The 57,671-nt window shown below is 39.4% G+C and carries 55 protein-coding genes and 10 tRNA genes; 34 read left to right on the top strand and 31 right to left on the bottom strand.

The window, feature by feature from the left end; translation table 11 throughout:
- Window positions 1–242 precede the first annotated feature (242 nt).
- The 3 genes from HJP15_RS05970 (at window position 243) to HJP15_RS05960 (ending at window position 5,274) form a co-directional block, all read left to right on the top strand.
- Window positions 243–1,880 (top strand): response regulator, encoded by a 1,638-nt coding sequence (locus tag HJP15_RS05970; protein WP_054206430.1) that lies wholly within the window; start codon window positions 243–245, stop codon window positions 1,878–1,880.
- Window positions 1,881–1,947: 67 nt separating this feature from the next.
- Window positions 1,948–3,315 (top strand): extracellular solute-binding protein, encoded by a 1,368-nt coding sequence (locus HJP15_RS05965; RefSeq protein WP_054206431.1) that lies wholly within the window; start codon window positions 1,948–1,950, stop codon window positions 3,313–3,315.
- Window positions 3,316–3,318: 3 nt separating this feature from the next.
- Window positions 3,319–5,274, top strand: a complete 1,956-nt coding sequence (locus HJP15_RS05960) for an ATP-binding protein (RefSeq protein ID WP_170173234.1) — start codon at window positions 3,319–3,321, stop codon at window positions 5,272–5,274.
- Window positions 5,275–5,366: 92 nt separating this feature from the next.
- Here the strand turns inward: HJP15_RS05960 and msrB are convergent, their stop codons facing one another.
- The 8 genes from msrB to HJP15_RS05920 all read right to left on the bottom strand — a co-directional run bounded on the left by msrB (window position 5,367) and on the right by HJP15_RS05920 (window position 14,571).
- Window positions 5,367–5,807 carry a peptide-methionine (R)-S-oxide reductase MsrB gene (gene msrB, locus HJP15_RS05955; protein ID WP_054206433.1) on the bottom strand — a complete coding sequence of 147 codons (441 nt, stop codon included), beginning with the start codon at window positions 5,805–5,807 and terminating at the stop codon, window positions 5,367–5,369.
- A gap of 12 nt (window positions 5,808–5,819) precedes the next feature.
- Window positions 5,820–6,326 carry a peptide-methionine (S)-S-oxide reductase gene (locus HJP15_RS05950; protein ID WP_054455316.1) on the bottom strand — a complete coding sequence of 169 codons (507 nt, stop codon included), beginning with the start codon at window positions 6,324–6,326 and terminating at the stop codon, window positions 5,820–5,822.
- Between the two features lie 66 nt (window positions 6,327–6,392).
- Complete coding sequence (locus tag HJP15_RS05945; RefSeq protein ID WP_054455319.1) at window positions 6,393–6,833, bottom strand: hypothetical protein; 441 nt, start codon at window positions 6,831–6,833, stop codon at window positions 6,393–6,395.
- A 28-nt stretch (window positions 6,834–6,861) separates the two neighbouring features.
- Window positions 6,862–7,359 (bottom strand): DUF2919 domain-containing protein, encoded by a 498-nt coding sequence (locus HJP15_RS05940; protein ID WP_054455365.1) that lies wholly within the window; start codon window positions 7,357–7,359, stop codon window positions 6,862–6,864.
- Window positions 7,360–7,455: 96 nt separating this feature from the next.
- A complete protein-coding gene (ligA, locus tag HJP15_RS05935) occupies window positions 7,456–9,477 on the bottom strand; it encodes an NAD-dependent DNA ligase LigA (protein WP_170173233.1) in 2,022 nt (673 codons plus the stop codon).
- Window positions 9,478–9,568: 91 nt separating this feature from the next.
- Window positions 9,569–10,324: a cell division protein ZipA gene (gene zipA / locus HJP15_RS05930; RefSeq protein ID WP_170173232.1), complete on the bottom strand. Its 756-nt coding sequence runs from the start codon at window positions 10,322–10,324 to the stop codon at window positions 9,569–9,571.
- A gap of 39 nt (window positions 10,325–10,363) precedes the next feature.
- Window positions 10,364–13,759, bottom strand: coding sequence for a chromosome segregation SMC family protein (locus HJP15_RS05925; protein ID WP_170173231.1), 3,396 nt, complete (start codon window positions 13,757–13,759; stop codon window positions 10,364–10,366).
- 80 nt (window positions 13,760–13,839) lie between these two features.
- Window positions 13,840–14,571 (bottom strand): TrmH family RNA methyltransferase, encoded by a 732-nt coding sequence (locus HJP15_RS05920; protein ID WP_054206439.1) that lies wholly within the window; start codon window positions 14,569–14,571, stop codon window positions 13,840–13,842.
- Between the two features lie 199 nt (window positions 14,572–14,770).
- Between HJP15_RS05920 and HJP15_RS05915 the strand changes: the two genes are divergently transcribed.
- The 3 genes from HJP15_RS05915 to HJP15_RS05905 are packed head-to-tail and all read left to right on the top strand — an operon-like array spanning window position 14,771 to window position 17,192.
- On the top strand, window positions 14,771–15,865 hold the full coding sequence (locus HJP15_RS05915) for a YjgN family protein (protein WP_170173230.1): 1,095 nt from the start codon (window positions 14,771–14,773) through the stop codon (window positions 15,863–15,865).
- Window positions 15,865–16,902 carry a M48 family metallopeptidase gene (locus HJP15_RS05910; RefSeq protein ID WP_169326912.1) on the top strand — a complete coding sequence of 346 codons (1,038 nt, stop codon included), beginning with the start codon at window positions 15,865–15,867 and terminating at the stop codon, window positions 16,900–16,902. The genes HJP15_RS05915 and HJP15_RS05910 overlap by 1 nt, the downstream gene beginning before the upstream one ends.
- Window positions 16,899–17,192 carry a hypothetical protein gene (locus HJP15_RS05905; protein WP_170173229.1) on the top strand — a complete coding sequence of 98 codons (294 nt, stop codon included), beginning with the start codon at window positions 16,899–16,901 and terminating at the stop codon, window positions 17,190–17,192. Before HJP15_RS05910 ends, HJP15_RS05905 begins: the two co-directional genes overlap by 4 nt.
- 104 nt (window positions 17,193–17,296) lie before the next feature.
- On the opposite strand, the gene HJP15_RS05900 is transcribed toward HJP15_RS05905, so the two are convergent.
- The 4 genes from HJP15_RS05900 to HJP15_RS05885 form a co-directional block, all read right to left on the bottom strand.
- Window positions 17,297–17,668: a hypothetical protein gene (locus HJP15_RS05900; RefSeq protein WP_054206443.1), complete on the bottom strand. Its 372-nt coding sequence runs from the start codon at window positions 17,666–17,668 to the stop codon at window positions 17,297–17,299.
- 164 nt (window positions 17,669–17,832) lie between these two features.
- On the bottom strand, window positions 17,833–18,756 hold the full coding sequence (speB, locus tag HJP15_RS05895; protein WP_170173228.1) for an agmatinase: 924 nt from the start codon (window positions 18,754–18,756) through the stop codon (window positions 17,833–17,835).
- Between the two features lies 1 nt (window position 18,757).
- Window positions 18,758–20,674 (bottom strand): biosynthetic arginine decarboxylase, encoded by a 1,917-nt coding sequence (speA, locus tag HJP15_RS05890; protein WP_054206445.1) that lies wholly within the window; start codon window positions 20,672–20,674, stop codon window positions 18,758–18,760.
- A gap of 627 nt (window positions 20,675–21,301) precedes the next feature.
- Window positions 21,302–21,769: a GNAT family N-acetyltransferase gene (locus HJP15_RS05885; protein WP_054206446.1), complete on the bottom strand. Its 468-nt coding sequence runs from the start codon at window positions 21,767–21,769 to the stop codon at window positions 21,302–21,304.
- Between the two features lie 253 nt (window positions 21,770–22,022).
- Between HJP15_RS05885 and HJP15_RS05880 the strand changes: the two genes are divergently transcribed.
- Entirely contained in the window at window positions 22,023–23,423 is a 1,401-nt protein-coding gene (locus HJP15_RS05880; protein WP_170173227.1) for a hypothetical protein, read from the top strand.
- A 6-nt stretch (window positions 23,424–23,429) separates the two neighbouring features.
- Here HJP15_RS05880 and HJP15_RS05875 read toward each other — a convergent pair whose 3' ends face one another.
- Both HJP15_RS05875 and HJP15_RS05870 read right to left on the bottom strand, forming a co-directional pair.
- Entirely contained in the window at window positions 23,430–24,059 is a 630-nt protein-coding gene (locus tag HJP15_RS05875; protein WP_082379070.1) for a sulfotransferase, read from the bottom strand.
- 75 nt (window positions 24,060–24,134) lie between these two features.
- On the bottom strand, window positions 24,135–24,368 hold the full coding sequence (locus tag HJP15_RS05870) for a hypothetical protein (protein ID WP_099459000.1): 234 nt from the start codon (window positions 24,366–24,368) through the stop codon (window positions 24,135–24,137).
- A gap of 244 nt (window positions 24,369–24,612) precedes the next feature.
- On the opposite strand from HJP15_RS05870, the gene cysZ reads away from it, so the two are divergent.
- Entirely contained in the window at window positions 24,613–25,320 is a 708-nt protein-coding gene (gene cysZ / locus HJP15_RS05865; RefSeq protein WP_211842031.1) for a sulfate transporter CysZ, read from the top strand.
- Window positions 25,321–25,364: 44 nt separating this feature from the next.
- On the opposite strand, the gene HJP15_RS05860 is transcribed toward cysZ, so the two are convergent.
- The 13 genes from HJP15_RS05860 to hemA all read right to left on the bottom strand — a co-directional run bounded on the left by HJP15_RS05860 (window position 25,365) and on the right by hemA (window position 37,546).
- Window positions 25,365–25,718 (bottom strand): YkgJ family cysteine cluster protein, encoded by a 354-nt coding sequence (locus HJP15_RS05860; RefSeq protein ID WP_054206450.1) that lies wholly within the window; start codon window positions 25,716–25,718, stop codon window positions 25,365–25,367.
- 280 nt (window positions 25,719–25,998) lie between these two features.
- A complete protein-coding gene (gene rlmM / locus HJP15_RS05855) occupies window positions 25,999–27,084 on the bottom strand; it encodes a 23S rRNA (cytidine(2498)-2'-O)-methyltransferase RlmM (protein WP_170173226.1) in 1,086 nt (361 codons plus the stop codon).
- Window positions 27,085–27,148: 64 nt separating this feature from the next.
- The gene (locus tag HJP15_RS05850; RefSeq protein ID WP_054206452.1) at window positions 27,149–27,517 is read right to left on the bottom strand and encodes a DUF423 domain-containing protein; all 369 of its coding nucleotides are present in this window, start codon (window positions 27,515–27,517) and stop codon (window positions 27,149–27,151) included.
- A gap of 33 nt (window positions 27,518–27,550) precedes the next feature.
- A complete protein-coding gene (locus tag HJP15_RS05845) occupies window positions 27,551–28,186 on the bottom strand; it encodes an alpha/beta family hydrolase (RefSeq protein ID WP_054206453.1) in 636 nt (211 codons plus the stop codon).
- A 1-nt stretch (window position 28,187) separates the two neighbouring features.
- Window positions 28,188–29,084, bottom strand: coding sequence for a transcriptional regulator GcvA (locus tag HJP15_RS05840; RefSeq protein WP_054206454.1), 897 nt, complete (start codon window positions 29,082–29,084; stop codon window positions 28,188–28,190).
- Between the two features lie 121 nt (window positions 29,085–29,205).
- Window positions 29,206–30,060, bottom strand: a complete 855-nt coding sequence (kdsA, locus tag HJP15_RS05835; RefSeq protein WP_054206455.1) for a 3-deoxy-8-phosphooctulonate synthase — start codon at window positions 30,058–30,060, stop codon at window positions 29,206–29,208.
- 9 nt (window positions 30,061–30,069) lie between these two features.
- Window positions 30,070–31,323, bottom strand: a complete 1,254-nt coding sequence (locus HJP15_RS05830) for a DUF819 family protein (RefSeq protein ID WP_054206456.1) — start codon at window positions 31,321–31,323, stop codon at window positions 30,070–30,072.
- A 15-nt stretch (window positions 31,324–31,338) separates the two neighbouring features.
- A complete protein-coding gene (locus HJP15_RS05825; RefSeq protein WP_170173225.1) occupies window positions 31,339–32,166 on the bottom strand; it encodes a tetratricopeptide repeat protein in 828 nt (275 codons plus the stop codon).
- 176 nt (window positions 32,167–32,342) lie between these two features.
- Window positions 32,343–32,717 carry a SirB2 family protein gene (locus tag HJP15_RS05820; protein ID WP_054206458.1) on the bottom strand — a complete coding sequence of 125 codons (375 nt, stop codon included), beginning with the start codon at window positions 32,715–32,717 and terminating at the stop codon, window positions 32,343–32,345.
- Between the two features lie 42 nt (window positions 32,718–32,759).
- The gene (locus HJP15_RS05815) at window positions 32,760–34,298 is read right to left on the bottom strand and encodes a response regulator (protein WP_054206459.1); all 1,539 of its coding nucleotides are present in this window, start codon (window positions 34,296–34,298) and stop codon (window positions 32,760–32,762) included.
- A gap of 53 nt (window positions 34,299–34,351) precedes the next feature.
- Complete coding sequence (prmC, locus tag HJP15_RS05810) at window positions 34,352–35,194, bottom strand: peptide chain release factor N(5)-glutamine methyltransferase (RefSeq protein WP_054206460.1); 843 nt, start codon at window positions 35,192–35,194, stop codon at window positions 34,352–34,354.
- A gap of 2 nt (window positions 35,195–35,196) precedes the next feature.
- Entirely contained in the window at window positions 35,197–36,282 is a 1,086-nt protein-coding gene (gene prfA / locus HJP15_RS05805) for a peptide chain release factor 1 (protein WP_170173224.1), read from the bottom strand.
- Window positions 36,283–36,289: 7 nt separating this feature from the next.
- Entirely contained in the window at window positions 36,290–37,546 is a 1,257-nt protein-coding gene (gene hemA, locus HJP15_RS05800) for a glutamyl-tRNA reductase (RefSeq protein ID WP_054206462.1), read from the bottom strand.
- 83 nt (window positions 37,547–37,629) lie between these two features.
- On the opposite strand from hemA, the gene lolB reads away from it, so the two are divergent.
- The 16 genes from lolB to HJP15_RS05720 all read left to right on the top strand — a co-directional run bounded on the left by lolB (window position 37,630) and on the right by HJP15_RS05720 (window position 44,227).
- Window positions 37,630–38,217 carry a lipoprotein insertase outer membrane protein LolB gene (gene lolB, locus HJP15_RS05795; protein WP_054455333.1) on the top strand — a complete coding sequence of 196 codons (588 nt, stop codon included), beginning with the start codon at window positions 37,630–37,632 and terminating at the stop codon, window positions 38,215–38,217.
- A 16-nt stretch (window positions 38,218–38,233) separates the two neighbouring features.
- Window positions 38,234–39,076, top strand: a complete 843-nt coding sequence (ispE, locus tag HJP15_RS05790; RefSeq protein WP_054206488.1) for a 4-(cytidine 5'-diphospho)-2-C-methyl-D-erythritol kinase — start codon at window positions 38,234–38,236, stop codon at window positions 39,074–39,076.
- Between the two features lie 99 nt (window positions 39,077–39,175).
- On the top strand, window positions 39,176–40,123 hold the full coding sequence (locus HJP15_RS05785) for a ribose-phosphate pyrophosphokinase (RefSeq protein ID WP_054206464.1): 948 nt from the start codon (window positions 39,176–39,178) through the stop codon (window positions 40,121–40,123).
- A 160-nt stretch (window positions 40,124–40,283) separates the two neighbouring features.
- Window positions 40,284–40,889 (top strand): 50S ribosomal protein L25/general stress protein Ctc, encoded by a 606-nt coding sequence (locus HJP15_RS05780; protein ID WP_170173223.1) that lies wholly within the window; start codon window positions 40,284–40,286, stop codon window positions 40,887–40,889.
- A gap of 16 nt (window positions 40,890–40,905) precedes the next feature.
- Complete coding sequence (gene pth / locus HJP15_RS05775; RefSeq protein WP_054206466.1) at window positions 40,906–41,490, top strand: aminoacyl-tRNA hydrolase; 585 nt, start codon at window positions 40,906–40,908, stop codon at window positions 41,488–41,490.
- A 54-nt stretch (window positions 41,491–41,544) separates the two neighbouring features.
- The gene (gene ychF, locus HJP15_RS05770; RefSeq protein ID WP_170173222.1) at window positions 41,545–42,636 is read left to right on the top strand and encodes a redox-regulated ATPase YchF; all 1,092 of its coding nucleotides are present in this window, start codon (window positions 41,545–41,547) and stop codon (window positions 42,634–42,636) included.
- 398 nt (window positions 42,637–43,034) lie between these two features.
- Window positions 43,035–43,111 (top strand) — tRNA-Met (locus tag HJP15_RS05765).
- 64 nt (window positions 43,112–43,175) lie between these two features.
- Window positions 43,176–43,260: transfer RNA gene (locus tag HJP15_RS05760), tRNA-Leu, on the top strand.
- A 38-nt stretch (window positions 43,261–43,298) separates the two neighbouring features.
- Window positions 43,299–43,373, top strand: a tRNA-Gln gene (locus tag HJP15_RS05755).
- A gap of 5 nt (window positions 43,374–43,378) precedes the next feature.
- Window positions 43,379–43,455: transfer RNA gene (locus HJP15_RS05750), tRNA-Met, on the top strand.
- Window positions 43,456–43,542: 87 nt separating this feature from the next.
- A tRNA-Leu gene (locus HJP15_RS05745) sits at window positions 43,543–43,627 on the top strand.
- Window positions 43,628–43,667: 40 nt separating this feature from the next.
- Window positions 43,668–43,742: transfer RNA gene (locus tag HJP15_RS05740), tRNA-Gln, on the top strand.
- 45 nt (window positions 43,743–43,787) lie between these two features.
- Window positions 43,788–43,872 (top strand) — tRNA-Leu (locus HJP15_RS05735).
- Between the two features lie 40 nt (window positions 43,873–43,912).
- Window positions 43,913–43,987 (top strand) — tRNA-Gln (locus HJP15_RS05730).
- 42 nt (window positions 43,988–44,029) lie between these two features.
- Window positions 44,030–44,114 (top strand) — tRNA-Leu (locus tag HJP15_RS05725).
- A 38-nt stretch (window positions 44,115–44,152) separates the two neighbouring features.
- Window positions 44,153–44,227: transfer RNA gene (locus HJP15_RS05720), tRNA-Gln, on the top strand.
- A 23-nt stretch (window positions 44,228–44,250) separates the two neighbouring features.
- Here the strand turns inward: HJP15_RS05720 and HJP15_RS05715 are convergent.
- Together HJP15_RS05715 and HJP15_RS05710 are read right to left on the bottom strand one after the other, a co-directional pair.
- Window positions 44,251–45,819, bottom strand: coding sequence for an EAL domain-containing protein (locus HJP15_RS05715; protein ID WP_170173221.1), 1,569 nt, complete (start codon window positions 45,817–45,819; stop codon window positions 44,251–44,253).
- 226 nt (window positions 45,820–46,045) lie between these two features.
- Window positions 46,046–47,215, bottom strand: a complete 1,170-nt coding sequence (locus HJP15_RS05710) for an FAD-dependent oxidoreductase (protein ID WP_170173220.1) — start codon at window positions 47,213–47,215, stop codon at window positions 46,046–46,048.
- A 268-nt stretch (window positions 47,216–47,483) separates the two neighbouring features.
- Here HJP15_RS05710 and miaB point away from each other — a divergent pair, with 268 nt between their 5' ends.
- The 5 genes from miaB to lnt are packed head-to-tail and all read left to right on the top strand — an operon-like array spanning window position 47,484 to window position 52,980.
- The gene (miaB, locus tag HJP15_RS05705) at window positions 47,484–48,929 is read left to right on the top strand and encodes a tRNA (N6-isopentenyl adenosine(37)-C2)-methylthiotransferase MiaB (protein ID WP_054455340.1); all 1,446 of its coding nucleotides are present in this window, start codon (window positions 47,484–47,486) and stop codon (window positions 48,927–48,929) included.
- 49 nt (window positions 48,930–48,978) lie between these two features.
- Window positions 48,979–50,040: a PhoH family protein gene (locus HJP15_RS05700; protein ID WP_169326933.1), complete on the top strand. Its 1,062-nt coding sequence runs from the start codon at window positions 48,979–48,981 to the stop codon at window positions 50,038–50,040.
- 4 nt (window positions 50,041–50,044) lie between these two features.
- Window positions 50,045–50,503, top strand: coding sequence for an rRNA maturation RNase YbeY (gene ybeY / locus HJP15_RS05695; RefSeq protein WP_054206472.1), 459 nt, complete (start codon window positions 50,045–50,047; stop codon window positions 50,501–50,503).
- Window positions 50,504–50,525: 22 nt separating this feature from the next.
- On the top strand, window positions 50,526–51,410 hold the full coding sequence (gene corC / locus HJP15_RS05690) for a CNNM family magnesium/cobalt transport protein CorC (protein ID WP_054206473.1): 885 nt from the start codon (window positions 50,526–50,528) through the stop codon (window positions 51,408–51,410).
- A complete protein-coding gene (gene lnt / locus HJP15_RS05685; protein WP_170173219.1) occupies window positions 51,391–52,980 on the top strand; it encodes an apolipoprotein N-acyltransferase in 1,590 nt (529 codons plus the stop codon). The genes corC and lnt overlap by 20 nt, the downstream gene beginning before the upstream one ends.
- Before the next feature lie 49 nt (window positions 52,981–53,029).
- Here the strand turns inward: lnt and HJP15_RS05680 are convergent, their stop codons facing one another.
- Window positions 53,030–53,293 carry a hypothetical protein gene (locus HJP15_RS05680; protein WP_169326935.1) on the bottom strand — a complete coding sequence of 88 codons (264 nt, stop codon included), beginning with the start codon at window positions 53,291–53,293 and terminating at the stop codon, window positions 53,030–53,032.
- A 179-nt stretch (window positions 53,294–53,472) separates the two neighbouring features.
- The gene (locus HJP15_RS05675) at window positions 53,473–54,189 is read right to left on the bottom strand and encodes an enoyl-CoA hydratase/isomerase family protein (RefSeq protein WP_169326936.1); all 717 of its coding nucleotides are present in this window, start codon (window positions 54,187–54,189) and stop codon (window positions 53,473–53,475) included.
- A gap of 233 nt (window positions 54,190–54,422) precedes the next feature.
- Here HJP15_RS05675 and HJP15_RS05670 point away from each other — a divergent pair, with 233 nt between their 5' ends.
- The 5 genes from HJP15_RS05670 (at window position 54,423) to HJP15_RS05650 (ending at window position 57,645) form a co-directional block, all read left to right on the top strand.
- Complete coding sequence (locus tag HJP15_RS05670) at window positions 54,423–55,007, top strand: MalM family protein (protein ID WP_170173218.1); 585 nt, start codon at window positions 54,423–54,425, stop codon at window positions 55,005–55,007.
- 27 nt (window positions 55,008–55,034) lie between these two features.
- Window positions 55,035–55,778, top strand: a complete 744-nt coding sequence (locus tag HJP15_RS05665; protein ID WP_249118465.1) for a hypothetical protein — start codon at window positions 55,035–55,037, stop codon at window positions 55,776–55,778.
- Window positions 55,775–56,443, top strand: coding sequence for a hypothetical protein (locus HJP15_RS05660; RefSeq protein ID WP_054206477.1), 669 nt, complete (start codon window positions 55,775–55,777; stop codon window positions 56,441–56,443). The genes HJP15_RS05665 and HJP15_RS05660 overlap by 4 nt, the downstream gene beginning before the upstream one ends.
- A gap of 286 nt (window positions 56,444–56,729) precedes the next feature.
- Window positions 56,730–57,110, top strand: coding sequence for an NAD-dependent epimerase/dehydratase family protein (locus tag HJP15_RS05655; RefSeq protein WP_170173217.1), 381 nt, complete (start codon window positions 56,730–56,732; stop codon window positions 57,108–57,110).
- Between the two features lie 214 nt (window positions 57,111–57,324).
- Window positions 57,325–57,645, top strand: a complete 321-nt coding sequence (locus HJP15_RS05650) for a Rossmann-fold NAD(P)-binding domain-containing protein (protein WP_212760629.1) — start codon at window positions 57,325–57,327, stop codon at window positions 57,643–57,645.
- Window positions 57,646–57,671 lie beyond the last annotated feature (26 nt).

Below are 57,671 nucleotides of genomic sequence, written 5' to 3'. Positions count from 1 at the left end.
CATATAAATAGGTTAAAAATTTTAATTACTTATTCATACACGTTAAGAGTTTTATCTTTATGATATCTAAGACAAACTAACTACTAAACAGTTTATATAATACGTAACGATTACTTATTGCTCGTATTTTCTTATATATCCGAAATAAACCCACTACTTACAATGATTAAATTTTAAATTCCCTTGTCAGCGACTAGACTGTTTATTATAGTCACTGATACGTTTAATTGGTCGCAAGTTTAATGCCAACAAAGATTTTTTCTAAAGCCAAAATACTCATAGTTGAAGAGCAACCACTTGCCCAAAGCTATATGAAGCAATCTCTCGAAAAACTTGGCTTTGAGCAACTTAGCTTTGCTGAGCATGCTAGCTCGGCTAAAGAACAGTGCCTCTCAGAATCATTTGACCTTATAGTATGTTCTTTTAATTTAAGTAAAAATCAAGATGGCTACCAGCTATATGAAGAACTGCGTGTAAAAAGATTAATTAAGCACTCTACTGGTTTTATATTCATTTCAGCTGAAACAACAGGATCTTTAGTTCATAGTATGCTTGAACTACAGCCTGATGACTTTCTTGTGAAACCTTTCACTATTCACGAACTAAAAACACGAATAGAACGGATTTTATTGAGAAAGCATAAACTACAAAAAATTTATAGCCTAATAGATGATAATAACGATTCTAAGGCGCTCAAGTTCATTAATGCTGCTTTAAATGAAAAAGGCAGCGCTAATAGCGCAATTTTACTAAGGTTAAAAGGTGATCTTTTAATTCGATTAAAAAGAAATGAAGAAGCAAAAAGCTACTTTAAATCGGTTTTAAATATTCAAAAGTTTACATGGGCTAAAGTAGGTTTAGTAGAAGCCCTTATTGCTAACAATGAGCATATTTTGGCTCAACGTATGCTTAAAACAATGCTAGAACGACATGAAACTAGGCTAGTGGCATTAGATTTACTTGGCCGCTTAGAAATAAAGCTAAATAAATTTGAACAAGCACAAGATTTTTTAAGTAAAGCAGTAGAGATTGCACCGCGAAATATCGATCGTCAAAAATCATTAAGTCATGTCACACAGTTAAATCACGATTATGAAAAAAACTACGCAACACAAAAAGATATTGCAAACTTTGCAAAGCACTCCATACACGATCATCCCGATATATATTTAAATGCAGCGCGAGCTGGTATTGATTTCGCCCTGACTACAGATCAAAGCGATCAGGTTCAACGTATTTCGAGACAAACAAATAAATATTTAAACGACTTAAAAAGTCAATTTCCAAATAGCCATAACCAAGCACAAATTGATGTATTAAATGCTCGTTTACATTACCTTAAAGATGAGCACCAAAAAGCTAAAAAACTTATAGAACAGCTTGATGTCGATGACACTCAAATTCGCTCCGTCGACGGTGCACTCGACAAAGCGAAAGCATTTCATGAACTCGGGTTTCATCACAAGGCACAATCATTATTCTCCCAAATTATTACACATTGCGAACGTCACCCAAACATCAGTGATCCTATTTATCTGCAATATATCCAACAGCAGCAAAGAGAACGCCGAGATATTAAAATGGGGCCTAAAGAACTAAATAATCATGCTGTTACACAATTTAACCGTGGACAACTCAATACGGCCCTGGAAGCTTTCACACAGGCATTTAGGATCATGCCTCGCAATGCTAGCATTGCTTTAAATTTATTACAGTGTCAGTTTGATAACAGCAAAGAAAGTAGCCAAACAATGAATCTAACAATCGCTAAAAAATGCTTTGCACTTCTGTCTTCTACACAATTAGATGATGAGCAGCAACAGCGGTTTGAAAAAATATCACAGCAAGCGAATGCCATGGGGTTAATTTTAACTAAATAAAAATAATTTCCCTATTTACGCACTAGCGCATTCTATACTCGTATAAACCATCAATAAGGAAGTCCAATTGCAACATATTGCCTCTCACTTAATATATTTGTTAATGGCTAGCCTATCATTGAGCTTTACGTGTGCTTTAGCAGCTAAAACTAAGCTCTCAAACTGGCAAGAAGCTGATATTGATTGGCGTGCCTTTGAGGGTACGCATATTAATGTTTTGGCAGATCAACAGCCTGCATTCATGGCTTTAAAACCGTACTTGCCTGTTTTTAAAGAATTAACAGGTATTAATGTTGGCTTTCATGCATTAGAACAGTCAAAAATGCGCCGCAGACGAAGTAAAGACTTAGAGAAAGGATTAGGCTTATATGATGTATTACCCATGGGTGTTACATTTTTAGGTCAAGCATATGAAAAAAATTATATCGACCCCATTGCCCCTTACTTAAATAATCCCGCCTTAACCGATAAACATTGGTATAAAATTGATGACATTAGCCCTAACAGCTTAGCGTTGTGTCAGATAAACGGTACATTATTATCACTGCCCTTTGACTTTTCGGCACCAATATTTTTTTACCGTAAAGACCTCTTCGATAAGTTTGAATTACAAGTGCCCAATACTTATGAAGAACTTATACAAACCAAAATTGCACTTCAAAAAGCAATTGATTTAAACCCTGAGTTAGCAGGAATGAGTGCATTCGCATCTCGTACATTACCAGGCGCTGGATTAAATACTTGGACTGTTTTACCTGTGATGCGCGCATATGGCGCGCAAATATTAACACAAGAAGGAGAAGCGCTTAGTAACTCGCGTGAGGCTCAAAAAGGTATTAAAGCCTATCGAGATCTAGTTGTTGGCTATGGTAATCCATCAAATAGCCGTACATTACATTTTTATGATATTAGAAAGCTATTTAAAGAAGGTAAATTGGCATCAGCTTTTATCGCATCTCATTTTTATAATGAAATAGATACACCTAAAGAGTCAGACATATGGGATAAATGGGAGGCAGCCCCTTTACCTAAGGGTCCACAAGCACGTGAGACCTCTCCTTGGGCGTGGGCATTTGCTATTAATTCAAAATCATCTAAAAAATCTGCGGCTTGGCTTTTTATTCAATGGGCAACAAGTGCCCAAACAGCGAGTTTATTAAGTACCGGAGGCTCACCACCACGGCAACAAATATGGCAAGAACAGCTTTTTACGCTGGTAAATAAGCCCGGATTTAACGCGACAATGCTGTGGGTTTTTGAACACGCAACACCTGCTCACATTCAATCTGGGATCGCGCAATTTCCAGCCATTGGTGAAATTATATCTCATGCCTATAGCCAAATTTTTTATGGTGCAGATATTCACCAAACGTTAAATAATAGCAACGATAAAATTACCGTTGTACTTGAGACTAATAATTTAAAGCAGAAGTAGCCTATGTATATAAGCATTGCTCACAAAATACTATTAATTATCGGCTTTACTATCAGCTTAGTATTAGGTGTTAGTACAGCTTTGCATGTTATCGAACTAAAAAATCAAACTTTATTAAATATGAGTGAGAAAGCATCCGCGATCGTCTCACCGATGCTAGGTGAAATAAAAAAATTAAGCAAAGATGGTAATGTTGGTAACTGGGTGATGCAAATTCAAACCATCGCGATTGACCAGCTACTAGAGCAAAATAGCTTTAATGACCTCACTAATGTTTTTTTTATAGATAACGAAGCACATATAGTGGCGCATCACGATATTGAACAAGTATCGAGCGATGTTATTAATCAAACATTGTTACAAGCCCTCGATCAACAACAAAGTATTATTATCAATGATGATAATATTTATCACGTTGTTATTCCCGTTAAAGGACATCAAAATGACAATCTAGGCTTTGTTGTTGTTAGTTTTTCTGATGATGGACTCGCTGAAAAAATTGCCTCTATTATCACCAATGCCGTCTCATTATTTGCATTATATTTATTAGCTGCACTCGTGATTGCTTATATCGTTATTCGTAAAATAATCCTGCAACCTATTGAGCAACTCGTTGAATTTTCACACTCGATCACCACAGGCGATCTTGATTGCCCCATTAATATTGCTAGTCAAGATGAAATTGGTACACTAGCAAGTGGTTTTAAAATGATGCGAGCAGCAGTGCGACAACAAATAAACAACATGCATCAGCAACAGTCTATTTTAGAAGAAATGGTCGCAACACGCACACAAGAATATTTAGCGGCCAAAGATCAGGCTGAACATTCAAATCAAGCTAAAAGTGTTTTCTTAGCTAATATGTCCCATGAACTAAGAACACCGCTTAATGCAGTGCTTGGTTTTAGTCAATTGCTGCAAGACAGCGAGTATGACAAAACAAAGCTTCGATATCTGGAGGCTATTTCCGTTTCAGGTAACTCTTTATTAGGTATTTTGAATGGTATTTTAGACCTATCGAAAATTGATGCGGGAAAAATGCAGCTTGAGCTCGAAGACGCTGATTTAAATTTAATGTGTAATGAATTATCGATGATGTTTATGCAGCAATGTGCGCAAAAAGATCTAGCACTGACAATTCGATGCTCAGAGCTCATTCACAGTGCCCTACACCTTGATGGTAATAAATTACGACAAGTAATGATCAACCTAATTAGTAATGCCATAAAGTTTACTGAGCAAGGTCACGTGTGTGCATTGTTTGATTGTGAGCAAGGCTCAACAAATCAACATATCAATTTAGTGATCAGTGTCCAAGACTCCGGCAAAGGGATCCCAGATGATCAACAAAAATGTATTTTTAATGCGTTTGAGCAAGTGGAAGGACAAAAAAGTTCTGAGTTTGGCGGTACTGGATTAGGTTTGGCTATTTCACTAAAATTCATTAAGTTAATGGGTGGCACATTACAAGTAAATAGTTGTGAAGGTCAAGGCAGTGAATTTATTGTTCGTATCCCCGACATTAAATTAACTCATTCAATCAGAAGGACTAAAAAAGCCTATTATCCCCCTATTAATAGTTACCAATTTAATCCTGCTCGAATATTAATTGTTGATGACATTGCTTATAACCGAGATTTTTTAATTTCATTTTTATCTCGTTGGTCTTTTGACATTGAAACGGCTGAAAATGGTCAAACAGCAATAAAAAGTGTCAGTCAAAAAATCCCAGATTTAATCATAATGGATATGAAGATGCCAATTATGGGAGGCCTTGAAACAACTCAGTTTCTACGCAATGACGCTAAATATAAACATATTCCAATCATTGCGGTAACAGCCTCAGCCCTGCAAAATGAAAAAATGAAATTCACACAATTAACTGATTACTGCATAACAAAGCCTATTTGCAGAGAGCATTTAATTTTTGCTATTGCACAATTTATTGACCCAATTTAGCGTATCTATAAACCATACTTAATGCCTATGTAACCACTTTAAGTTAGCTTTTATAAAGTGGTTATGGCGTTCGTTTTTTTACATAAAGCTGCTTACAGCTTTTTCAGGGATACCGCATTGATACAATAACGCAGTCCACTGGGCATTGGCCCATCAGGGAATACGTGACCTAAGTGCGCATCGCATACATTACAAACCGTTTCAACTCTTTGCATACCGTGGGTTTTGTCACCATTGTAAGCGATGGAATTTATCTCTGCTGGTTGCGTGAACGATGGCCAACCGGTGCCACTATCAAATTTCTCGTCGCCATCAAATAATAAGTTATCACAGCATATACAGGCATACTTTCCAGGTTCAAACAACGTGCAACTATCTGAGCTATGTGGGCGCTCAGTGCCTTTATTACGCGTCACATAAAATGCCTCTTCTGATAGCATCTCTTGCCATTGTTGCATGGTTTTCTCTACTTTACGGCTTGGCTCTGGGTTACCTTTACTGGCAAAATTTAAAATATCATTCCAGTTCAACATAATTGACCTCATTTATACAAGATGGGTTAATTTACTGCTATCCACATTATCATGGTAGTGCGTTAATAACATTGCGAGTTTTGGATTTATCCGTACCTCACAAAATGGTTTGTTAGGATTTGAAAAATAGTAATTTTGATACTGGCTCGGTGAATGTTTAAACTCCCCTGCCAGTAAAATGTGTGTAATTAATGGCTTGTTATAATCTGCTTGCTTTAAATCTAACGCGTGCTGTGCAGCTTCACATTGCGCGCTCGTATAAGCATAAATTGCAGAACGATATTTCTCACGCATGCTATGTTCACTCGTTGCACTGTGGGTATCGATATGGATTGCAATTAAATCAGTTAAGCTTATTTTATGAGGATCAAAGCGCAATCGAATCGCTTCACTAAATTGGCTGCTGTTCTCTGAGCTTTTAAACCAACCTTGCTCAACACTCTCAACACCTTTTAATGAACTGAAAATAGCTTCGGTGCACCAATGGCAGCTTCCACCTAAACCGATCTGTTGTTTCATGATACCTCCAAAAAGCAACGACTAACTTGATGCGTTTAAGTATACCGCTGTTTTAAAGGTTTTATTTCATTGTATCAAAATAGATTGCTTTTCACGGGCAGTAAAAAGTGAATCTAAATACGCTAAAATCTCAGCTTTCGTTGCCGGCAAGCTGACAGATAATTGTCGCTCTTTACTAGAGTAAACAGACAATAAATCATCATGGCATTGTATTTTTTCAATCGTATTTATAACCAGCCATTGCGGTCCGTGTGTGCGATCAAAAAAGCCTGTCAGTGTAAATAATAATAAGTTTTCTTGATCGCGTTGGATGAATTTATCAAGGCTATTACGTGTTTTAAAAAATGACGTTAACCGATAGCAGCACGAGCTAAATACGAACACCCATAAAGCTATTAAAAATACAAACCAAGGCTGCTGTAATAGCCCAGTAAATAAGCTCAACAATAATAGTACGATGCCAAAACAAGCGACGATCAGCGCCAGTCGTTGATTAATTTTTTGCATTGATAGTCCTTACTAACCAAGATTGATGTTAGTGCTTCTTGTCATCCGTTTCAGGATCGGGCCAGTCATTAAAAAATACCGTTAAATAACGGCTTTTGGCTAAATACAGAAGCACCCATAACACAGTTACCATTTGTAGCGCTAAAAACATCGAAAATTGATAATAACTATGTGCTGCTTGAATGACTAACCAAGCTAAATCAGCGGCTGCGCAAACAAGTAATGGCCAGCGCATGAAGCGCCAAATTCGTGCTAATTTCGCAGCACCAGCAGTGCTTTTTTGTGGCCTGCGTAAACAAAATATAACCGCTGGAATAATCGCAATTGCGCCGATGGCCAAAGCACTAAAAAAATCATTTTTTGATCTAAAAACCAACGACATTATATCCAGCTCAGGACGACGGCTAAGCGCTGCAATAATCCAAATAAAATAAGCACGTAATAATACCAGTAAACTCAAATGAAATGCGATTGGCGTACGGTATGTGCCGTATTTATCCCAATACTCCGGTCCGTAACGCATCAGCACTTCCTATCTTTATTAAACTCACTATAAGTACAGCGGCACTTATAGTGATCAATAATGGACTGCTGTTGAGCTTTAACTGCATTGGCAGTTAAGTTACCCATTATGCTGCGCCAAAAGTGCAATTAAATCATCTTCGGTTAGTATCTCAATGCCTAAATCTTGCGCTTTAGTGAGCTTAGAACCTGCTTTTTCGCCCGCGATCAACGCATCTGTTTTAGCTGATACACTACCTGACACTTTCGCGCCTAATTGCTGTAGTCGTGCTTTCGCATCATTACGATTAAGTACACTTAAAGTACCTGTTAGTACATAGGTTAAACCTGCCAATGGCTGCGATTCTTCACTCGGTGGTATTAGTTCAGGCCAATGTATTCCTTGTGCAATTAATGCTTCTACTACGTCTAAATTGTGCTGCTCTGCAAAAAAACCTCGCACATGTTTTGCAACGATCTCACCAACATCACTTACCTCAACTAAGGCTTCTGCCGTTGCTGTTGTCACCATTTCAAGTGTTAAAAAATGGTTCGCTAAATTTTGCGCCGTTGCTTCGCCAACTTCGCGAATACCGAGCGAATATAAAAACTTAGCAAGCGTTGTTTGCTTTGCATCATCAAGCGCTGCAACAAGGTTTTTAGCTGACTTAGGTCCCATGCGCTCTAATGACTCAAAATGCCCTTGTTTTAAAATAAACAAATCTGCAGGCGTTTTAATAAGCTCTCTGTCCACCAGCTGCTCTACAATTTTATCGCCAAGCCCATCAATATCAAATGCTTTGCGAGAGGCAAAATGTTTAATCGCTTCTTTACGTTGTGCTTGGCATACTAAGCCTCCTGTACAACGCGCTACAGCCTCGCCTTCAATACGCTCTACATGCGAGTCACAGATTGGGCAAGTCGCTGGAAACTCAATATCCTTTGCATCAGCTGGACGGCGTTCTAGCACCACTTGAGTAATTTGTGGGATGACATCACCTGCACGGCGAATAATGACTGTATCGCCTACTTTTACGCCTAAGCGCTCTATTTCATCGCGATTATGCAGTGTTGCATTTGATACTGTTACGCCACCAACAAATACAGGCTCTAAACGTGCAACAGGTGTAATTGCACCAGTACGCCCTACTTGAAATTCAACATCGAGTAATTGGGTTATTTCTTCTTGAGCAGGAAACTTATAAGCAATTGCCCATCGCGGTGCTCGTGCAACAAAGCCTAAACGTTCTTGCATGGCTTTATTATTTATTTTTATTACAACGCCATCTATTTCATATTTTAAGTTGCTGCGCCGCTGTAAAATATCGTGATAATATTCAAGCGCGGCTTGCTGGCCTTCAACTAACTTAGTTTCTGGACACAGCGGCAAGCCCCAATCTGTTAATTTAGCAAGCTGTTGATAATGATCGCTAGGAAGCTCGCCGTCCGCAACCATGCCTGTGCTGTATGCATAAAACATCAATGGGCGCTTAGCTGTTATTTTAGAATCGAGCTGGCGTAAGCTGCCGGCAGCGGCATTACGCGGGTTTACAAATACTTTTTCGCCACGCTTTTCGGCTTCAACATTAAGCTTGTCAAATCCTGCGCTATCCATAAAAACTTCACCGCGAATTTCAATTTCGCCGGGGTAATCATCACCACGTAATTTTAATGGCACATTACGAATTGTTTTTACATTCTCTGTGATATTCTCGCCAGTATGCCCGTCACCGCGAGTAGCAGCCTGCACTAATACACCATTACGATATAAAATAGACACAGCTAAGCCATCAAGCTTTGGTTCGCAGCAAAAGGTCAGTTCGTTGGTGTCCATTAAACGTTCTTTAACACGGCGGTTAAATGCGGTAAATTCATCTTCGCTAAAAGCATTATCTAACGACAGCATCGGCACTTGGTGAGCTACTTGCTCAAATTTAGCAAGCGCAGCCCCGCCTACCTTTTGTGTTGGTGAATCCGCGCTTGCATACTGCGGGTTTTCGCTCTCTAAAGCACTTAGCTGTTGTAATAAACGGTCATATTCCGCATCAGGGATACTAGGGTTATCGAGTACATAATAGTTGTGATTATGATCTTCTAATTGCTGACGTAGCTGCGTTATTTGCGCAAGCACTAAAGTGGACATACTGACCTCAAAAATATAAAAAGCCACTTAAACGAATCATCGCCAAGTGGCTTATAAAAATCTTAACTAATTAATTTTACATAGCAGGTAATTAAACTGAAAAACGTCTCACTTTTTCAACGTAATCACGTACGCTATCAACCGTCATCTCTTCGCGCTGTGAGTCTAATATAGCGGCGCCAAATTCATCCGCCAGTTTCTTCGCTGCACTATGGAGCATATTAAATGCGGCAAGCCCATCGCCATCACAGGGTAAGGTCATAAATAAACTAATCCCTGCAGTACTAAATTGTTCCATGTTATCAACATCGAACGTTCCAGGATTGTACATATTCACTAACCTAAACAGCACTGGACCATGGCCAGCAGGGTCTAAGTGGCGATTAAAAAAGCCTTCTTCAGAATATTTAAAACCAAGCGTATTTACAGCGGGTAGTAATTTACTACCTTCCATTGTTAAGCCTTCAGGCATTTGGATATGCACAATAATAAAGTCTTCTGCTGCTGGCGCTTCATCTGTTTTTTTACATTCTTCGCTATTAGTGTCTTCCTGCGCTTTTGTTTGCTCAGTAACCGTATCTTCAACTACCTCATCTAGTTTAGGCTGCTCATCTGATGCACTAAAACTAAGATCACCAAACTGCGGCTCATCACGCTGCGAGGTATGTGTTGCTGTTGGTTCTGATATTGGTTGGCGTTGCACTGGGGGCTGCTCAGTTGGTTCAACCCGCTCATTTGTTGCAATAGGTGCATCTTTTTTACGAACTGACCACAGGCCATGTATTAATAATCCACCAATGACAACTACACTGATAATGATTAAAACCCATCTTAATTCTTCGGCCATCCCCTCACCTTTATTATTTATCTACTTAACTATTAATAATTATGCATGTGCCATTTGCACTGCTTGTTCGATATCAACAGCAACCATACGCGATACGCCTGGCTCTGCCATTGTAACACCCGTTAACCTTCCCGCCATTTCCATGGCAATCTTGTTATGACTGATATAAATAAATTGCACCGATTGTGACATTTCCTCCACTAATCGGCAAAACCTGCCAACATTCGCATCATCAAGTGGTGCATCTACTTCATCCAGCATACAGAAAGGAGCTGGATTGAGCCTGAATATTGAAAACACTAATGATAATGCGGTCAGCGCTTTTTCTCCACCACTTAAAAGGTGAATTGTTGAATTTTTCTTACCTGGTGGTCGTGCCATTATACTAACACCACTTTCTAGTAAGTCATCACTGGTTAATTCAAGATATGCACTGCCTCCACCAAATACTTTAGGGAATAACTCACCAAAATCATGGTTTACCTGATCAAATGTCGTTTTAAAGCGATTTTTTGTTTCTCGGTCGGTTTTTGCAATGGCACCCTCTAGGGTTGATAACGCTTTAGTTAAATCTTCCAGTTGCTGCTCTAAATACTGACTGCGTTGCTGAGCTTGTTCAAATTCATCAATCGCGGCTAAATTTACGGCTCCTAATTCACTTAAACTTTGTGTAACTTTATTTAAATGTCCCTGATACGTTGTTGCATTGGCCTGCTCTGGTAATTGCGCCAAAATATCTTTCAGGTTTTGCTGCAACTCATCTAGCGGCTCTAACGCCAGCTGTGCTTTAACTAACAAGCTTTGCTCTTCCAGAGCATGTTGTTGCAACTGATCTTGTAAAATAACAAGTTCTTCTTGCGAACCTTTGAGCATCACTTGTTTATCTGCTAAAGCTGTTTTAGCCTCACCTAATGCTATTTGCAAGTTTTTAAGTTCAATTTCACCTTGCTGATTTTGCTTTAATAACAATACTATTTGTTCTGCAGCCTCTTCTAATGGCATGACCAAATCTTCTAATTGTATTGTTAATTCAGTTACAGCTTCACTCGCAGTGTCACAGGCTGTAATGGCATGCTGTAATTTAGCAACACTGAGCTGACAATCACCCCGCGCTTTTTGCTCAGCCAAAGTCGCTTGATTTGAAATAGTTTTGTAGCGTTCAAGTTCAGCGTTAATGTGTTTAAATTGCTCATCACTTTGCTGCTGAACTATTTTTGCCTGTTCAAGCCTTGCACTTATTAGTGCCTTTTGCTTCGTTAAATCAATTATAAGCTGTTCTTGTAACGTAACTTTACCTGCCACAACACTAAATTCATCATCCAATAATTGCAACTTTCCTTGTAACTTATGCTGTTGATTTTTAAAATGCAATTGTTGTTCTTTTAGCATATCTCTACGCGTACTCGCCGCAGCTATTTGCTGTGCCAACTGATGCACTGCGCCTTTAAGCTCTTCCATTTGAGCGCAAAGTTGATCGCATGTTTGTTGCTGCGTGTTTAATACATCGCTGTGACTAATTAAATCAGCCGTTAATTTTGATTCTAATAACTGAGCGTCAGCAAGTTGCTTATGTTTAATCAGTAATGAATTATCAGCATTCTTATTCGTATTTTGGTGCCAGTTACGGCCATACATATTACCTTGCGCATCTATAACAGCTAACCAAAAGTCATCGATTAAATCATCTACTGTAAAACTATTTTTATAAGCAATACGGTGTAATAATTCAGGGTAAACACCACTTTCGATTAATGCAGCTAATGAGTCTTTGCGCGCGACTAACGAAATTGGCCAAACGGCATTGCTTTGAGCATCCTGCGTCACATTTAAATGTTCAAGCCCCTGCAAAGCATGCTCAATCAAATGCTCATAACCCGTTTTGACACACAGCTGAGCAAGCATATTATGCTTACTTTGCGCATCGTCACCAACTAGCATTGAGTTTAAGCCAACTACTTTGGCTTTATTCTCATTTAATTGCTGAGTAATGTCGTCATGTCTTTGTTGGCTGTCGGCTAAACTGGCTTTAGCCTGCTGCAAACTAACATGTACTTTATTTAACGTCGTTTGTTTTGAGGCAAGCTCTTGCGTAAGGGACTGCATTAGTTGCTGTTGCTGCGCCACTTGTTGCTCAACTGGGTTGGTGCTCAACTCGACCAACTCGATTTTAAGGGTATCTTGCTGCTTTTTTATATATTGCTGGCTTTGAATATGTTGAGTGAGTACATTTTGCTGATTATTGTGATCGGTGTTTATCGATTGAAATTGCTCATAAATACTTTGCCACGCACTGCTACTTTGCGCTTTACTCTTATCTAACAGCGCAACTTGCGACGCCACTTCGCTCACCTGCTCGGTGCATAGTAACGTGTGTTCAATCGCGCTTTGCAGTACGTTTTCCAGCTCTTGCGCATGACTATTTTGATATCGCTGTGATTCCTGACTTTGCAGTTGTATTTGTTGTTGTTTGATCAGGTTTTGGCTTAAAGCCTGCTGTTGCTGTTTTAACCCTATTTGTTGCTGCTCAACACGTGTAAGTGTTGTATGAATTTGATGCTGCTTTTGTTGGGCTTCGTTGAGGCGCTCAATACGCAGTTGGACTTGGCTTTCAAGGGTTGCCAATACATCATCATGACCTGAGTGAGCCGTTTTAAAAAAACTAATTTGCTCATTCAATTTAGCCATTTTATCGGCTTTAGTCACTTGTTGCTGATGCAATTTTTGCCATTTCAAAACAGCAAGTTGACCTTTTAATGTGCGTTCTTGCGTTTTTAACTCGCGATATTTTTTGGCTTCAACTGATTGCACTGCCAGCTTATCAACCTGTGCTTGCAGCTCTTTTCGTACATCAAGTAAACGTTCTAAGTTTTCGCGGGTACTTTTAATACGAGTTTGCGTTTCACGCCGACGCTCTTTGTATTTAGACACGCCGGCAGCTTCTTCTAAAAACACGCGCAAATCAGCCGGTTTACTCTCGATTAAACGTGAGATCATGCCCTGCTCTATAATTGCGTAACTGCGCGGGCCAAGGCCTGTGCCTAAAAATATATCAGTGATATCACGTTTACGGCATTTACTGCCATTGAGAAAATACAACGATTGCCCGTCGCGTGTTACTAAGCGTTTAATTGCCACTTGGTTACGATCAGCAAAGGTATTAGGTAAATGGCCTTGAGTGTTATCAAAAATCAGTTCAACTGATGCTTGCGAAATAGGTTTACGATTAGTTGAGCCATTAAAAATAACATCCGTCATGGCATCGCCACGCAGATTTTTGGCCGAGCTTTCGCCAAGCACCCAACGCACGGCATCAATCACATTGGATTTACCGCAACCGTTCGGGCCAACGACACAAGTCATTTGATCAGGAAATGGAATTTTAGTCGGCTCTACAAAGGATTTAAAGCCCGCTAATTTTATGGTGCTCAAACGCATCTAGTTGGTTTACCGACTCTTATTGTTATAGCTTCAGTATTTAATTTAACCGTTATGGGCGGCAAAAGTAAGTACAAAGGTTACGCTTGGCGTTTAAAGTTATCTAAAATAATACCCGTTGCCATGGCTACATTTAACGATTCAGCCTCGCCAAATGCCGGAATAGTTATTTTGTTAGTGACCAACGCTGCACATTGGGTGCGAATACCATGAGATTCACTGCCCATCAATAACACGCCTGATTGGGCTAATTTAGTATGGTGCAAATTTTCACCTTCTAAAAAAGCACCATAAATAGGTAGGTTAAGCGCAACTAAATAATCAGCTAAATCAACTTGGCTGACAGCAACACGTACAAATGAACCCATTGTCGCGCTAATGGTTTTTGGATTGTAAGGATCGGCGCTATCAAGACTGGTTACTATATGTTTAATACCGTACCAGTCAGCAACGCGGATAATTGTGCCTAAATTACCGGGGTCTGACACACCGTCCAACGCTAAAATTAATCCCTCAGCTTTGGGGGCATTTACCTGTGGCATTTCAACAATCGCAATTGCGGCATTATTTGAAACTAGCGTACTGGCTTTAGTGAGGCTTTCTTCATCGGCTGGCGTTACTTTTACGTAGCCAATTTGCTGTTGATACTGCTCAATAAAAGCGGGGGTAGCAAACAGCTCTACCATTGTTAAACCACTTGCCAATAACTCAAGTACGTTTTTTTCACCCTGTACAAGGTATTGATTATGTTGCTTTCGGTATTTTTTTTGACCTAATGCACGAATTAACTTGAGTTGGTTTTTTGAAATCATAGCTGCCCCATAAAATGATGGCCAGAGTATAGCAGATTTAATCCCAAATTCTGAACTTGAAAAAAACAGAAAAACATTAAAACACCTTTGCAAACATCTATATTTAATATGAACATGGGATGACTGTGTCGTGTTTTTTATTGCTTAATATAGAGGAATTTAGTAAATTCCAGTCTAATTTAGGAAAACGGAATTTCATATGGAACCCACAATACAGACTACTACACCACCAGCATCAACTGATAACATTCTTTTCAAAGGAAAAATACAATTTAACGGTAAAGCCGGAGAGTTTTTTGGCATTTGGATCGTTAATATTGTGTTAAGTATTTTAACCCTTGGTATTTACTCTGCTTGGGCAAAAGTACGTACTTATCGTTACTTTTATGGCAACACACATGTCGATAATCATAGCTTTGATTATTTAGCAACACCTATGCAAATACTCAAAGGCCGTATTTTAGCGGTAATAGTTTTTATTATTTATAGCTTAGTCGTACAATTTTTGCCTGTCATCGGGTTATTATTTGCACTCGGTTTTTTGTTTTTAATGCCATGGATAATCAATCAAGGCCTGCGCTTTAATATGCGTATGACGCGCCATCGTAATGTACGCTTTGCGTTTTCTGGTAACTACGGCGATGCCTTAATTAACTTTGTATTACTCCCTATTGCAAGTGTATTCACACTGTACTTATTAATGCCTTATGCATTAAAGCGCATTGATCAATACATACATGAGAATATCAGCTATGGTGGCAAACCATTATCTGTAAATCTTAAAGGCGAAACTTATTATATGGCTGCATTGATTACCATCGGTGTTACCTTTGCTGGTTTAATTGGCTTTGCTATTTTAGCTGGGATTGCAGGTGTAGCGATGAGTTTTAATGGTTTAGATACCAACAGCTTGAATTTTTCCACTTTACTTTTCCCTGTGCTAATGGCTGTAATGTATATTGGGATGCTCACGTTAGTTAGCGGAATTTATCAATCTATTATTCGTAACCATATTTTGAATAGTAGCGAGTTTGAAGACATAGCCAGTTTCAAATCAGACCTTAAACCCGCAGCTTACGGTTTCCTTTTATTTACTAATGCAGTAGCAATTATTTTCACTTTAGGCCTTGCTTATCCGTGGACAAAAATACGTAAAGCACATTTACTTGCCGCTGCCACAGAGGTCACTATTTATACAGGCGCGCTTACGCTTATGGATACTGTACAAGAACAGCAATCATCATTTGCTGAAGAAGCCGCAAATGTGTTTGACATCGATATTTCACTCACTTGATGAAAGCACTTCATGTAACAGGCTGCTATTACTTCCCCAATAGCAGCCAGCATCAATATTGCACGGCTCAAGTCAATAATGAGCAAGTGCAACTGCTTAATCAAAATAATGACTTAATCCATAGCGCATCAACCATAGATTGCATATTAGAAAGCGCGATCCCGGGGGTAGCCGCACAACTTAGTTTTTGTAATGGCGGGCGCTTTATTCCTGATGATGTGGATTTTCGTTGGCCGTTTGGCAATAAAGTATATTCAATCAGTGAGCGTTTAGAGAAAAATAAACTCCTTATTTTGCTCAGCGTTGTTGTCGCACCTTTATTGCTTTGGCTTATTCTCTATAGAGGGATCCCTGCAATTGCCGTATACAGCGTTAATGTAGCATCTCCTGCGGTGGTTGAAAGTATGGGCGAGCAAAGCCTTGCTGTGATTGAAAAAATAGCGCTAGAGCCAACTCAACTTTCAATAGATCAACAAGCTGATTTACAAAGTAAATGGGCCCAAATGCTCACAGCACTCGAATTAGACAACACAAAGTTCAGGCTGTCATTTTATCAATCTGATTATCTTGCAGCAAATGCATTTGCCCTACCACATGGCCGAGTAGTTGTTACTGATGAGCTCGTTACGTTACTGGCAGATAAACCCGATGCACTACGCGCTATTTTATTACATGAAATTGGCCATGTTGAGCATCATCATGGTGTGCGCCTATCTGCGCAAGCTGTTGCAAGTACCGTTGTCTTGGCTGTAATTTTTGGTGACTTGGAAGGTATTACAGAAGTAGTACTTGGCTCTGGTTCTTCATTTTTGCAACAAGCATTTTCACGCGATATGGAAAGAGAAGCCGATAATTATGCAATTGAAAAGCTGGTTAAATTGGGCTATTCCAATCACGATTTTGCAGATGCTATTGAAGCATTACAACAAAGCTTAGAAGAACAACATGCTGAACTTGAAGATAATTGGTTGAAGTATTTATCAACCCACCCAAGCAGCCAAGAACGAATTGAGCATGCAAGGCAATATAAACCATGACCCCTGAGCTCACTTTACTGATCTTAGCTGTCACGGTCATCAGCCTAGGATATGGTTTTATTTATCCACGCTTTGCTGGGAATGACTTTAAAAAAGTATCAATGCAAGATTTAATTGCAACGGGCATAACCTTAATGATTGCCGGCAGTCTTTATTATAATTCTGGTATTGAATTTAGTTGGTTAGCATTCAAGGTTAACTGGTTTTGGTTTACCTTTTTAACCTATGTAGTTGTTGAGATCCCCGTATGCTTAGTTTATGCGAAAAAGCATAATATGAAATTTTCATAACATCATTTCATAAATAAACACTACTACGAATATATAAATGAATTTAAACATATAGAAGCACCAATGATAATTGGTGCTTCTTATCTGAGCATCACTTAATACTATTAATGGCCTGTTTCATAACTCATACGTGCAATATTTGTAGTCTCATATGTACCATCTTTATATAAAATCAGAGCTGAAGCGCTAGTTGATCGATAAGCTCTTACATTAACAGTACATGATGTTCCACCTGAACAAGATGCGTCACCTTGCCAAATTACTTGATTGATCGGTTTTGAGATATTCTGTAGGTAAAACTTACCTGTTGTACTATTTCCAAAACTAAAGTCGAATGCATCACATCGTGCTGTTCCATTGCTACTATACCCATTACTACCTTTAGGGTAAACATCACACACTAAGTCAGTTGCAAAAACTGAATTTGTAGTTAGTGCAGCGCCAGAAAGTAATAATATTCTAAGTATCGTTTTCATATATCTTCCTTAATTATCATTATTGCTCACCAATAGAGCAAACAACAATCTAACATGCAACAACAAAAAATCAACAAAAAATCAACAAAAGTAGCTAAAAAGAAGACAAAAAATTAAATGACAAAAAAGCGCCTAGATGGCGCTTTTTACTTTTCATGAAAATATTAATACTTATGCTTTAACGTCCATAAGTGTAATAATTCACTGGCAATGGTTGCTGCAGCGATTGCTGTTAATTCACTTTGATCGTACGAGGGAGATACTTCAACCACGTCCATACCAATTATATTAATGCCCTTAAGCGCACGTAATATTTTAAGCACTTTGTCGCTGGTTAAACCGCCACACACAGGCGTACCAGTACCTGGGGCAAACGCGGGATCTAAACAATCTATATCAAAGGTGATATACACAGGTAAATCACCCACGCGCGCTAAAATTTGCTCAGCAATGCTTTGCGCTGATAAATCATTAGCCGCCATGGCATCAATCACGGCAAACTCATGTTTACTTTGATCAAAATCAGTACGTATACCAATTTGAATACTATGATCAACATCAATCAGTCCTTCCATCGGTGCATGATAAAACATGGTACCGTGGTCATAGCGTGAACCATTACTATAAGTGTCTGTATGAGCATCAAAATGTACTAGCGCCATTTTACCAAAGCGTTTAGCGTGCGCTCGTAATAACGGTAAGGTGACAAAATGATCGCCACCTAGACCTAAAATAGCTTTACCTTGGTTTAAAATGCCCGCAGCTGCCTGTTCAAGCTTTGCAGTAAAGTATTCAGCATCGCCGACTGGGTACGTAAAATCACCAGCATCCGCTAACTTTAAACGTTCAAACAACTTGAACGTCCATGGGTATTTAATCTCTTCCCATGCTAAATGTACTGATGCTCTGCGAATAGCATCTGGGCCTAAACGAGCGCCCGGGCGCCCTGAGGTTGCCATATCAAATGGCAATCCCAGTACGACAACATCAGCATTAATGTCTGTGATATTTTGTACCATTGGCTGACGTAAAAACGTCATGCCATTGGAATACAATGAGTGATCAGGGTGATCAAACAAAGTGGTCATATTAAAGCTCTTCTAAATAAGTATAACCGTCTAAACCCGCTTGTAATTCATCAAGCACGCTTTGTTGCTCAGCCTGTGGTAATTTTGCAGCCACCAGCTGTGCATATGAAGATTGAAAACCTTCTACATCAAGATGAACATAACGCATCATGTCGGCTACCGTGTCACCTTGGTTTATTTCTACAATACTTGCCTCACCTTGCTCGTCCATGTGCACCATAGCGCTGTGAGTGTCGCCAAACAGGTTATGCATGTCACCTAAAATTTCTTGGTACGCACCCACTAAGAAAAAGCCCATCAAATAAGGTGTGTCAGCACTAAATTCAGGCACTGGTAACGTACTTTCAATACCTTGGCCATCAACATAATGATCAAGCGCGCCGTCTGAATCACACGTAATATCTAACAATACAGCACGCTTTTTAGGTGCCTCTGTTAAGCCGCTTAATGGCAATACCGGAAACACTTGATCAATACCCCATGCATCAGGCAATGACTGAAACAAAGAGAAATTAACAAAAAATTTATCCGCTAAACGAGCATTTAGTTCATCAATAATCGGGCGATGAAAACGGTTTTTGTTATCCATATGTTTATTAAGTTCATAACATACACGTAAATTTATTTGCTCAGCCCATGCGCGTTGCGTTAAATCGACTAGGCCCATTGCAAACTGGTTATGCGCTTCAGCTAAGTCACCTTGGCTGTCATGATAAATTTCAATTAATGCACGGTCATCCGTTAATACATGAAGTTGCTGCCACGACATCCACATATTTTTCAAAAGGATTGGTGCATCTTCTGCCGGTGCTTGAATATCTTCAGGCACGTAGCTTTCTGTACCAATAACATTTGAAATAAGCACTGCATGATGCGCAGTTAACGCACGCCCTGACTCTGAAATAATCGTCGGGAATGGCTGCTCGTATTGCTTACAAATATCACCTATGGTGTAAACAATATTATTTGCGTATTCTGCCAAGCTGTAGTTCATTGAGTTATGTGATTGGCTGCGTGTGCCATCATAATCAACCGCTAAACCGCCGCCTACGTCAAGACAATCAATTTGTGCACCTAATTTACGTAACTCACAGTAAAAGCGCGCAGCTTCGCTTACACCTAGACGGACATCGCGAATATTAGCCATTTGCGAGCCTAAGTGAAAATGCACCAACTCAATTAAGTCAAGTTGATCGGTTTCTTTTAAACGATTTACTACATGTAATACTTGTGACGCTGATAAACCAAATTTTGACTTTTCGCCGCCACTCGCTTGCCATTTACCTTTACCTTGTGATGCTAAACGCACACGTATACCAATACGCGGTTTTACGTTTAGCTCTTTAGCTTGGCTAAGTACCATATCCAGCTCAGAGAGTTTCTCAAGCACGATATACACTTTATGACCTAGCTTTTCGCCAATCAGTGCTAAGCGCACATATTCTTTATCTTTATAGCCATTACAGACAATCACTGCACTGGTTTTTTCAGCTAATGCTAATACGGTCAATAACTCAGGTTTACTACCAGCTTCTAAGCCAAGCTGTTTCTTTTCTATATTCGCTTGACTGGCAACTATCTCTTCTACAACTTCACGCTGTTGATTTACTTTAATTGGGTAGACTAATAAATAGTCTTTTGGATACCCATAGCTTTCTATTGCGGTATTAAATGCAGCACATAAACTGTGAACGCGATGATGCAATATTTGCGGAAAACGTACCAAAGCAGGTAAGCTCAAGCCTTTATCTTCAAGTTGTTTAGCGATATCTATAAGTGCGATGGTTTGCTCTGGGGCATCAGCCTTTGGCGCAACATACACATCACCTTGATCATTAATACCAAAAAAACCTTGGCTCCAATGACGAACATTGTAACTCGTACGAGCTTGTTCTAGTGATGATGTTGTCTCTTTCATTTATCTTTCTCTTTTATTTAATGAGTGCCGTATCGGCTAATTGCGCGCATTAAAAGAAAAATAAGCCCCTAAGTCCAACAAGTATTTTTACTCGTAACGAATAAATTTTAATATCAATAATTTTAGGTCGAGCAACATGGCATACAAGACGATAATTATGAGCTAAAAATCATTAATAATGCGGTGTTTTACTCATCGGTAGCGTGGTGATATTCGGTATTTGCAGGAAGTATACCCAAACCACCTCAAGATACGAGTTTCAGTTGGAATTAAAAGCGATTTAGACAAGGCATGGATTGCAAATAATGGTTATTTCCTTATCAAAATCAATAACGCAGTATAAATCGCTTTTAAACCAACCCGTTGGGCGTTTCACAGGCACTTACTCTCTGCGTTGTTACTTCTTAAAAGGGACCGCCATTATTGCGAAGTAACGCCCTTGATATTAAGCCCCTGTGGAACGCTGAATCCTGCATTTTGAGGTGGCTTGAGTATATTTGTGTAGTTTTACAGATAAAATCAATGTCAGACTTATGAAACGTTTTCACTGCATCTTGTCGAGACGACCTATAATAGAGTAGATAGATCGTCTTTGTTATTAAGTTATCTTAATAATAATTTCATATTTTAGGAAGGTTGACTAAGCCCTAATTCCATAAATAAACTTTGTGGATTATCTTTATATTTACCAAAGCTTAAACAGCGTTGAAACCCTAGATTTTCATACAAGCTGATTGACTCAGCTTGTTTAGGGCCTGTTTCTAATCTGATCAATGGAATTTCTTCTTCTCCTGCATGATGCAATAAAATTTGCATAATACGACGAGATAAACCCTTTCCACGATAACTTGGTTTAACATATAAGCGTCTAATTTCACCATAAACCTTATCGTCAAATTGTTTTACAATGGCACCACACGCTACTATCCCGTCCTCGTTTTTTAATCCAATGGCATAAACATTGGGTTTATTTAAATCATTTACCGTAAGGGACTGAGCAGTTGCAATGGGATACAAAGTGTTCATTAGTCGGTCGATATCAGCAAAAACATTAATCACATCCTGGTCATTTGGTTTTAAATCAACTAACTGCATAGAACATCTCAATTTATATTAATAATTTGTTGGCAAACTATACCGAATTGTAACAAATGAACAACCGCGTTTAGCCTATTTTTAATGTATTTAAACTTTTATATGCGTATCAGCCACTATTCTACAGGTAAAAATATTTTTAAAATTCACTCTTTATTTGTGTACTACCACTCACTTTGCTCTGTTTAGCCTAAAGATCTGTCATTACAGGTCGATATATAAACAAGTGCATTGGCAATGTTAAGGAGCAACAGTGAAAATACCAAGCCTACCCCAAGCTCAGCGTCTATTTACGCAACCGATAAAACCCCACCTTGGGGATAAATTTAAAGCCGCTATTGAGGTCTTTACCTCTTCACCTGTAAACAAAGAACTAAACACGATAGAAAATGCCCCTGTTATTGCTGTTGATGACCCATTTAAAGGTCGAAAGCTTAATCATGATGATCTCCCTCATTACTTTGGTATGGGCCTTTATGGGCTAAGCAGTAGTGCTATAGAAATGAATAAGCCATTTACAGAGCGAACCTATCGCTATGGCGAGTTTACTGATCCCGACGATATTAATGCTTTTTTGGATCAACTAGACAGGCTCGACGGCGAGCATCGAAGAATGTTTCAACATATAAAACCCACACAAGAGCTACTCGATTTAGCGCAAAAGATGAGTGATGAAGAATTAAGCCTGTTCGCCGAGTTTGCAGTCACAACATCAAGCCTACGGTTTGGTATGCAAAACAAAGATATTAGCGAGCAGTTAATTTCATCATTAAGTAAGCTCTCTGATGAGGCGTTAAGCAGTACCGTCAACACGATGGCGGCAATACTTAAACAAGGCGATGATTATAAAAAACCAACGTCCCCCATTGGCGATGACATCAATGGCAATGAGCCATTAGTAATGCAAAGCAGCGACGAAAATATCGATTGGTTTAAATCAAGCTATAAAGCCAATAATACAAAGACTGATTTAGCAATAAGCTACGCGAATTTATTGATGAATAAAAACCAAAGTGATGAACAACTAACGCAATTAAATTCCCATTTAGCTGATACAAACCTGCAACAAAGCAGCGGTATTATCGATATGATGAGCCTTATAAAAACACATCAAAACGATGAAATATTAGCTATGTTGAGTGAAGTAGACAAAGATAATCAAAATGATGTATTTACTTACCTTGCACAACAAACTAATTACCAAGCAAATAAGCAGTATTATCAACTTGGTAATGGTAAACATGTTGCTCAACAAGACAATATTAGTGATCCATCAAGTCGCCGAATACTCTATGATAATATTTTAGAAGCATACAATGACATAGGCTTGGGCTGGATAAACGATACCCTAGACGAGATAAAAGAATCACCTGCCCAAATACAAAACCAAATATGGGAAAAGCTTTTAGCCGATAAAGAAAAATCACCTGATCAATTCATTCATTCTGACTCCGTACAAAAGTGGGTTACAACGAATGTACCGAGTATGCAAATGAACTTTCACACACAACAAATAAATAAAATTTATGATTATAATAGTGAACGATTAGTACCTGATTTATTGGGTAGACTCACTTTTTTTAGTAGTGGTAACAGTGCCCACTCATCAACAAAAAATGATGTGAGTTATATTAAAGAGCCTGCGGTTACTTAATGCTGGTTAATAATCAAAGTATTTACGATGCTCTACACCTGCTAAGTTAGAATTCACTTTATTCGGATGCTTATACTCACGCCAGTTAGCAACGTTTCGGCCAACATTTAACTTAGGGAAGTCGGCATCTCCTTCGATCGGTAAACCTAAAAATGCCTTTAACTCACGCAAACTTCCCGGCTCGCTAACGTCTATCGATAAAAAGTCATCTCGGTCTTTAAAATATGACAATACGCCCTGCTGATGCTGTAAGTAACAGTCAACTAATACACTCTGTGTTAATGGCTGTCTCAGGGGGGCGCTAATAGGAAAAACATCATGAAAACTGCGCTTTAAAACTGGGCTAAATCGCCCTGCTTTCAGTTCTAAATGAGGCATCATTTTTTCAAGCAGCATGGATATTGAGGGCACCCATTTATTTAAATCTCGACTTAAATAAACAAATTTAGAATTGGGGAATAACTTATCTAAGTGCATATAGTCACTAAAACAAGGCGCATCAGATATCGCATCAGCAACTTCAAACGCTTTTTTGGTAAACGCAGTATGAGCAACTAACAGCCCCATTTCTAATAACGCAACACTGATACTGGTCGTGCCGGTTCTAGGTAGGCCAATAATAAATAGCTTAGACATTAAAAGTGACTCATTATAAAAATGGCCGCTAGTATATACCCAACCGTCCTAAATTACAGACATTAACGCTCAGCTTTAAAGATCATTTTCATTTACCTTATTTGATAAGTGCAATTGCAGGATCGGCACTAGTTCAGCTACTGACATAATAACAGTATCATTTGTTTTATCTAACTTTACCCAACCATCTGTACCCATAATTTCAATTGACGTTACGCTAAACACCTCTGCCTTTAATGAATCCCATAAACCTGACAGGCGAAAAACGCCCATTGTCGTATCAATACGCGTAATATTAAATTTATCCAATCGACCTCTCATTTGCTAAGCGCTATAAACGATCTCATAACTCTTTTACTTAATACCTGAATCCAAGTCGAGTAAAAGCAGAGCGGAGTCATTTTTAATTTAATTAGTTGATCAGCGCTATTTTCAACTGCACTCACTATTAAACACTTTGTTACCTAAAAATGCTGTTCAAAATACCTGAGCAATTTATACTAAAACCAATATAGCTAGGATCTGAGGTTTTAACGTGCAGTTTACGCAAGGTATGGAATATTTTTTTTCGGGTTTTAAATTGATCACGCAAAAAGGCTTAAAGCGATTTGTATTTATTCCTTTGTTAATCAATATAGTGCTTTTTGGTAGTTCATTGTTTTTTTTATACGGCTGGCTGACTGATGGGTTTGCATATTTAAATAACCTATTACCTACATGGTTAAGTTGGCTCGAGTGGCTAATGTGGCCGATAGCAGTATTAGTCATTTTATTTAGTTACAGCATGCTCTTTACAGTAATAACTAATTTTATTGCAGCGCCCTTTAATGGTTTACTCAGTGAGAAAGTGGAACTGTACCTTACTGGCCAAACAGTCAATGATGATGGCTTAATGGATACACTAAAAGATGTTCCTCGTATGCTCTCTCGTGAATGGATTAAACTGTGTTACTTTTTACCCCGCGCAATTGGCTTTTTTATTCTTTTATGGGTACTCCCAGTGATTGGGCAGCTAATCTGGGTGATGTTCACCTGTTGGATGTACGCAGTGCAATATAAAGATTATGCTTTTGATAATCATAAAATTTGTTTTAAACAAATGAGGCAAGATCTGAAGCAAAAACAAGGTCTGTCGTATGGGTTTGGTTTTGCGGTAATGTTACTGACGGCCATACCAGTGGTAAATCTAATCGTTATGCCAGTTGCTGTTTGTGGGGCAACCCGCTTATGGGTAGATAACTACCGCCCTAACTATCGCTAATACTCAATGGGGAGCTCAATACACACTGTTATTAACTCCCCTTTTTATACTAATACTTGGCGTGTATTGGCAATAAAATGATGTACTTCACGCTCAATCTTAGGATCTACAGGTTCTTCTGGCGCACGATCGTTCGGACAAGGCATTCGCGGAGTAGTACCAAAAAGGCGGCAAATCAATGGGCGCTCGTCATACACAGTGCAGCCCTTTGGACCAAGATGCACACAATTAAATTCATTTAACGCCGCTTCATGTTCTGCATCTGTTTTTACCGGTAACCGCGACATTTCTTCAGATGATGTTGTCACCGGCCCGCAGCAATCATGGCAACCTTCAACACATTTAAATGATGGAATATTAGCTCGCAATCGCAATATGACTTTTTGATTTTTATACATCTATATCTACTCTTTATTTTTCAGTGCGCTTATACAGCAACTTCACTCATTCCCTATTAACCGTATATTACGTGTTATACGCAGCAATTTGCAAGGTTACGTTAGTGCTTATTTACGCCATAGTAGCTAAAAGTAAAGCGTAAAATTAGTTAAATAATAAATAAAAGTAATTAATTATATTAAGTATCACCGCTCTAGCTATATAAATTAATTACACTTTGATACTTAGCAAAAAGCACAGTAAATACTGTGCTTTTTAATCACTGTAATTTACAAACTTTTAGCTATATAAGTTTTGCGGCACTTTAGTCACGTTTAAGTGCACCGTCACTTCTTCACGATCGTGGTATAAGTGCTTTGCTTGAAGCTCATAACTAATACCATACTTTGCAAGCTCTTCTCTGATCATGGTTAAACATTCATACACACTGTCAAAGCGTTTTTTCATCGGTAGCTTTAGGTTGAAGATCAGCTCAGTTGCATAAGCATTAACCGCCCAATCAATCATTAGGCTAGTAACTTTAGTTGGTTTTTCAACCATGTCACAGACTAACCATTGAATATTGCGCTTTTCTGGGCGGTATTTAAAACCATCAGCTCTAAAGTGCTTAACTTGCCCCGTTTCCATTAAATCATCGTTCATTGGGCCATTATCAATCGCGCTTACAAACATACCGCGGCGAACTAATTGATACGTCCAACCACCTGGACACGCGCCAAGATCAACGCTGCGCATTCCAGCTTGAACACGGCTTTCGCGCTCTTTTTCTGGGATAAACACATTAAATGCTTCATCAAGTTTAAGTGTTGAACGACTCGGCGCATCGCTTGGCATACGTAAACGTAAAATACCCATAAAAAATGGCGAATTATTATAGCTATACGAGTGACCAACATAAGCCGTATTGTTGGTTAAAAACATGATATGCATTACTGGGCGATTTGCTTTTGGCTCACGTAAAACCGTATTTTGCTTTTCAAGTGCTTTTTTAAGCGGCGTTGATATTTTTTTGCAAAAGGTTAAAAGCTCTTTGCCTTCATTTGTATCTGGCGTTTCTACTCGTAGCTCTGAGCATAAAGGAAAATCGATAGCGGCTTTAACTATCTCACCGACGCGATCTTCAACGGGCATATTTTCAAGTAAAGTACCCGCAAACCATTGGCGAGCAAACACCATATTTTTAAAATCGATTTTTTTAATAATTTCGTCACTGTGTGATGCATCAAAGCATTCATAAATAACATAGCCGGTGTTAGGTTTTGCTTTTACATACCCTGCAAAACCTTGCTCTGCGGCATGGAAAGTTATTTCAGCAGCGGCATCATTTTCAAAACCACTACGACAGTAAATTACTACACTTGACATAAAAACCCTTTAATAGCTTACTTTTCATCCAAACTGAAGAACGCAAAGCTAAGCTTATTCATTATTAAAATTTAAATCGTGCAACTTGCACTAAAACAATAGCCCACGCGATGATAAAACACACGCCACCAATAGGTGTAATTGGTCCAAGCCACTTAAAGCCTGTTATTGCTAATAAATACAAACTACCACTGAATAACACCGTACCTGCGATAAAAAACCAACCAGCAACGGTTAAATTTAGACCCCATTTAATTAAAATGGCCGTGGCTATCAGTGCTAAGCCATGCATCATTTGATAATCAGCAGCTGTTTTAAACACCCCAAGCGCATACTCTGATAATCGGCTTTTTAAACCATGTGCTGCAAAAGCCCCCAGTACAACCGACAACATACAAAATAAACTGCCAGCCATTAAAAATAATTTAATCATGTATTCCCCTTAGAAAAACGACTACACCAAAATTTACTGTACAGCGAGTTTGATCATAAAGTTTGCAGCGTTTTCTGCCGCTTCACTTAAGTTTTGTTCAACAGTGAAACCGCTACGCTTACGCGGCTTTAAAGAATGATCTCCATCATTTAACCACACAAATTCTGGGCGCTTTGCAAGCTCAAGTGTTGCAAGCTCTTCACGTGTGCCAAAGGTGTCTCGCTCACCTTGCAGTACTATAAATGGGCATGCAATATCCCCAAAATGATCTATGCGTAACTTTTCAGGTTTACCTGGGGGATGAAATGGGTAACCAAATGCGACTACACCGAGAATTGGCTCTTTGCTTTGGCATGCAAGCATTGAAGCCATCCGTCCACCCATTGACTTGCCACCGATAAATAAAGGTAAGTTTGGCTGCGCTAGAGTCAGTATATGTGCATAATAATCGAGTAATTTAGGGGCACGATCAGGTGGCCTGCGCTTATTCGTTTGCTTCGCTATTTGCATGTATTCAAAATCAAATAACCCAACATCAATCCCTTTTTTACCAAGTAATACCGCCATATGCTGCATAAACTCGGAGTCACTGCCAGCACCCGCTCCATGCGCAAATATAAATTGTGCCTGTGCAGGCTGCTGCGTACTTTTAAACCATTGTATTGTCATATTAGTATTCTTGCTCTTGTTCTACTAAGCTAAGCATCCACTGTTTAAAGGAGACAATTTTACCCAGTTCTGATTGTGACTCTCGGCTTACTAAATAATAAGCATTTTTACTCTCTAGGCTGTGGTTAAAAGGGATAACTAATCGCCCCGCATCAATATCTGGTTTTGCCAATACGCTGTTACCTATTGCCACGCCCTGCCCATGTACTGCCGCTTGTAAGACCATCGATGAGTGACTAAAAATAGGCCCTTGGTTTACCTGTATATTACGCACGCCAGCTGTTTTCATCCATGTTTTCCAATTTTTTCGCGTTGTATCATGCAATAACGTGTGATTGGCTAAATCACTCGGCTGGTTAAGTGGTTTTAAACCCGTAAGTAACATGGGGCTACATAACGGCACTAAGTATTCAGTATGAAGCTTATGTGTTTGCACACCACTCCAATGACCACGACCATAATAAATAGCAACATCAACGTCATCGGTAAGCGAGTTTTCATCTTGATCTTGGGCTTTTATTCGCACATCGATTTCAGGGTGTAACTCATTAAACAAACTTAATCGTGGCACAAGCCATTGAATTGCAAAACTTGGGGTTAAACTTACCGTTAATGAGCCCTTAGCACCTCGGGCTAATAGCTTTTCGGTTGCATCAATAAGCTGTGTAAAAATTTCTTTAATATCGAGGAAGTAACCTTGCCCTTCTTCGGTTAACAATAACGAGCGATTTTTACGTAAAAACAACTTCAACCCTAAATGTTCTTCAAGTGTTTTTATTTGATGGCTGACAGCCGCTTGCGTTACATAAAGCTCTTCTGCTGCTTTTGTAAAACTTAAATGACGCGCAGCCGCTTCAAAAGCTTTTAGTGCGTTTAATGGAGGTACCCGTCTTGACATGATAACCAAGCTTAGAATTAGTTTTTCTTATGCGGTGAATTATATACCTATGCTAAGAAAGAGTATATTTAAGGCGTAAAAAAAGCGACCTTAGTCGCTTTTTAAATATAGACGTCGCTAATTATAAATCGCTTGCACTGGTATCCAGTGGTGCAAAGCTTTTAATTAAATCATCAACCGCTTTCATTTGGCTCAAGTAGCCTTCAAGTTTACTCAATGCTAACGCACATGGGCCGTCACATCTGGCTTCGTTTGGATTAGGGTGAGCTTCAATAAATAGTCCAGCAAGTCCGAGCGCCATTCCACTGCGAGCAAGTTCAGCCGCTTGAGCACGGCGTCCATCAGCAGAGTCTGCACGTCCACCAGGGCGTTGTAATGCATGGGTTGCATCAAAAATAACAGGAGCCATTGGCTTCATGTCATCCATACCAAGCATATCGACAACAAGATTATTATAACCAAAACTAGAACCACGCTCACACAACGCTATGTTGTTATTACCCGCTTCATTAAATTTAGTAATGATATGGCGCATTTCGTGTGGAGCTAAAAACTGTGGTTTTTTAACATTAATAACAGCGCCCGTCTTAGCCATTGCTACAACGAGATCCGTTTGACGTGCTAAAAATGCAGGTAGTTGGATAACATCAACGACTTCAGCCACAGGCGCAGCTTGATGAGGTTCATGAACGTCTGTGATAAGCGGAACATTAAACGTTTTTTTGATCTCTTCAAAAATTCTCAGCCCTTCTTCCATACCTGGTCCACGGTATGAATTTATTGATGATCGGTTTGCTTTATCAAATGACGCTTTAAATACATAAGGAATATTAAGCTTGCTGGTCACTTCCACGTAATGCTCAGCAATTCGCATCGCCAGATCGCGAGACTCAAGTACATTCATGCCACCGAACAACACAAACGGTTTATCATTGGCCAGTTCAATATTACTAATTTTAATCAAATGGTTATTCATTATTATTCCTCAAGGTGCAACTGCTTGCATCATTAATCCACAAATATACGCCATGTACGTACCTACTCCGTAGCCCATAACCGCCAATAGCACACCAACGGGCGCAAGCGATGGGTGAAAAGCAGATGCCACAACAGGGGCAGATGCGGCGCCGCCGACGTTAGCCTGAGAACCAACGGCCATATAAAATAGCGGCGCTTTTATAATTTTAGCCACAATTAGCATTAAACTAGCGTGCGTTAACATCCAGATTAAACCAATTACAAAATACATAGGCGACTCAAAAATAGCCGTTATATTCATATGTAAGCCAATCGATGCCACTAAGATATACAAGAAACTTGACGCAACCTTCGACGCGCCAAACGCTTCAATATGTCGCACTTTGGTAAATGACAGGCTAATGCCGATCGTGGTAGAAATAACGATTAACCAAAAAAACTTGCTGTTTAAGCTGTACTCTTGCGCCCATGGGAAATTAGCCCCAAAGAAAGGCCCTAAAAAGTCAGCGCAAAAATGCGCAAGGCCTGTAATACCAAAGGCGATTGCGATTATCATCATATAATCGTTTAACGTGGGTGTGCGCGCATGCTCAGCTTGGTATTTTTCAACACGATTTTTTAAGTCTTCGATTGCACTGGTATCTGCGCCCGTTTTTGCATCAATCGCTTTATGATTGGCGGCCATTAATAACAACACAGCCATCCACAAATTAGCGACAATCACATCAACGGTTACCATTGCAGAGAAAATATCACCGCCGACTTCAAACATTTCTTTCATAGACGCCTGATTTGCACCACCGCCAATCCAACTACCTGCGATTGTTGTCATTCCGCGCCATACGGCATCAGGGCCATGACCGCCGACAGCTTCTGGATACACCGCACTCATGATCAAAATAGCTAAAGGGCCACCAATTACAATACCCACTGTCCCCGTCAAAAACATAATGAGTGCTTTGGGGCCAAGATTAATAATGGCACGTAAATCAATGCTGATTGTCAGTAAAATTAAACACGCTGGTAGTAAATAGCGCGACGCCACATAATAAACATTAGAGGCGCTGCCATCGACAATACCAAATGTATTAAGCAGTGACGGTAAAAAATAGCAAAGGAGTAATGCGGGGACATATTTGTAAAACTTTTTTAGTGCACTGTGCTCACTATGAGATGTTTTAAAAATAAAACCTAATATTACAGCCAACAAACCAAATACAACGGCATCGTTGGTAATTAATGCGGTATTAGTATCAACCATTGGAATTCCTTAAAATTAATGGTGCGTTTTATTATTATCTACGAGTTCTTCTAATTGGTGCTGAATTATTTCTATTGCTGGATCATCTGGACATTCATCAATAAAAAATTGTAAGTCGTCACGCGCCATTTGCGGGCAATCTAGCTGGTTTAATAAATAACCTCGATCACGTCTTTCATATGGATCATCACCAATGAGTTCCATGAGCATTTCGACACAGTTCAAAGCATGACCAAATTTATTACCGCTGATAAATGCCCATTTTTGTTGCGCTAAATAAAGTTTATAAACATCTTCATCAAAAATAAGCTCTAACGGTTCTTGTTCGTCACCATTTTCTTCACTGGCGTTTTCAGGAATGATATACCAGCTTTGCTGACCAGTACTGGGTTCGAGTAAATACCCTTCCTCATCACTGATTGCAATATGTACGTTTACTTCACTATTGTTAATAGTCACATTAGCATCAAAATCAGCATGATTGAGTAAATGACATAATAATATTGCCAACGTCGTTTCTGAACCACTGCGCATACTGAGCATATAGCTAAAACTATTCAGAGTGTATTCTGGTACTTTTAGACTTGAGACACTAAATAGCCACTGCGTGAAAAACATATCAACTAATGCGTCAAAGCGCTCGTGAGTATCAATATGTTGCTGGCATAGCTCAGTTACCTGACTTTCAAAATCGCTCAATGTAGCAAAGCTATCGCTTAGATCTGCTTGAGGGTCCCACTTTGCTTCAGCGCTGATACAACGATACAACGCTTGGGGAACGAATGTGTCAAAAGCCTCATCTTGATAGGACTCATTTTGATCTTCAAACCAAGGGGTGGTCATTAATACTGCAACATCTTTTTTAGAAAACGAATCACTAGTTTACCTAGTTTTTAGGCGAGATACCAACGCCGCGCGTTAGTTTATACCCGCGTATTCTCAAATCACTTGATTCAATGTTTTGAGATCACGCGGATATTTAGTGCAAAGACTCAATATGTCTTTGCACATTCAGAGAGTTAAAGAAACAAAGCTGTCTTAGTAACTGCTAATTTACCTATTAATGCGATTACAGCTGTTGTAACAACCAATAGGACTACTTTAATGCTGGTTTTTTGCTGCTTACTCGCAATAACGCCCAGTACAATATAAGCCACAACTAAAATAATTTTTTCAAGTAGCCACATCTGCTCCAATGGGTTCATTTTTGCAATGGCCATTAACGCAAACGCTGAAATAAGTAAGAATGTATCTGTAGCGTGGCTACCAATAAATACCACCTTATTCTTTGCGATTGTGCCACTTCCCATTCGTGAAAATGAACGTACATAAAATAAAACGATGCTTAAAACGGCGATTGCCATGTGAGTGTGTTTTACTGCTAAATATTCCATATGCCCCTGTACTACTTTGTTTTATAAAATTAAACCGCGCCCCTAGTCAGGATAACGCGCTAATACTTGCTCTAATTCATCAAGATTGTCATTAAATATATCAACTAATTTAGGCTCAAAGTGTTTACCTTTTTGTTGATTAATTTCTTCGACTACTTTCTCACATGTCCACGCCTCTTTATAACAACGCTTGTGGCGTAGTGCATCATAAACGTCAGCAAGTGCGACTATTCTGCCAAAAATGTGGATGTTTTTTTCTTTTAGCCCCAGAGGATACCCAGAGCCATCCCATTTTTCATGATGATCACGGGCAATTAATGCACCTGCATTCACAATTTCACGTGTTGAATCTTTTAAAATTGCATGCCCTTTTTGAGTATGCGTTTTCATGACTTCCCATTCAGCATCTGTCAGTTTAGATGGCTTATTAAGTATCGCATCTGGAATACCGACTTTACCTACATCATGTAAAGGCGATGCTAAACGAATAAGTTCTGCTTCACGTTTTGATAAACCATAACCCAGCGCTAAAATATGACAAATATGAGAAACCCGTTTTACATGGTTTCCCGTTTCTGTTGAGCGTTGTTCAAGCGCTTCACTTAAACGAAGCATCAATTCTTGTTGTGTCGCTTCTATTTCTGATTGTAATTGCACATTTTCATACGCTAGTTGCACGTTTTGTGAAAAAATCTTAATTAGATGACGTTGTGTATCCGTCAAATGTTGCGGAATACCTGAAATGAACAACATTGAATTATGGTTATACTCACTACAACAATACGCAAATAAATAATTATCTTTATAAATAATTGTTTTACCTTGTAATGCTTCTTTGCATGCGAGTAATTGATCAGTACTTAATACTTCTTCAATCGCTTTACCCTCACTGCGTTCAAAATCGCCGCGACCAGAAAAAACAACCAGCTTTTTTTGGTTATCTTGTGGGTTACCTGCAACTAAACTGGTTGCATACATTGCTTGATCTACGGTGCCTATCAAAGAAGTTAATTGTTGCATAACGCCCTCAATAAAACTCTCAATTGAGTGAGCTGAAAAAATATCTCGCGATGCTTTAATTATTTTTTCAAGACCTTGGCGAGATTGCTCAATCGATAATATATCGCGATAAGAACGTAAGCTAGACATCACAACGGTGAATAGCTTTTGTGCCGTCAGTTCAGTCTTCGATTTATAATCGTTGATATCATAATTAACGATAACTTGACGCTCTGGTGCTTGCCCTGGTTGACCTGTACGCAGAATAATACGGATATGATTATTTTTAGCGACTTCACGAATATACTGTGCAACTTTAAGCCCGGCGTCATCCGTTTCCATCACTACATCTAGAAGTACAATTGCGGCATCTGGATTATTGTCTATTACTTTTTTTGCTTCCGCACCTGAATAAGCACTAATAAACTCTAAGCGCTTATTTTGAAATTCAAAATCACTCAACGCTAATTTAGTTACTGCATGAACTTCAGATTCATCATCAACAATGATGACTTTCCAGGTCCCCTTAATTACTTCTACTTCTTCTTCTTGCGGTTCATCCGAAAATAAAAAATCATCCATTCACTTAGTCCTCAAAGGCGGTTTTCGTTGCTCTCGCACTGCAATTTTTATAATTATCCAGGCCACTGTGCAAGCGTTACACGATCGTTATTTGCTAAATCTTTAACTGTAAGTATATTTGTATACGCCATTTGTGCAAAAAAACTATGCACTTTAGTACTTTGTTGATAACCATGCTCTATCAGAAGATAGCCATTTGTCGTTAAATAATCACGCGCTTGAGTAATAATGTACTTGATATCGGCCATACCGTCATCGTCAGCTACTAATGCTGACAGCGGTTCAAAACGAACATCTCCTTGATTTAAGTGGATATCATCTTGTTCAATATAAGGCGGATTACTAACAATTAAATCAAACTGTTGCATTGCTACTTCACTAAACCAATCACTTTGCACAAAGCCTACATTCGTAAACCCTAAGCGCTGCTTATTCGTATTAGCAAGTGCGACAGCCTCGCTCACTCTATCAACACCCGTTATCTGCCAATGTGGCATTTCGCTGGCAAGCGCAAGTGCAATTGCACCTGTGCCCGTGCCCAAATCAAGCACATTAGCAACTGTCGGTAACTGTAAACCTAAGGCATGTTCAACCAATGTTTCTGTATCTGGGCGTGGGATCAAAGTGCTTGCATTAACTTGTAATGGTAAACTCCAAAACTCTCGCAAACCTGTTATATGGGCAACAGGTTCACCATTTAAACGTCGCTGACAATACTCATCAAATTGCAACTGTTGAGCTGCACTAAGCTGCTTTTCAGGCCAACTAAATAAATAGCTATGTGGTTTTTGGAGCACATCAAGTAATAAAACTTGTGCATCTAGTTTTGCACTGTCGGTGCTACTTTGCAATAGCAAAGCAGCCCGTTTAATTGCTGAGTCAACCGTGTCTGTCACGATTATTCATCACCCATTGCGGCTAATAAATCTGCTTGATATTCTTGCATAAGCGGCTCAACTACACAGCCTAAATCACCTGCTACTACTTCATTTAAGCGATATAAAGTGAGATTGATACGATGATCTGTAATACGTCCTTGCGGGTAGTTATAAGTACGAATTCGCTCTGAACGATCACCGCTTCCCACTAAGTTACGACGCTCTGATGCTTCTGCTGCATGGCGTTTCTCATCTTCGGCTTGCTGTAATCTAGCTGCAAGTACTGACATCGCTTTAGCGCGGTTTTTATGCTGTGAACGTTGATCCTGACACTCAACCACAACACCAGTAGGTATATGCGTAAGTCGAATAGCTGAATCTGTTTTATTAACGTGCTGACCACCGGCACCTGATGCACGAAAGGTATCAACTTTTAAATCCGCGGTGTTAATTTGTATCGCTTCGGCCTCTGGTACTTCCGCCATCACCGCTACAGTACACGCTGACGTATGCACGCGCCCCTGAGACTCAGTTTCTGGCACACGTTGTACGCGATGTACACCTGATTCAAACTTTAATTGCCCGTAAACACCTTCACCACTGATATTCGCAATCACTTCTTTGTAACCACCGTGCTCACCTTCATTGGTGCTCACAACTTCTACTTTCCATTTTTTAGTTTCTGCGTAACGGCTGTACATACGGAATAAGTCACCTGCAAAAATAGCCGCTTCATCACCGCCCGTCCCAGCACGTACTTCAACAAACACGTTGTTATTATCTCGCGGGTCTTTTGGCAACATTAATACTTGTATTTGCTCTTCAATTACCAGAATTTGTGCTTTTGCTTCTTTATATTCTTCTTGCGCCATTTCACGCATATCTGGGTCTGAATCTTTCAGCATTTCTTCTGCAGCAACAACATCATTTTGTGTTTCTTGATAGCCTAAAAATGCTTTAACGATTTCTTCCAGCTCAGAATATTCTTTAGAAAGAGCACGAAAGCGGTTTTGATCGCTAATAACCGACGGGTCACTTAGTAACGCTTGGACTTCTTCATAACGCTCAACTAAGGTTTCTAATTTATGATAAACGGACTCTTTCATGTAACTGTTATTCCTGATCAATACCTAACATTTTCTTTAATTGGCTTAACTGAGCAACTTCACCTTTTTTAGCCGCATCTTGAATTGCACGGGTAGGCGCGTGCATCAAACGGTTGGTTAATTTGTTGGCCAGCTCTAAAATAATTTTTTCTGCGTCTTTACCAGTATTTAATTGGCTAATTGCCTTATCAACCAATTCAGACTTTATATCATGTACATCTTGACGATATGTACGAATCAAATCGACTGAGTCGAGTGAACGCATCCACATTACAAATTCAGCACAGCGCTGAGTAATAATAACTTGCGCCTCGTCAGCGGCTTGTTCTCTTGAGGCGATATTTTCGCTTACTATTGCCTGTAAGTCATCAACCGAATACAAATAGGCGGCATCTAATTCACCAACTTGACTTTCAATGTCACGCGGCACAGCAATATCAATAAATAACATTGGCTTATTACGACGTTGTTTTAGTGCTTGTTCAACCACACCTTTACCAATAATAGGGAGTGTACTCGCAGTCGAACTAATAACGATATCTGCTTGATGTAATCGCTCAGGTAACTGTGCTAATGCAATAACATCCGCATTAACGTCTTGTGCTAATAATTTAGCGCGTTCAATAGTACGGTTTGCGACTGTAATTTGCTGTGGCTCATTTTGGTATAAATGTTTAGCGACTAGCTCTATTGTTTCCCCTGCACCTATTAATAGCACATTTGTTTTATCTAACTTTCCATAAATATGCTTTGCTAAATTAACTGCAGCGTACGCAACTGAAACAGCGCTTGCGCCGATCTCGGTCTCTGTTCTGACTTGCTTTGCCACTGAAAATGTTTTTTGAAATAAACGATCAAAAATCAAGTTAACCGAATTATGGTTTTTAGCGCTGTTATAAGCCTGCTTAATTTGCCCTAAAATTTGCGGCTCCCCCAACACCAGTGAATCGAGCCCACACGATACGCGCATTAAATGATTGATAGCGTCTTGGTCTTCATGACAATATATATTGTCACTCAGCTCTTGTTCATCTAAACCATGGAAACTTGCAAGCCACTGTAACAGTGTTTGGGAATTTTGCTGAGCAAGGCTACAATAGATTTCGGTGCGGTTACAGGTTGATACTATAACGGCTTCATTAAACTGTTCATGATCACTTAGTTGCTGTAACGCCTCTGATAATTGCTCAGGCGAAAAGGCGACCTTTTCTCGTAATTCTACGGATGCGGTTTTGTGATTAATACCAAGTGCTACTATGGTCATATTTGCCAAATATTGCTAAGCCATGCTCGAAAGGCAATAATTTTACCAAAAATCAGCTGAATATGGAAAGTAAGGAACGACATTTGATTCGACTATATTTGATTTTACTCACATTTTTTTTATTTTTAAGCGGTTGCGCTCACCGAATTGATCAACAAACAGCCCTTTATGCCAATTGGAAGGACCAATTATCGCAACAAAGTAACTGGCAAGTTGAAGGTAAGATGGCATTTATCAGCTCACAAGAACGTCAATCTGCTAATTTAAACTGGCAGCAAAAGGAAGAGTTAAATCAACTTATTCTCACAACGTTTATTGGAACACGAGTATTAGCGTTAAAACAATCGGCTGAAGGGGCTGAGCTTGAGTATGACGACCAGGTTTTTTATGATCAAAACGCCTCAGCGTTATTGCATCGATTAACTGGCTTTACTATTCCTCTTGAAAATGCTGAGCACTGGCTAAAAGGAACGGCTACAGATGAATCACTGCAAGTAGATGAATTAGGTCGAGCGAAAAGTATTACCTGGCAAGATACCGATGGCAGCCGATGGGATATTAGCTACGGCGATTATCAACAACATGCTGGGTTTTGGTTACCAAAAAAATTAACATTAAAACATCGAGACATTAAAATAAAAATTCAACTCTACGAGTGGCACTTTAATTAATATGACTAAGCAAATTATGACTTCTTTTTCATTATTGGCACCAGCCAAACTTAACTTATTTTTACACATTAATGGTCGCCGTGAAGATGGCTACCATGAACTGGAAACCCTATTTACTTTTTTAAATTATGGCGACGAACTCACCTTCACTTTAACAAATACAGCAAGCATTGAAGTCACAGGTGACACCCAAGGAATCCCCTTAAATGATAATTTGATCTATAAAGCAGCCATTTTGTTACAAAACCACTGTCAAATATCGTTTGGTGTAAAAATAAATTTAATTAAAATATTACCTATGGGGGGCGGAGTCGGTGGCGGTTCATCCGATGCTGCAAGCACGCTTTTAGCACTTAATAAATTATGGAAATGTCACTTATCACTGGATGAATTAGCCCAATTAGGAATAAAACTTGGAGCCGATGTGCCCGTGTTCATAAATGGTAGAAGCGCCTTAGCACAAGGCATTGGTGAGAAGTTAGTCGATGTTGAGCTAGAAAAAAAGTGGTTTTGCGTCGTTCATCCAAACGAACATATAAGTACGGCTAAAATATTTACTCACCCCGATTTAAAACGTGATACTCCTAAGCTCAAAGGCGATTGGCAGCAACAGACTTTACGCAACGATTGTGAGTCATTAGTTAAAAAGCTTTGTCCTGAGGTTGAAAAGACCCTCCAGTGGTTGCTAAAATACGCTCCGTCGAAGATGACTGGCACAGGTTCATGTTGTTTTGCTGAATTTGCAACGCAAAAAGAAGCGCAACTTGTTCTTGAAAACCTCCCCAATACATGGAGTGGTTTTATTGCCAGTAGCGTTAATATCTCTCCTGCCCATACGCAGTTGAACGCTATACATTGAAGCAATGAAGTAACGTACAAGTAAATAAAATTAAAGTTAACATGCGACGCGTTTGCATCGCTTGTTAGTCCAAAAATTCAGTGCCTGAGGAACCCTACCGTGCCTGACATGAAGCTCTTCGCTGGTAACGCAACACCTGACTTAGCTCAAAAAGTTGCAAAACGTTTATATATTGAAGTTGGCGATGCTGTTGTTGGCCGTTTTAGCGACGGTGAGATCAGTGTTCAAATTAATGAAAATGTTCGTGGCTCGGATGTTTTTATTGTGCAATCAACCTGCGCCCCTACTAACGATAACTTAATGGAGCTTATTGTTATGGTTGATGCATTACGTCGTGCATCAGCAGGTCGTATTACAGCCGTCATTCCTTATTTTGGTTATGCGCGTCAAGACCGTCGTGTACGTTCTGCCCGTGTTCCAATCACAGCTAAAGTTGTTGCAGACTTCTTATCAAGTGTTGGTGTTGACCGCGTTCTTACGGTTGACTTACATGCTGAGCAAATTCAAGGTTTCTTTGATGTGCCAGTAGATAACGTATTCGGTAGCCCTGTATTACTAGAAGACATGAAAGAACGTAAGTTTGATGATGTTGTTGTAGTATCACCTGATATTGGTGGTGTAGTACGTGCTCGCGCAATTGCAAAACTATTAAACGACACAGATTTAGCTATCATCGATAAACGTCGCCCACAAGCGAACGTTTCTCAAGTAATGCATATCATTGGTGATGTTGAAGGCCGTGACTGTATTATTGTTGATGACATGATCGACACCGGTGGTACATTGTGCAAAGCTGCAGAAGCACTTAAAGAACATGGCGCAAAACGCGTGTTTGCTTATGCAACCCATCCTGTATTATCAGGACAAGCGGTAGAAAACATCCGCAATTCTGTCATTGATGAAGTCATTGTTACTGACTCAATTCCACTGTCTGCTGAATTACAAGCAATTGATAAAATCAAAGTGTTAACTCTTGCAGACATGCTAGCTGAAACAATTCGCCGTATCAGCAACGAAGAATCTATTTCAGCAATGTTTGAACACTAAACTTATTAGTTACAGACACACTGATTATAATAAAGCACCTTTAAGGTGCTTTTTTTATACCCGTTGTTTATTTTAGTTAGGGGTGGTGTTATGATAGCGCGCCTTTTGGCTAGGGACCTTGGTCGCAAAGGCCCTAACTCTTTTAATTATTGGAGACATCATGTCTAACGAAACATATATATTTAATGCAGAACTACGCACAGAAACTGGTACAGGTGCGAGCCGCCGCCTACGTCGCGAAGACAAAGTTCCTGCTATCCTTTACGGTGCAGATAAAGAAGCTACGACTCTTACTTTTGAACATAAAGATATGATCAAAGCACAAGAAAGTGAAGGTTTCTACACTCACATTCTTACTCTTGATATCGCTGGTGAAAAAGTTGAAGCTATCCTTAAAGATATTCAACGTCACCCGTTCAAGCCTAAGATCACTCACCTTGATTTCCAACGTGTAGATGCTGCTCACAAACTTCACACTAAAGTGCCTGTTCACTTTATCGGTGAAGACGTAGTAACTAAAGCTGGTAACACGGTTGTTCACCAATTAACTGAAATCGAAATCACGTGTCTTCCAAAAGCACTTCCTGAGTTCGTTGAAGTTAACGTTGCTGCTTTAGTAGCCGGTGATTCAATCCACATCTCTGACGTTAAACTTCCTGCAGGTGTTTCATCTGTTGATTTAGCGAAAGGTGCTGATCACGACCAGTCTATCGTAACTATCAAAGCTAACAAAGCTGCGCCAGTTGAAGACGAAGCTGCAGAATAATTTCTAGGTTTGCACCTTGAATTCTATTCAAATGCTTGTGGGCCTGGCTAATCCAGGCCCCGAATACGCAAACACACGCCACAATGCAGGTGCTTGGTTCATTGAGCAACTCGCTGCACGCTATAACTGCACGCTAAAACACGATCCTAAGTATCACGGCCTTACAGGTAAAGTGATCATACAAGGTCAAGAATTCAAATTACTGATCCCCACTACTTATATGAATTTAAGTGGTAAAGCAGTCGGTAGTTTAGCCAACTTTTTCAAAATCCCCGTTGAGAGCATTTTAGTTGCTCACGATGAATTGGATCTCGATCCCGGTGTTGCCAAATTAAAAAAAGGTGGCGGACACGGTGGCCATAATGGGTTAAAAGACATTATTGCAAAGATGGCAAATCAAAAAGATTTCATGCGTTTACGAATAGGTGTAGGTCATCCTGGACATCGTGAAATGGTGACTGGTTGGGTGCTTGGAAAAGCAGCCAAAGCAGACCAAGAAAAAATGGATGCCGCAGTTGATGAAGCAGTTCGCTGTATGGAAATACTTGCAAAAGACGGTGTGTTAAAAGCACAAAACAGACTACATTCGTTTAAACCCTAGTAGCTTAGGTATTAAGTAAAACCGTTTAAACGAATCTAAACAAGGTATCTTACTATGGGTTTCAAATGTGGCATCGTCGGTTTGCCTAATGTTGGTAAATCAACACTTTTCAATGCATTAACCAAAGCGGGTATTGAAGCCGCTAACTTTCCTTTTTGTACCATTGAGCCTAATACGGGTGTGGTACCGGTGCCAGATCCTCGCCTAGACGAACTTGCAAAAATTGTAAATCCACAGCGCATCCTTACAACAAGTATGGAATTTGTGGATATTGCAGGTCTTGTAAAAGGCGCTTCAAAAGGTGAAGGTTTAGGTAACCAATTTTTAGCTAACATTCGTGAAACCGATGCTATTGGCCACGTAGTTCGCTGCTTTGAAGATGAAAACATTATTCACGTTGCAGGTACTATTGATCCTGCAGATGATATTGATGTGATCAACACCGAGTTAGTACTTGCTGATATGGATAGCGCTGATAAAGCACTTTTCCGTAATGCGAAAAAAGCCAAAGGTGGCGATAAAGACGCTAAAGAACAAAATGCCGTACTTGAAAAAGTAAAAGTACACCTTGATGAAGGCCTAACTTTACGTTCTTTAACATTAACTAAAGAAGAAAAAGCAGCTATTGCCTCAATTAACTTCTTAACCATCAAACCAACGATGTATATTGCAAACGTTGCTGAAGATGGGTTTGAAAATAATCCATATCTTGATCGCGTTCGTGAAATTGCCGCAGCAGAAGATGCTGTCGTGGTTCCTGTATGTGCCGCAATCGAATCTGAGCTTTCTGAACTTGATGACGAAGACAAGCTTGAGTTTATGGCCGATCTAGGTCTTGATGAGCCTGGTTTGAATTTAGTGATCCGTGGTGGCTATGAACTACTGCATTTACAAACCTACTTTACTGCAGGTGTAAAAGAAGTACGTGCATGGACAATCCCTGTAGGCGCAACAGCACCACAAGCCGCAGGTAAAATTCATACTGACTTTGAACGTGGCTTTATCCGTGCACAAACTATCGCTTTTGATGACTTTGTTGCCTTCAAGGGTGAAAGTGGTGCAAAAGAAGCAGGTAAAATGCGTCAAGAAGGTAAAGAATACATAGTTAAAGATGGCGACGTAATGAACTTCTTGTTCAACGTTTAATAATCTCTTCTTTTATTAGTATTTAAAAGGCTCATTTACGAGCCTTTTTTATTTTTAGCCCCAAAATTCTATTTAATACTTTCAATATCGATTACATCATTACACTCTTAGTCGATGAAACAAGCCCAAACGTCTATTTTATTCACCAACACAGCAAACTCTTTATATAAGATCCAACTAAAAGATATTCTTTTCTCAACCTAGTTCCTAAAAAATGCAAAATGAACTTAATACAGCAGTCAAAAAACCATCATTTTTATTAAATTTTAGCCGCTTAGCTTATTTTTCCTGCAAACAAACAAAGATACGTGTTTTTTTGCAAAAAAGGTGTTGACGAATTTGGGTCATATCAGCATAATACGCCCCGCACTCAACGATGAAGTGCAAACAAAAAAGATGGCTAAGTAGCTCAGCTGGTTAGAGCACATCACTCATAATGATGGGGTCACAGGTTCAAATCCCGTCTTAGCCACCATTTATTTTTTGTTGCTCAATGAAGAGTTTAAAATAACTACCAAGTGTTTAATTACACAAAGTATGCGGGAGTGGCGGAATTGGTAGACGCGCTGGATTTAGGTTCCAGTAACTTAGGTTGTGAGAGTTCAAGTCTCTCCTTCCGCACCATGTTCTGATAAGAACTAAAATTATCACTTGTTTATTGTTGGGATATCGCCAAGCGGTAAGGCACCAGGTTTTGATCCTGGCATTCCCAGGTTCAAATCCTGGTATCCCAGCCAACAATGGCTAAGTAGCTCAGCTGGTTAGAGCACATCACTCATAATGATGGGGTCACAGGTTCAAATCCCGTCTTAGCCACCATTTCTTTTGAAATGGCTCTGCAAGAGTTAAATTGCAGCTCAATAAAGAGTTTAAAATAACTACCAAGTGTTTTATAACACAAAGTATGCGGGAGTGGCGGAATTGGTAGACGCGCTGGATTTAGGTTCCAGTAACTTAGGTTGTGAGAGTTCAAGTCTCTCCTTCCGCACCATGTTCTTGATAGGAACTAAAATTATCAAATAATTCTTTGTTGGGATATCGCCAAGCGGTAAGGCACCAGGTTTTGATCCTGGCATTCCCAGGTTCAAATCCTGGTATCCCAGCCAACTTTTCTCTACCAAGAAAAGTTGTAAAAGAATGAAAAATAGTATGCGGGAGTGGCGGAATTGGTAGACGCGCTGGATTTAGGTTCCAGTAACTTAGGTTGTGAGAGTTCAAGTCTCTCCTTCCGCACCATGTTCTTGATAAGAACTAAAATTATCAAATAATTCTTTGTTGGGATATCGCCAAGCGGTAAGGCACCAGGTTTTGATCCTGGCATTCCCAGGTTCAAATCCTGGTATCCCAGCCAACTTCTTATACCAAAGTAAGTTGTTAAAGAATGAATTAGTATGCGGGAGTGGCGGAATTGGTAGACGCGCTGGATTTAGGTTCCAGTAACTTAGGTTGTGAGAGTTCAAGTCTCTCCTTCCGCACCATGTTCTTACTTAGAACTAAAACTAGTAAAATTTAGAGTTGGGATATCGCCAAGCGGTAAGGCACCAGGTTTTGATCCTGGCATTCCCAGGTTCAAATCCTGGTATCCCAGCCAATTTTATATCTTCTTAGTATTACCTATCTTAAATACCGCTTTCTAAAGCAATCTATACTCAATGCTTTACTGTAGAAAAAACCTTGAACATAATCACAGTTTAACTTAATTAATGCCTGTTCAACTTTCTTTTCTTCGATACCTTCAGCAACCACATTACAATTAAGCCTACTCGCTAAAAATATTGTAGATTCAACGATTGCATATGCAGCTGGCTCATTGAGCATGTTTTTTATAAATGATTGATCTATTTTTATTTGGTCTATTGGCAATTCTCTTAATAAGACCAGTGAAGAGAAACCAGTACCGAAATCGTCCACACTGAACTTAAAACCCATCTTACTCAATTTAGACATCATTTTACGCGCAGCATTTAAATTCGTCATCATCGCGTTTTCAGTGATCTCAAAAATAATTGATTTACTCACACTTGGATCCAATTCAACAAGCATTTCAATAAAATAATAAAACTCCTCGCTTTCCAAATCTTTAGGTGACAGATTTATATGAAGAAAACCATAAAACCCGTGCGCCTTTAGCTTTTTCAACTGTTTGAACGAATTTAATACAACCCATTGAGATAAAGGTAAAATCAACCCTGTTTGTTCTGCCACAGATATCAATTTATTTGGTGGTATAAACTCCCCATTTTTTTGAGGCCAGCGTATAAGGACTTCAGCACCATGTAACTGCCCACCAAAAGCCGATAATATAGGCTGCAAGTGCAACTCAAATTCATTATCTTGCAATGCTTTTTCTATCCGTGTAGACATCTCACTTAATTCACGCGCCCTGTGTCCTAATTCCGGAAAGTAAGCAACAACTTGCTGAGCCGTCCTTTTTGCTTCATACATAGCCAAATCAGCTTGTATCAGCAGCTCATGCTGGTGTTGGCTATTATCTGGAAACCGACTCACACCAATACTCAGCATGACCGTTATTTTTTGCTCCCTGATTGAAAAAGGTAGACTGATTGCTGTATTAATAGCAGTGACACAATTGACATATTTTTTTTCTGTTCGTGAAAATAAAATAAGCGCGAATTCGTCGCCACCGATTCTATATACCTTAGCAATTCCGGATAAGTGCTGGCGCAAGCTTTGAGAGAGTAAACTTAATAGCTCATCACCGTATTGATGGCCGAACCTGTCATTTACCTGCTTAAATCCATTCAAATCTATGAAAAATAGCGTAAATGAATTATTGAGACTGATTTGCTTTTTAAGAATGCGGAAAAACTTATTTCTATTTGGTAGGCGAGTGAGGACATCATGCTCAGCTAAAAAACGTTGCTGTGCGCTTACTCTTTCTATTTTAATAATACTGCTTAAACTTAATCGAGTAACTAGTACAACAAAACCACTGCCACCAAATAAGATCAATGACACACTAGAAGCAACAAAGGTATCCACACCCTGAGTAAAGAAATAATAAATCACCCACCAATAAGCCATTATAAAAAATATAATTAACAGCAATAGTAAGCCCCACTGCGAGCTATTTGTCTTTTTATAAATCAAAAATGTAGGCTTTAAACTCACACCTAAAAGAAAAGTACCTGCTAAAATTATGAAAATAAAAAAATCATTCACATTTGCGCTTCTATAGTCAGGTTGCGTGCAATTTAAAGATGATTAATGAACTCGTAAATTTCCGAACGCTTTAAAATGCAAACAAGTGGCAAAAGTTAGCAAAAAAGCTTTGTATGCTCGGGTATGAGAAGGTCAATTTTTTGTGTCTATAATAAAATGCACGAAGTGATTCGTGCATTTATAAAATTGAAGTTCAGACTAAAGCTTTCTTACCGATAACTTTAATCTAGTTCAATTGTCCACTTATTGCGTATTTTAAAAGCTGATTTTTTAAAAAGCCTGAGTCATTCGCCATTTTTAAAAATTGGCTACGTGCCCATTTTAATGGCGCAACTTGATTTGAAAAACCAAAGTAGCACGCGTCCATCATGCTCATCATGAGTAAATTTGCCTTTCTACGTGTTTGCTCATAATGCTTTAACTGTATTTTAGCTCCAACATCATTGCAGTTGTGCAGGATTTTTGCCAAGGCAACAACATCTTGAAAACCTAAATTAACCCCCTGCCCAGCTAATGGGTTTATGGTATGTGCCGCATCACCCACTAAAACAATTCGCCCGTGCGAATAGCTATTTGCATGTTGACGCGCTAACGGAAAAACAGCGTGGTCAATCACGTCAAAATCCCCAGCTAAAGGTGGAAAATGTTTAAGGATTTGTTGCTTTAGTTCGACCGCTGAAAGTTGTTGCCATTGTTTGAGTTGCTTTGCATCGTGGTAACAAATTAAATTAGCGTAAGGTGCTTGCATGGGTAAAAATGCGACGGGGCCAGAGGGTTTAAATTGCTGCCATGTTTTAACTTGCTGGGGGGCATCTAACTTTATTAAAACCCCCATACAATGCTGCCCATACTGCCAACCTGTTACACCTATACCTGCTTTTTTACGTAGTAATGATTGCCCGCCATCGGCTGCAACCACTAAATCAGCACTAAATTGCTGCTCGCCATAATGTAACGTGACGTACTGATCCGTTTCTTCAATTTTTGACAGTGGCTGGGTTATTTCAATCACCTCAATATTATGCTCAGCAAACTGTTGCCAAATGCTTGCTTGAATTAAATTATTTTCAATCAAATGACCTAAATGCGTGGTATTGATATCGTGACAATCAAACAATAAGTTATCGCCTGAACGCTCAAATGCTTCTAATTGTTGGTAAGGGGCATGACGATGCGCTTTTAAAATAGGCATTGCACCTAATTCATCTAATAAATGCTCTGAAAAGCGATTGATTGCAGAAACACGAATATCAACCTTTGTACTTGCTAAAACAGTCTCAGGGTTTATTACACGGTGCTCAATTACTTTAACCTGACACCCTTGTTTAGCAAGCTTAACAGCCGTGGCAGCACCAACCATGCCGCCGCCGACAACAATAACCTTATTTTTCATCATTTTTAAATCGCTAATTTGGCTATTTTCAGTACGTTTGATTGTATCGTATTTCTATTTACAAGTGCCAATGTGTTTACTGTTAATACATCGCAAATAAGGCTTTGTTTGATTTCAAATCACAAAGATAAAAACTATACTTGGATCTGGGCGGGTATCCAGATAAAATACGCGTCCTTTAAGTTCGCGAACAGTAAAATTTCGCATCACTTAATCCTGTTTCTAGCACATTTTTGTGCCACTACCGAATTGAAAACGAGGCTATATTTCAATGAGTAAAAAGCTGCATATTAAAACCTGGGGTTGTCAGATGAATGAATACGACTCTCAGAAAATGGCTGATCTTCTCGATGCAACTAACGGTTACCAGTTAACCGATGAAGCTAAAGACGCAGATGTAATCTTACTCAATACCTGTTCAATTCGCGAAAAAGCACAGGAAAAAGTATTTCATCAGCTTGGCCGCTGGAAATTATTAAAAGATGATAAACCTGATCTTATTATCGGCGTTGGTGGCTGTGTTGCATCGCAAGAAGGTGATTCAATTCGCCAACGTGCGCCATTTGTCGACGTTATTTTTGGCCCGCAAACTCTGCACCGCTTACCTGAAATGATCAAACAAGTGCAAGGTAACAAAGGCAGCTCAGTGGTTGATATTTCATTTCCAGAAATTGAGAAGTTTGACCGTTTACCAGAGCCAAAAGCGGATGGCCCGTCAGCGTTTGTATCTATCATGGAAGGCTGCTCTAAATACTGTACCTTTTGCGTAGTACCTTATACTCGTGGCGAAGAAGTAAGCCGCCCGCTTGATGATGTATTATTAGAAATCGCCCAATTAGCAGAACAAAACGTACGTGAAGTAAACTTACTGGGTCAAAACGTAAATGCATATCGCGGTGAAACTCACGATGGCGAAATTTGTTACTTCTCTGATTTAATTCGTTATGTTGCAGCGATTGATGGTATTGACCGTATTCGTTACACCACATCGCACCCGGTAGAATTTACACCAGATATCATTGAAGTTTATGCCGATGTACCTGAACTTGTCGATCACTTACATTTACCAGTACAAAGTGGCTCGGATCGTATTCTTAATCTAATGAAGCGTGGACATACCGCGCTTGAGTACAAATCGACAATTCGTAAATTACGTAAAATTCGTCCTAATTTAAGTATGTCATCTGACTTTATCATTGGGTTCCCTGGTGAAAGCAAAATGGATTTTGAAGCGACAATGAACCTTATCAACGATATTGGTTTTGATATGAGCTTTAGCTTTATCTATAGTGCGCGCCCAGGTACACCTGCCGCGGACTTGCCTGATGATGTATCTGAGCAAGAGAAAAAAGAACGTTTATACTTGTTACAAAACCGTATTACTCAAATGGCGCAGCAAATTAGCCGTCAAATGTTTGATACCGAACAACGTATTTTAGTGGAAGGCCCATCAAAGAAAAACCCGATGGAATTGCGTGGACGTACTGAAAATAACCGCGTTGTTAACTTTGTTGGCCCACACACGGTGATCGGCCAGTTCGTTGATGTACGTATCACAGAGGCGCTGCCTAACTCTTTACGTGGTGACCTAATTCGAACAGAATCAGAAATGAACTTGCGCCGCGATGTTGCACCTGCTGATATTTTAAGCAAAGCTGCACAACCTGAACCGCAAGTAACACCTGACGAATTAGGTGTGGCAACTTTCGTTCCTTAGGCGATATTGACGTGCCAGCCTCGCTGGCACATTAAAATAGGAAGCAATTTTGAGTAATCAATTAAAAAAATTAGAGATTTATTTAGAACCCTCCGACAACAAGCGTCTTTGTGCTTTATGTGGCCCGTTTGACGAAAATATCAAACATATTGAGCGCCGTTTAGGTGTTGAAATTACTCACCGCGACAACTACTTTAAAATCACAGGTAAAACAACCAGTGCCTTTGCAGCCATGGAAATCGTTAAAGATTTGTATGTCGAGACCCAGCCTGTGCGCGGTGTTATTACTGACATTGAAGCTAACGCAGTACATCTAGCAATTAGTGAATCAAAAGCATTAGAGCAAGACGAGTTAAGTGAATATGGCAAAGAAGTTGTCATCAAAACGCGTCGTGGCGTTATAAAACCACGCAATGATAACCAAGGTCATTACGTCTCAAATATTTTTCGTCACGATATCACTTTTGGTATTGGTCCGGCAGGAACGGGGAAAACCTATTTAGCCGTAGCCGCCGCCGTTGATGCCTTAGAACGTCAAGAAATTCGCCGTATTTTACTAACCCGCCCTGCTGTTGAAGCAGGTGAGAAATTGGGGTTTTTACCGGGTGATTTAAGTCAAAAAATAGACCCATACCTGCGCCCGCTTTACGATGCACTATTTGAAATGCTTGGTTTTGAAAAAGTAGAAAAACTACTTGAGCAAAACATCATTGAAGTTGCACCACTGGCTTTTATGCGCGGTCGTACACTTAACGATGCCTTTATTATTTTAGACGAGAGCCAAAATACCACGGTTGAACAAATGAAAATGTTCTTAACTCGTATTGGCTTTAATTCAAAGGCAGTGATCACCGGCGATATCACTCAAGTAGATTTACCTCGTGGGGCACGTTCAGGACTTCGCCACGCCATTGAAGTACTTAGCGATGTAGAAGAAATAAGCTTTAACTTTTTCCAGTCCCATGATGTAGTTCGCCATCCTGTTGTTGCGCGCATAGTTGAAGCGTATGAGCGTAATGATGAAGCGGATCGCCTAAAGCGTGCAGAAAAACAGCGCGCCAAAGATTTGCTAGCAAATAAAGAGCAAGATCAACTTGCTACTAAAGAGTAATGCCGTGAACACTGAACTTGATTTACAAATAGCCTGTGAGTTTGACAACTTGCCTACCCTTGAGCAATTTGCGCTATGGGCGAATAAAGCATTAAGCCAATACCGTGATGAATCAGAACTAAGCATTGTTATTGCTGATGAAGCACAAAGCCAGCAACTCAATAATGACTACCGTGGTAAAGATAAACCAACCAATGTGTTGTCGTTTGAATTTGAAGCACCACCTGGCATAGATATACCTTTAGTCGGTGATTTAATTATTTGCCCAGCCATCGTATTGGCTGAAGCAATTGAGCAAGAAAAGACATTTCATGACCATTTTGCCCATATGGTGATCCACGGATGCTTGCATTTACTTGGATTTGACCATATAAAGGATGAAGATGCGAATGAGATGGAAAGCATAGAAAAGCAATTACTAGCTGATCTAGGCATAGCAGACCCATATCGGGACGATATTTAAATTTACGGAGCAAATAGACGCAATGAGCGACGATAACTCGCAGACTAGCCAGGGTTCTTCTGGCAAGACCTGGTTGGGTAAAATTACCCAAATGTTGCAAGGGGAACCCCAGAATAGAGAAGAGCTGGTTGAGGTAATTGCCGACGCGCAAGAACGGGATGTAATTGATCCTGAAACCAAAGAGATGATTGAAGGTGTGCTTGGCGTGTCTGAGCTTAAAGTGCGAGACATCATGATCCCGCGCTCACAAATGATCACCCTTGAAGTTGACGCTCCACTGGAAGAACTAATTCCAATGATGGTTCATTCAACACATTCACGCTTTCCGGTGGTATGTGAAGATAAAGATCATATAGAAGGTATTTTACTAGCAAAAGATTTACTGCCGTTAATTTTAAATAAAGATGATCAACTGCCATCACTGCGCGATTATTTACGCCCAGCGGTAGTTGTACCTGAAAGTAAACGTGTTGATACATTGCTTAATGAATTTCGCCAACAACGCTATCATATGGCACTTGTTATTGATGAATATGGCGGTGTATCCGGTTTAGTTACCATTGAAGATATTCTTGAACTCATCGTTGGTGAGATTGAAGATGAACATGATGAAGAAGAAGAGCAACAAGATATTCGTCAAGTTGCAAAACATGTGTTTATTGTTCAAGCGCTAACACCCGTTGATGACTTTAATGAAAAATTTAAAAGTGGCTATAGCAGTCAAGACGCCGACACAATAGGTGGTACAGTGCTACATGCCTTTGGTCATATGCCTGGACGCGGCGAAACCATTTTAATCGATGGTCTACAATTTAAAGTCACTAATGCAGATAGCCGACGCTTACTGCAATTACAAGTGACCGTACCAAAGGCTGATGACAGCGATAGTGAAGACAATACTGACTAATTGCCTAAACTTAGCAAAAGATAAAAAAGCATGGCTCGCATTATTTGCGGGCCTCTTTTTAACGCTAAGCTATGCTCCTTTTGGGATTTGGCCCCTCACCTTTGCCTGCATAGCAGTAGCAATCCATAGTACTCATACATCAAAAAACCAATATGGTAAATTAGCCAGCAAACATGCCGCTAAATATGGGTTTATATTCGGCCTTGGCTGGTTTGGTGCAGGAATAAGCTGGGTGCATGTATCTATCGCCACCTTTGGCGGAATGCCATTAGTAGCCTCATTGCTATTGATGGTGCTGTTATGCACCTATTTAGCTATATATCCGGCACTTGCCTTTGCGCTCTCTGCACGCTTTGCCAGTGGGCCTAATAGCTATGGTTTATTACTTATTAGCACCTTTGCTATAACTGAGTACCTACGTGGTGTAGTACTTACCGGTTTTCCTTGGTTAAGTTTTGGCTATACCCAAACCGACAGCCCACTTAATTATTTAGCCCCTATAGTTGGTGAGTTTGGCTTAACATTAATATGTATAACCATTGGTTTTTCGCTGTATCGCTTAATCTTTGATAAAGAAATAAAAACCACGTTGATCAGCACTGCGATCATTGGACTTATCAGCGTTATAGGTGTTGTAGGCCATGATAATAAATACAGTGATAAAACGATTAACACACTGCTCGTACAAGGTAATATCAAACAAAACCTACGTTTTGAACCCAGTGAATTTTGGGCCACCATGAGCAAATATCAAGACATGACTCGGCCAAATTGGAATACTGATTTAATCGTTTGGCCAGAGGCCGCAGTCCCCGAAATAGAAGCCCTCGCTGATAGTTTTTTAGCGGGTCTTGATAGTGCTGCATCCTTTAATAATACAGCGCTCATAACGGGTATTGTTGACTATCAGCGCCATACTCGCGCTATTTTCAATACTCTTATAGTACTTGGTAATAAAGAGCGTGATGATGAGCATGGCCATTATCAATACCTAGGCAATAACCGCTATCAAAAGCATCAATTACTCCCTATTGGTGAATTCGTACCGTTTGAAGAGATATTGCGCCCTATCGCACCATTATTTGATTTACCCATGTCATCATTCACTCGCGGCGATGAAGTGCAAAATAACCTACGTGCTAACGGTTTAAATATCCTGCCAGCCATTTGCTACGAGATAGCCTTTGCCAATTTAGTCCGAGGTAATTATCGCAATGACTCTGATATTTTATTTACCGTCAGCAATGATGCATGGTTTGGTGCCTCACACGGACCCCACCAGCATATGCAAATAGCACGAATGCGTGCCCTTGAGTTACAACGCCCACTTATTCGTGTTACTAACAACGGTATCAGCGGCGTGTACGATCCTATTAGTAATACTCAATTAAACATGCCACAGTTTAAAGCTGACGTACTTAAAGCTGAAATTAAATTAATCGAAGGCGGCAGTATTTATAGTCAATATGGTAATTTGCCAGTGTGGATTGCAGTGGTATTGATGGGGGTTGGTGGGTGCCTGCTAATGTTCAGTAAAGCCTACTCTGAAACCAAGCCTTCTAACAATTAAAAAATAGCATCACCTAAAGATGATGCTATTAACAATCAAAAGTTTATTATTATTGTTGTGTTTGACCAATTGCATTGCAATACAAAGTACCTGAATACATATCAAAACTAGGGCGTAATCTTACCTCAGTAACATCACTGTACTGTGCTCTTAAGCTGCTCTCTGCACGCGCACATACTTCATTGTGATCTGCAGGAGTGCTTGCAGATGCCTGAACCGACACAGTACGCCACCAACCAGTAGAGGTTGCAGCTATTGAGCTTACAGAGATAAAACCAAGTGCCAATGTCATTACTATAATTTTATTTTTCATTTTCGTTCCTTTGAGTTACACAATATATGCATAGCAACAAAATGTTAACTACACGGAGAGTGTACAGGTACAAAAACCTGATGCAATTGAATAAATTTAATACAACCATATTAGTTTTTCACTAGGGCGTGTTGACCTTTGTGGATTGAAATTTGTTCAATCTAGGGGCGATTTATAACTTAAACCATCAAGGCTAGCTTATCGATGAATGGCTTATTTTCTTCATCAATGATCTGAATAATGTCTTTGTGTAAGCGCTTTTTGTGCTCGGCAAAAATAGTGCGCTTTTTATCAAACGTGGCTGCAAACTGCATTGCATCGGCTAATAAGTTTTCTTGGTCAGTTGAGGCTTTCTCAATAACGTGATCAATAGCCAGCTCGGCTCCAGATACTCGGCGCCCTGTTAGCTTCATTTCGTTAAAACGATAATAAGGTATCGCTTTTTTTACAAAAGCTATCATCCCCGGTAAAAATGGAATAGATAAATCCACTTCAGGGAAACAAAAGAACCCACGATCGCCGCGCATAAATCTAAAATCACAGGCGCAAGCTAAAATTGCACCGTTACCAAAAGCATGGCCATTAATAGCAGCAATCACTGGCATTGGGAAAAGTAGTAACGTTTTAAATACATCGTCCATATCGTACATAAAAGTACGAATTTCATCGGCGTTTTTTGCCTTCATTGCAGGTAATAGCCAGTCAGTGTCAATACCTAAGCTCCAGCACTTTTCATCGTTTGAAGTGATCACGAGCGCTTTGTGGTTTTGATTTTCAACAACCTTTGCAAGCATCTGTTTGAGTTGCTGCGCAAATTGTGGGTTCTGACGATTTTCACCATTTGTTAAAGTTAAAATCGCAATATTATTGTGAGTCGTTAAAGTTATGATACTCATAAAGTGCCTTTTCAATTTTATAGTTATTTTTAAATACGTTTATGCATATTTGCAAGTATGCTTAACTTTGTTTCTTGTGTAGTTAAATACCACCGATTATTTGGAGTAACACAGCTTCCCCCCCTATAATTTGTTTAATTTCATTTACATTGTGTCACATATTCAAGTTTTATATATTTTAGTCTTGTTCCAGATTAGGTATTATTTACACATAAATAATAATAATAAAAGTTATGAAAAAATTAGCGACCGCATTGATCTTACCTCTGTTCTTATCTTCTTGCGCTAATTCGCCTGAAAGTGATCTAGTCAAGTTAAATAACCGTACTGCATGCTGCTCGGACTTAAAATCGATTACATTTGTAGCCCAACAACCAAAGCAGCTTACTTACTTTGATTTAGAAAAGCAGCCAGTCAGGCTTTTTAACGAGGCTAAAAGCCCATTCATTGCGATTAAAAAACCACACAATAGTCGCTTTGCTCAAGTTTTTAGTCACGCCAATGGTGCTTTTATTCAAACTGCAACACTGGTTTATCCACAGTTACTGATTTTAGATAAATCAAAGCAGGTTATTAAACACCTTAAACCTTATGAAGCATGGGAATATGGCTTACCAACAACCTTAGACTTGGATGGTAATCTATATTACAAAACACAATTTACTCTACCAGAGGAAGCCAAATACTTAATTTTTTATACTGATAGCAGCTTGAATAATAAAAAAGCCACAATCAATTGGCGCTCACAAGTCGGAGGAAGTGAATACAGGCACCTTACCCTCACTTCGTTCGCTAAAATTGGTATCAAGTTACTTTAATTTTACACTCATTTTTCAGGAATTATTATGAGATATATTTTTACTATTATTATCCTTATCACATTAAGTGGCTGTAACTCTTCACCTAATTACATGAATACGGCACAATTAAAATCAAACCATCAGGTACTCGGATTTGGCGGTTTTTATGTTGAAGAAGATCTCACTTACTTTGAACAACAATTAGAAAGTCATTATAAGACACCTATAAAAAAAGCACTTGAAGAGCGTGGGTTTAAAGTAGTAGATGCCAGCGAAGTTTATACTGTATTTCATCAATTATTAGACAACGCTGACAACTTATATGACCCGCTTACTGGTCAAGAAAATGAAAACCTACGTAATGAACTCTGGAAAAAAGCCCTTTTCACAACAAAAACTAAGCTAGGTATAAATGCATTTGTATTTGCAGGTGTTGATACCGTACGCGCACATTTTACTAACAGTATTTTATTAGGCCACGTAGCCAAATGGTATGGCCAAGAAGAGTCTTACCTTGAAGGTGGTGCCGATGGTGGTGATATATTTGTATCACTATTTCAAAACGAACAAGGTTATGTGCCAGGCAGCAGAGTGTATATCCGCATTCGAGATGAGTATGACACACTTTTAACTATGGGCTCTGGAGGCATTGAGTTAGTAGCGCAATTTAATAGCGATGAAGAAATTATTGTTAAAGATGCCGACAAATTATTTAAAGACCCTGCAAAATTGGATAGCGCGTTACAATTCGCATTAGAGACAATTGACACTTGGAAGACGAAAAAATGATTAAACACATTTTTATCATTATCGCTTTGCTAAATTTAGTCGGTTGCAAACTAGTTCAATACAATAGCGACCCCAAAGTGACAGCGAATACAATTACATTCGCCAAGCCCGCAACCCATAGCAATCTAGCCTATATATGGTTACCAACAGCAAATACCGGTAACAAAGTACTCTACCGAGAAGCATTTGATAATAACGTTGCCAATTTCTCAAAAAAACATACATTGACCAACTTAAACCCTCAAGCACAAACAGTGTTTAATGACTTTATTATTGAGCAAGGCGGCGCTTTTGATACCAACACAGGTAAGCTCAACGCTGAGTTAATACAAACAGCAATGCAGCACACGTTTAATAACATTACAGCGGAATACCCAAGCGTTGACACTCTGTTAGTTATTCATCCAAAAGAAATCTCTATCAAAGTGGTTGATGGCACTGCTAATTGGCATGGGGTTGAACAACATATCGCGACTATAAAATCAGTTGAATTCAGGTCTGTTATAAGCCTTGCCATACAATATTATGTTCCAGATAGTAAAACTTACAATCTCGAGATTGGCTTAGATCTGCATACGCCAGATTTATCCGACAAGAGTAAATATGAGCAAGTCCTCACACATATTTTAGAACCTATCGTTATTTTAAATACAGCAACAAAATAGCTAACCTGAACTCGGGTTAAGATATTTACTAACGTATTGATTTAACAGTATAAAAACTTACTCAACTCTCCTGTCGGTGATTTTCAGGGATAACAAGGCGAATTTACGCGCCGAAGCTTGTCTATTGCAAGTAAATTCAACGTAGTTAGCGTTGCAAATAGCCACTGGAAATAGGTTTATTATCCCGAGTTTAGGTTAACTAATAACCTGCGAGTAAGCTAAATAGTTAGCTCACTCGCAGGTACTTATTAGCAACTACATATCAAATTTATACCAAAGGATACCTATGCTAAATAAAGTCGCGGTTGTTGTAGGTGCAACGGGGTTAGTTGGCCATTATTTAGTTGAGCAATTAACCGCTGCAAGTCACATAGAAAAAGTGATAACGCTAACGCGTCGCCCGGTTACTTATAACAATGACAAAGTAGTTAACTGCGTGGTTGATTTTAATAATTTAACGCAACATGCAGACCTACTCAAAGCAGATGTATTATTTTCATGTTTAGGCACAACTAAAAAAGCCGCAGGCTCTATTAGTGCGCAACGCAAAGTTGATTTTAATTACCAATTACAAATAGCAAAGCTGGCTGCAAGCATGGCAGTTAATCATTCTGTATACCCAAACCACCTCAAGATGCGAGCGTCGTTGGAGTTAAAAGCGATTTAGACAAGGCATTGATTGCAAATAATGGTTGTTCCCTTGTTAAAATCAATAACACAGTATAAATCGCTTTTAAACCAACCCATTGGGTGTTTCACAGGCGCTTACTCTCATCGTTGTTACTTCTTAAAAGGGACTGCCATTGTTGCAAAGTAACGCCTTGATATTAAGCCCCTGTGAAACGCTGAATCCTGCATCTTGAGGTGATTTGGGTATATTAGTGTCATCAAGCGGAGCAAATGCTCACAGTAATAGCGCCTATTTAAAAATGAAAGGCGAGCTTGAAGATGCAGTAAAAACGCTGACTTTTAAGCGTATTAGTATTATTCAACCTTCGTTGTTATTAGGGAAGCGTGACAACGACTTTCGCATTGGTGAAAAGCTAGGCAGCGTGCTTTTACCTATATTATGCATGCTACCGGGGCTTAAAAAGTTTAAGCCAATTGCAGGCCAACAAGTCGCAAAAAAGATGAGTAATATCAGCAAACAATCCGGTGATGGTGTTGAATATTTTAAATTAGATGAGCTGTTTAAACGTTAGCAGATATTTATACGTCCTTTTCGCCA

The sequence above is a fragment of the Pseudoalteromonas sp. NEC-BIFX-2020_002 genome, from assembly GCF_013002825.1.
Lineage (GTDB): Bacteria > Pseudomonadota > Gammaproteobacteria > Enterobacterales > Alteromonadaceae > Pseudoalteromonas > Pseudoalteromonas neustonica.
The sequence above is the reverse complement of the archived record's forward strand: the minus strand, read 5'-3'. Positions and strand labels throughout refer to the sequence as shown.

Bases quoted from the DNA above. Each gene is read 5' to 3' on its own strand.
- HJP15_RS05970 (WP_054206430.1), top strand. From the start codon at position 243: ATGCCAACAAAGATTTTTTCTAAAGCCAAAATACTCATAGTTGAAGAG.
- HJP15_RS05960 (WP_170173234.1), top strand. From the start codon at position 3,319: ATGTATATAAGCATTGCTCACAAAATACTATTAATTATCGGCTTTACT.
- msrB (WP_054206433.1), bottom strand. From the start codon at position 5,807: ATGTTGAACTGGAATGATATTTTAAATTTTGCCAGTAAAGGTAACCCA.
- HJP15_RS05950 (WP_054455316.1), bottom strand. From the start codon at position 6,326: ATGAAACAACAGATCGGTTTAGGTGGAAGCTGCCATTGGTGCACCGAA.
- HJP15_RS05945 (WP_054455319.1), bottom strand. From the start codon at position 6,833: ATGCAAAAAATTAATCAACGACTGGCGCTGATCGTCGCTTGTTTTGGC.
- ligA (WP_170173233.1), bottom strand. From the start codon at position 9,477: ATGTCCACTTTAGTGCTTGCGCAAATAACGCAGCTACGTCAGCAATTA.
- zipA (WP_170173232.1), bottom strand. From the start codon at position 10,324: ATGGCCGAAGAATTAAGATGGGTTTTAATCATTATCAGTGTAGTTGTC.
- HJP15_RS05925 (WP_170173231.1), bottom strand. From the start codon at position 13,759: ATGCGTTTGAGCACCATAAAATTAGCGGGCTTTAAATCCTTTGTAGAG.
- HJP15_RS05920 (WP_054206439.1), bottom strand. From the start codon at position 14,571: ATGATTTCAAAAAACCAACTCAAGTTAATTCGTGCATTAGGTCAAAAA.
- HJP15_RS05915 (WP_170173230.1), top strand. From the start codon at position 14,771: ATGGAACCCACAATACAGACTACTACACCACCAGCATCAACTGATAAC.
- HJP15_RS05910 (WP_169326912.1), top strand. From the start codon at position 15,865: ATGAAAGCACTTCATGTAACAGGCTGCTATTACTTCCCCAATAGCAGC.
- HJP15_RS05905 (WP_170173229.1), top strand. From the start codon at position 16,899: ATGACCCCTGAGCTCACTTTACTGATCTTAGCTGTCACGGTCATCAGC.
- HJP15_RS05900 (WP_054206443.1), bottom strand. From the start codon at position 17,668: ATGAAAACGATACTTAGAATATTATTACTTTCTGGCGCTGCACTAACT.
- speB (WP_170173228.1), bottom strand. From the start codon at position 18,756: ATGACCACTTTGTTTGATCACCCTGATCACTCATTGTATTCCAATGGC.
- speA (WP_054206445.1), bottom strand. From the start codon at position 20,674: ATGAAAGAGACAACATCATCACTAGAACAAGCTCGTACGAGTTACAAT.
- HJP15_RS05885 (WP_054206446.1), bottom strand. From the start codon at position 21,769: ATGCAGTTAGTTGATTTAAAACCAAATGACCAGGATGTGATTAATGTT.
- HJP15_RS05875 (WP_082379070.1), bottom strand. From the start codon at position 24,059: ATGTCTAAGCTATTTATTATTGGCCTACCTAGAACCGGCACGACCAGT.
- cysZ (WP_211842031.1), top strand. From the start codon at position 24,613: ATGGAATATTTTTTTTCGGGTTTTAAATTGATCACGCAAAAAGGCTTA.
- HJP15_RS05860 (WP_054206450.1), bottom strand. From the start codon at position 25,718: ATGTATAAAAATCAAAAAGTCATATTGCGATTGCGAGCTAATATTCCA.
- rlmM (WP_170173226.1), bottom strand. From the start codon at position 27,084: ATGTCAAGTGTAGTAATTTACTGTCGTAGTGGTTTTGAAAATGATGCC.
- HJP15_RS05850 (WP_054206452.1), bottom strand. From the start codon at position 27,517: ATGATTAAATTATTTTTAATGGCTGGCAGTTTATTTTGTATGTTGTCG.
- HJP15_RS05845 (WP_054206453.1), bottom strand. From the start codon at position 28,186: ATGACAATACAATGGTTTAAAAGTACGCAGCAGCCTGCACAGGCACAA.
- HJP15_RS05840 (WP_054206454.1), bottom strand. From the start codon at position 29,084: ATGTCAAGACGGGTACCTCCATTAAACGCACTAAAAGCTTTTGAAGCG.
- kdsA (WP_054206455.1), bottom strand. From the start codon at position 30,060: ATGAATAACCATTTGATTAAAATTAGTAATATTGAACTGGCCAATGAT.
- HJP15_RS05830 (WP_054206456.1), bottom strand. From the start codon at position 31,323: ATGGTTGATACTAATACCGCATTAATTACCAACGATGCCGTTGTATTT.
- HJP15_RS05825 (WP_170173225.1), bottom strand. From the start codon at position 32,166: ATGACCACCCCTTGGTTTGAAGATCAAAATGAGTCCTATCAAGATGAG.
- HJP15_RS05820 (WP_054206458.1), bottom strand. From the start codon at position 32,717: ATGGAATATTTAGCAGTAAAACACACTCACATGGCAATCGCCGTTTTA.
- HJP15_RS05815 (WP_054206459.1), bottom strand. From the start codon at position 34,298: ATGGATGATTTTTTATTTTCGGATGAACCGCAAGAAGAAGAAGTAGAA.
- prfA (WP_170173224.1), bottom strand. From the start codon at position 36,282: ATGAAAGAGTCCGTTTATCATAAATTAGAAACCTTAGTTGAGCGTTAT.
- hemA (WP_054206462.1), bottom strand. From the start codon at position 37,546: ATGACCATAGTAGCACTTGGTATTAATCACAAAACCGCATCCGTAGAA.
- ispE (WP_054206488.1), top strand. From the start codon at position 38,234: ATGACTTCTTTTTCATTATTGGCACCAGCCAAACTTAACTTATTTTTA.
- HJP15_RS05780 (WP_170173223.1), top strand. From the start codon at position 40,284: ATGTCTAACGAAACATATATATTTAATGCAGAACTACGCACAGAAACT.
- ychF (WP_170173222.1), top strand. From the start codon at position 41,545: ATGGGTTTCAAATGTGGCATCGTCGGTTTGCCTAATGTTGGTAAATCA.
- HJP15_RS05710 (WP_170173220.1), bottom strand. From the start codon at position 47,215: ATGATGAAAAATAAGGTTATTGTTGTCGGCGGCGGCATGGTTGGTGCT.
- miaB (WP_054455340.1), top strand. From the start codon at position 47,484: ATGAGTAAAAAGCTGCATATTAAAACCTGGGGTTGTCAGATGAATGAA.
- corC (WP_054206473.1), top strand. From the start codon at position 50,526: ATGAGCGACGATAACTCGCAGACTAGCCAGGGTTCTTCTGGCAAGACC.
- HJP15_RS05680 (WP_169326935.1), bottom strand. From the start codon at position 53,293: ATGAAAAATAAAATTATAGTAATGACATTGGCACTTGGTTTTATCTCT.
- HJP15_RS05675 (WP_169326936.1), bottom strand. From the start codon at position 54,189: ATGAGTATCATAACTTTAACGACTCACAATAATATTGCGATTTTAACT.
- HJP15_RS05670 (WP_170173218.1), top strand. From the start codon at position 54,423: ATGAAAAAATTAGCGACCGCATTGATCTTACCTCTGTTCTTATCTTCT.
- HJP15_RS05665 (WP_249118465.1), top strand. From the start codon at position 55,035: ATGAGATATATTTTTACTATTATTATCCTTATCACATTAAGTGGCTGT.
- HJP15_RS05660 (WP_054206477.1), top strand. From the start codon at position 55,775: ATGATTAAACACATTTTTATCATTATCGCTTTGCTAAATTTAGTCGGT.
- HJP15_RS05655 (WP_170173217.1), top strand. From the start codon at position 56,730: ATGCTAAATAAAGTCGCGGTTGTTGTAGGTGCAACGGGGTTAGTTGGC.